Origin of the sequence: Variovorax boronicumulans (assembly GCF_029892485.1) — a bacterium.
Classification (GTDB): Bacteria; Pseudomonadota; Gammaproteobacteria; order Burkholderiales; family Burkholderiaceae_C; genus Variovorax; species Variovorax boronicumulans_B.
Genome location: NZ_JARXVG010000001.1, coordinates 224718 through 279844, shown reverse-complemented (window position 1 = coordinate 279844; position 55127 = coordinate 224718). Strand labels below are relative to the sequence as shown.

Below are 55127 nucleotides of genomic sequence, written 5' to 3'. Positions count from 1 at the left end.
GCCCTGCGGATCGGCACGATCCTGGGCAGCGAAGCGCCGGTGCTCGAGGCGCCGCAGATGCTGGTCTGCGCTGGCGATCACGGGCTGGCGGCCCGCGGCGTCTCGGCATTCCCGAGCGACGTGACCTGGCAGATGGTCGAGAACTTCCTCGCCGGCGGCGCAGCGGTCAGCGTGCTGGCAAGACAGCACGGCCTCGCGCTGACGGTGGTCGATTGCGGCGTGCGCCGCGACTTCCAGCCTCGTCCGGGGCTGGTGTCGCGGCGGATTGCGGCGGGGACGGCGGATGCGTCGGCCGGCCCTGCGATGACGGCCGATCAATGCGCGCATGCCATCGCCAACGGAAGAGATGTGGTGCACGTGCTGCCGGGCAACGCCTTGCTGCTCGGCGAGATGGGCATCGGCAACAGTTCGTCGGCGGCGTTGCTCTTGTCGCGGCTTGCAGGGCTGGACATTGGCGCGTGCACCGGTGCCGGCACCGGTCTCGATGCGGCGGGGCTCGCGCGCAAGCGGGATGTGCTGCGTGAAGTGCTCGCTTTGCATTCGACTGCAACGGCGCCGCTCGACGCGCTGGCCGCGTTCGGCGGCTTCGAAGTCGCCACGCTCGTCGGCGCGGTGCTGCAGGCGGCGGAAGAACGCCGCGTGATCGTGGTCGATGGCTTCATCGCCAGTGCCGCGGTGCTGGTCGCAGAGGCGCTGCAACCGCATGTGACGCAGCGCTGCGTCGCCGCGCACAGCTCGGCCGAGCCGGGTCATTCGCTGCTGCTGAAGCACCTCGGACTCGAGCCCCTGCTGAACCTGGACCTGCGCCTGGGCGAAGGCTCCGGCGGCGCGCTGGCCTGGCCGCTGCTCGAATCGGCTTGCCGCATCCTGCGCGAGATGGCGAGCTTCGAGGCGGCGGGCGTGTCGCGCAAGGACGCCTGAGACGGATGAACGGCGTTCGCCACTTCCTGCTGGCATTGCAGTTCTTCACCCGCGTGCCGGTGACGGGTTCGCTTGCGGCATGGGTCGGGTTCAGCCCGCAGATGCTGCGCGCGAGCGCGGCGCACCTGCCCGGCATCGGATGGCTGGTGGGCGGCGTGGCGGCGCTGGTCTTCGTGGCCGTGGGCGTCGGATTGCAGAGCGTGGCGGGCGCCTTCGCCGCAGCCGTGCTGAGCACGGTCGCTACCGTGATGCTGACCGGCGCCTTCCATGAAGACGGTCTCGCCGACGTGGCCGATGGCCTGGGCGGCTCGGCCAACCGCGACCGGGCGCTGGAGATCATGAAGGATTCGCGCATCGGCGCCTTCGGTGCGGTGGCGCTGGTGCTCGCGCTGGGCCTCAAGTTCGCGCTGCTCGCCACGTTGGCCGGGCGCGGGCTGGAGACGGTGGCTGTTGCCATCGTCGGCACGCATGTGCTGTCGCGGCTGGCGCCACTGTTCCTGATCCGCTGGCTGCCCTACGTGGGCGACAGCGGCGCGAGCAAGGCGAAGCCGCTGGCCGATGCGATCAGCGGCGGGGCGCTGGTCATTGCCGTGCTGTGGTCGATTCCCGCCGTGGCGCTTCTGCTGTGCGCGCATGACCTTGTGCATGTCGTCGCCGCGCTGCTGGCCGTCATCGTGGCTGCGGGCTGGATGGCGCGTCTTTTCCTGCGGCGCCTGCAGGGTTTCACCGGCGACGGCTTGGGCGCCACCCAGCAGGTCTGCGAACTGGCGATCTACCTCGCGCTCGCCTGGCAGGCATGAGAAAGCTCTGGCTCCTGCGCCATGCGCCGGTGGTTGCGGAGCCCGGCCTCTGCTACGGCGCGACCGACCTCGAAGCGGAACCCGAAGCCACGCTGGTCGCCGCGCAGCGCATCGCGCCCTTGCTGCCCGTCGGCATCGCGCTGCGCAGTTCGCCGCTGCGGCGCTGTGTCGCGCTGACCGATGCCATCGTGGCGCTGCGCCCGGATTTGGCCGTGCAGCACGATGCCCGCATCGCCGAGATGAACTTCGGCGCCTGGGAAGGGCGCAGGTGGTCCGCCATCGCACGCGAGGAGTTCGAGGCCTGGACCTGCAATTTCGCAGATGGCATCGCAGGTGCGAATGGCGAGAGCGTGCGTGCATTCATGCAGCGCGCCGCTGATGCCCATGACGAATGGCTGTCCGGCAAAGGCGACGCGCTGTGGGTCACCCACGCCGGCGTGCTGCGCGCGGTGACGCTGTTGCAGCGGGGCATCCGTTGCCCCGAAACCGCTGCCGACTGGCCCGCCGGCGAACTTGCATTCGGCGGCTGGCTGACCTTCGAGCATCCTCCGGCCGGCTGACGGGTCGCGGCAGAGTTCACACCTTCTCAGTTCTTCTGCCGCCACTGTTCGCGCCAGAGCTTGTCCAGCTGCGGTGCCAATGCCTGCGGCGGCGTGCCCACGAGGGTGTTCTTTCCGTTGCGCTGCACCAGTCCGTAGATGCGGCCCGAGCCCTGGTCGTAGAGCGCGATCGCGTTGTTGTCGTGACAATCGTGCGGCTTGCAGAAGGCGTGCTGCACATAGCGCGTGCCGTCCACGGTGACCCATTGCGGCTCGGGCGCCGGGCCTTCGCGGCGCACCAGCCAGCGGTCGTTTTCTCGGATGCCCAGCGCGGCGCGCCAGGCTTTCTGCATCGCGGGGCCTTGTGCGAGCGCCGCGGGGCTGCCCGTCGGTGGCGATGGCTGCTTCGTGGCGGCCGGCTCCGCGGGCGGCGTCGCAGCGCGGGCCGCGCCGTCGCATCGCCAGTAGCGCAGCTTCATCAGTTCGGGACCCAGTTGCCCCGCCACCGGCTTCGCGGCATCCAGCGTGATGGACTGCCCGCGCGCCTCTCGGAAGACCAGGAAGGTCAGGACGCCGGCCTTGTCCACGTTGCTCATGAGCGCCACGTCGAAGCGGGCCGGTGGCTGGCTGTTGCCGAAGAAGCTGTGGGCCGCATCGGGCTCCTGGCCGACCACGCGGCGCTTGCCGCTTTCGACGATCAGCTGGTCCTCGCGCACCTGCAGCGTGGGCGCGGACGCATCGGCGCAAGCGGTCGACCAGCGCCCGCCATAGCCCGCCATGACATCGGCCGACAGCCCCTTGCCGCCTTGCTGCGACCAGGCCGCGGCCGGAACGAAAGCGGCTGCCGAGAGCAGGGCGGTGGCGAGGAGGGCGCGGTGGTTGTTCTTCGGGGTCGTCATGCGGATGATGTCAGGTGGTTTTCGGGGCTGGTGTCTTGGGTTTGAAGTCGCAGTAAGGGGCCACCGCGCACTCCCAGCAGCGCGGCTTGCGCGCCACGCAGATGTAGCGTCCGTGCAGGATGAGCCAGTGGTGCGCGTGCAGACGGTACTCCGGTGGGACGCGGTTCTCGAGCTTGAGTTCCACCTCCAGCGGCGTCTTGCCCGGCGCGAGCCCGGTGCGGTTGCCCACGCGGAAGATGTGGGTGTCGACCGCCATGGTCGGCTCGCCGAAGGCCACGTTGAGCACCACGTTCGCCGTCTTGCGGCCGACGCCTGGCAGGGCTTCGAGTTCGGCACGGGTCTTGGGCACCTCGCCGCCGTGCAGTTCCACGAGCATGCGGCAGGCCTCGATCAGGTGCTTGGCCTTGCTGCGGTAGAGCCCGATGGTCTTGATGTAGCCCTCCAGGCCCTCCACGCCCAAGTCGTAGATCGCCTGCGGCGTGTTGGCCACCGGGAAGAGCTTTCGCGTGGCCTTGTTCACGCCCACGTCGGTGGCCTGCGCCGAGAGCAGCACGGCGGCCAGCAGCTCGAAGGGGGTGTCGTATTCGAGTTCGGTCTCGGGCGTGGGGTTGGCGGCCTGCAGGGTGGCGAAGAAGAGGGGGATGTTGTCTTTTTTCATGGGGGCACGATGCTGTTTTTTTCTTGATCGAGGTCGGCTTCGAAGCGTTCGCATTGCGCCAGCACACCGGCCTTGACGGCATGCCAGAGTGGCTCGGGAAAGTCCGGCGGCAGTTCCTGCTCCACGCGCTGCAGCGCGGCAGGCGCATTGCCGACCAGCGTCAGCATGCCATCGAACGCATCGGCAACGCCCGACTGCGCCGCCAGCGCGCGCCAATGGCGCGTCTGGATGCTCTGTAGCTTGTAGTGCACGTTCTTTCCGCGCAAGGCCAGTGCGAGGCGCGCCTTGTGCGGCGACACCAGATCGGGGCCGTTGCCGATGACGGGCCACATCGACAGCACGTCGTAGAGCGGCGTCATCGCGTAGTCGCCGCCCCGGCGCAGGAAGATCGAATAGTTCTTGGCGTGGCCATCCGTGGCGGCCAGCAGCCAGAAGGCAAGCTGCACGCGCACGAAGGCAGCCTTGTCCTTGCGGGCCTCGCTGCTGCCGGAAAGCAGCGAGAGGATGGGCCGGATGCCAGGGCCGCCATCGCTCTCGTACTTGAGTGCGGCGGGCGTGCCGGTCGCCTGGCAGAAGTCTTCCTGCGGCAGGCGTGCGATCCATCGGCCCTTGTCCATCCAGCGCCGATCGAAGCGCTCGACCACCAGCGCCTTCTGGTCGCCGAAGCGGCCGATGGCGGCGGGTGCCACGTCGAAACCGAAGGCGGCCATCAGGCGGGCGCACAGCCATTCGTTTTCGACCGACTCGTTCATGTTCGCGCGCATGTTGCCGACAAGACCGAGCGGCAACTTGAGGATGTGCGTGGTGGGCGTTGCGCCATGCGGGCGATGCCATTGATCGCCGATGCGAAGCAGCGCCGTCTTTTCCTGCGCGCCGGCTATCGAGATGCGGAAGTCATCGTCGGCTTCGTCGCCTTGGCCAGCCGCTGGATCGTTCGTGACATTGCGCAGCATCTGCGCGACCTGGTCTTCGGACAAGGGTTCGCTGTCGATGCGATCGAAGGCTTCGGGAGCGTGGCCAGCGGGAAGCAATTGCACCGCGCCGACGCAATCGCGTCCGATCGCTGCGAGCAATTCGGCCGCCTCGGTGCTGGCCGCGCGGAATCGTCGGCGCAGGCGCTCGCGGATGCGGTCGCTGTCGGGCAGGAGGTTGTCGAAGTAGTTCTGGACGGCGGGGCCCCGCAGCTCCTTGTCGCCATGGGGGATCGGAAGCGACAGCGAAAGCGCGCGCATGTTCGGCGAGCGCAGCCATGCCTCGTCATAGCGCAGGGCCGGCACGCCGGTTCGCGTCCAGAACCAGACGCCGACGTACTCGCCGTTCATCCAGATGTCGAGTGCGAGATGGGCCATGGTCTTCAATTACCAGTCGGCGGTGCCCTTGGGCGCTGCATCGATCGACGCCTGCTCCGCGGAAGCCAGCAGCAGCCGCGTGTCGAGCGCATGCAGCACCTGGAGCAACTGCGCGACGTTGACCGCGCCTGGGTTCTTCTCGATGTCGGCCATCCGCGTCTGCTTCACGCCGATGAGCGCTCCCAGCTGTGCCTGGGTCAGCCTCTGGGCCTTTCGCAGCGACTTGAGATGGGTCGAGAGTTGCGCGGGTGATTGGATGATGGAGTGCATGTTTACCGCCTTGGGGTGGTAAACGCAAAATATCGCCTTTGAGCGATATTGTCAATATACCGTTGAAAGGCGATCAACCTTCGCAGCATTCGTGCACGGCACTTTCGCGACAATGGCGCCCAGAAAGTGAGACCGACCATCATGCAATTCGCCTCCCGCCTCGACAACGTCGAAACCTCCGCCATCCGCGAACTCTTCAAGCTGCTGGGCAAGCCCGGCATCATCAGTTTTGCGGGCGGTTTTCCGGACAGCGCCATGTTCGACGTCGAGGGCCTGAAGGAGGCGAGCCAGAAGGCATTGACCGAGGAGCCCGGCGGCGCATTGCAATACGGCGCCACCGAAGGCTACGAGCCGCTGCGCAGCCAGCTCAGTTCCTTCATGAAGACCAAGGGCGTCGACGTGGACCCCAGCGGCCTCATCGTCACCACCGGCAGCCAGCAGGCGCTGGACCTGCTGGGCAAGACCATGATCTCGCCCGGCGACAAGGTGATCGTCGAAGGCCCGACCTTCCTGGCCACCATCCAGTGCTTCCGCCTCTACGGCGCGCAGCTCATCAGCGCGCCCATCGATGCCAACGGCGTGAAGACCGACGAGCTCGAGAAGCTCATCGCCGAGCACAAGCCCAAGTTCGTCTACCTGATCCCGACCTTCGGCAACCCCAGCGGCGCGATGCTGACGCTGGAGCGCCGCAAGAAGGTGCTCGAACTTGCCGTGAAGTACCAGACGCTGATCGTGGAGGACGACCCGTATGGCGACCTCTACTTCGGCGAAGCGCCGCCGCCTTCGATCCTGGCCTTGAGCAAGGACGTGCCCGGCAGTCGCGAACTGCTCGCGCACTGCGGCAGCCTCAGCAAGGTGCTGAGCCCGGGCCTGCGCATCGGCTGGATGATCGCGCCGGCCGAACTGCTCGCCAAGGCGACCATGTGCAAGCAGTTCAGCGACGCGCACACCAGCACGTTCTCGCAGGCCACGGCCGCGCAATACCTCAAGAGCGGCCGCATGCCCGCCACGCTGGCGCATGTGCGTGAGGTCTACGGCCAGCGCGCGCAGGCCATGGGCTCGGCGCTGAAGCGCGAACTCGGCGATGCGGTGAGCTTCACGCAGCCCAACGGCGGGTTGTTCTTCTGGGCGCGCCTCACGGGCGCAAACGGCAAGCTGGCCGATGCGAACGAGCTGGCCAAGCGCGCGATCGAGAAGCTCGTGGCCTTCGTGCCGGGTGCGCCGTTCTTTGCCGAGAAGCCCGATGTGGCGACGTTGCGCCTGAGTTTTGCGACTGCCGATGTGGCGAAGATCGAAGAGGGCGTCAAGCGCCTCGGCCAGGCCCTGTAGAGCTCAGGACGAGTTCAGGGCGAGCGATGCAGGCGGGGTGCCGCCAGCAAGTCGAGGTTCTCCGAGATGGCCGTATCCACGTTTGGATAGCGGCCTTTCATTTTCGAGAGCGTCATGATGGTCTGCAGCGCCTTCAGGTCCTTGACCGAGGGCGCGACCTTGATCTGTGCGATGGCCGCGGAGGCATTGCCGCCGTTCACCAACGCCATCACCTTGCTTGCCCAGTCGTTTGCGCGCGCCATGTCTTCACCTGCTTTCCATTGAACCGCCGACTGTACACAGCGCGGCGGTGCCTTCTACCAGCGAGTTACGATCACCCATGAGAAAAACCTTCCAGCTTCATGTCGAGGGCAAGCACCCCGACCGTCTCGTCGAAGCCATCAAGCACGAGATCAGCAAGTACATCAAGCGCGAGCGCCGCCGCGATCTGCCCGAAGGCAACGACTTCTGGGACTTCGATTGCAAGTTCGGCGCGGCGCAGGAATCCGCCGAAGTCGCCCAGCTGCCAGCCATCAACAAGCTGATCGACGGCATCGTGAAAGAGGGCGGCAAGCAGTTCTACGTCGAGATCCTGGCCAAGCCCGGCAAGCGCCCACCGCGCCCGGCCGGCGAGCGGGCAGAAGAACCGCCCGAAGAAGACTGATCCTCCTAAAGCAGCGCCTGCGCGAGCTGCAGCCCGTGGCGCTGCTCTGCATCCTGCAGCGAGCGCGCGATCGACGGGTGCAGCCGCACCCCGTTCTTCGATTGCGCATCCCGGCGCTTCAACCCGCCTTCGCCCGGCAGCCGCACCGGCTTCGCGGGGTCGATCGGTGTGTTGTCCCGGCACTGCGCCGCGACATGGTCCATTTGGCGCAGGAAAGCCTCCCTGCCGCCGAACGCATGCAGGTCATGCAGCGTGATGTGCACCGTCGCGCCCCAGCCTTCCGGTGGGTCGGCGCGGCCGAAGCCGGCCAATCCGGCCGTCAGCGTCTCCACCAGCAATGCCATGCCGTAGCCCTTGTGGCCATGGCTCAGGCCGCCCACGGGCAGCAGCGTGCCCGGTGGCTGGTCGAACAGCACCTGCGGGTTGTTGGTCGGCTTGCCGGCCGCATCGATCAGCCACTCTTCGGCGAAGGTCTCGCCGGCGGCGCGCTTGCGGTTGCTCATGCCGTTGGTGGTGATCGAGGCCGAGATGTCGACCATCACGCCGCCCTGCGACAGGGGAAAGCCCATCGCCAGCGGATTCGGCGTGAACACCGCCTGCGTGCCGCCGAAGGGCGCGACGCTGGCGGCGTTGGGGTCCGAGCAGGCCAGCAGCATCAGCATGTCTTCCTGCAGCGCGCGCAGCATGTAGACGGCGAGGCAGGCGATGTGGTGGCTGCGGCGGATCACGAGCGAGGCGGTGCCCAGGTCGCGGGCGCGCGGAATCAGGAGGTCCATGCCCTGGTCCATGAGCCAGGGGCCGGGCAGGCGCTTGCCGTCCCAGAGCACGGCGGCGGGGCGGTCCGAGAGCACCTCGGGCGTGCCGTCGCGCGTCATGCCGCCCGATTCGACTTCCTTCACATAGCCGGCCAGGAGCGCCAGGCCGTGCGTGTCGTGGCCCAGCAGGTCGCCTTCGACCAGGGTGCGGGCGACGCTGTCGGCCATCGACGGCGCGAGGCCGGCCTTTTGCAACAGGGCGCTGCCGTAGTCCCTGAGCGCGTCGGCGCGGTAGAGCGGGGCGTCAACTGCGGCAGAGGTCATTTCAGGACCTCCAGCAACCGGTCGAGCCCGCCTTCATTGATGGCGACCATGGCCTGTTCGCGGACCTTTGGCTTCGCGTGATAGGCCACCGAAAGGCCGGCCTCGCCCATCATCGGCAGGTCGTTGGCACCGTCGCCCACGGCGATGGTTTCCTGCGGCGAAATGCCCATGAGCGATGCCACTTCGAGCAGCGTGCGGCGCTTCTCGGCGCCGTCGCAGATGTCGCCCCAGCTCTGCGTCACGACTTGCCCGGTGAGCTTGCCGTCCGCCTCGTCGAGCAGGTTCGAGCGGGCGAAATCGATGCCCAGCCGGTCCTTCACGCGGTTCGCGAAGAAGGTGAAACCGCCCGACACCAGCAGCACCTTGAGGCCTGCCTTCCTGCACGCCGCGACCAGTTCGGCCGCACCGGGGTTGAGCTTCAACCGCTCGTCGTACACCTGCTGCAGCGCCTCGACCGGCACGCCTTGCAGCAGCGCCACGCGGCGGCGCAGGCTTTCCTTGAAGTCCTTGATCTCGCCGCGCATCGTGGCCTCGGTGATTGCGGCCACCTCGGCCTTCTTGCCGACGGCATCGGCAATCTCGTCGATGCATTCGATGTTGATCAGCGTCGAGTCCATGTCGAACGCAATCAGCTTGAAATCGGCCAGGGCCAGCGGCGGCTTCACGCGCTGGATCACGAGACCGGGAGAAATTTCTGTAGCGCTCATGCGGGGGCGGGTTCCTTGACGAGGGGTTGACCGAGGCTGCGCAGCACATCGCGCACCATCTGCGCGCGATCCTTCGGCTCCTTGAGTTCGCGTTCGATGCGAAGCTTCTCGTTGCCTGCGAGCTTGATGTGCTTGTTCTTCTGCACCAGCTGGATGATGGCCATGCCATCGACCGGTGCATCCTTCTTGAAGGTGATGTTGATGATGCCCGGCGCGGCATCGACCTTGACCACGCCGTAGGGCCGTGCGAGCACGCGCAGCCGGTGCGTGTCGATCAGCGTCTGCGCCTGAGGCGGCAGCTTGCCGAAGCGGTCGACGATTTCTTCCAGCAGGGTGTCGATCTGGTCGGGCGTCTTCGCGGTGGCCAGCTTCTTGTAGAACGACAGGCGCAGGTGCACGTCGCCGCAGTAGTCGTCGGGCAGGAGGGCGGGGGCATGCAGGTTGATCTCGGTCGTGACCGACAGCGGTGAGAGCAGGTCGGGCTCCTGTCCGGCCTTGAGGGCGCGCACGGCTTCGCTGAGCATCTCGTTGTAGAGCTGGAAGCCGATCTCCATCATGTTGCCGCTCTGGTTTTCGCCCAGCACTTCGCCGGTGCCGCGAATTTCGAGGTCATGCATCGCGAGATAGAAGCCGGAGCCCAGCTCTTCCATCTGCTGGATGGCGTCCAGCCGCTGCGCCGCCTGCTTGGTCAGGCCTTCGGTGTCCGGCACCATCAGGTAGGCATAGGCCTGGTGGTGCGAGCGTCCGACGCGGCCGCGCAGCTGGTGCAGTTGCGCCAGGCCGAATTTGTCGGCGCGGCTCATCACGATGGTGTTGGCGGTCGGCACGTCGATGCCGGTCTCGATGATGGTCGAGCACAGGAGGAGGTTGTAGCGCTGCGCCACGAAGTCGCGCATCACGCGTTCCAGCTCGCGCTCCGGCATCTGGCCGTGGGCCACGGCGATGCGGGCCTCGGGCAATATTTCTTCGAGTTTCTGGCGCCGGTTCTCGATGGTCTCGACCTCGTTGTGCAGGAAGTACACCTGCCCGCCGCGCTTCAGTTCGCGCAGCACGGCTTCGCGGATCACGCCCGTGCCTTCGTTGCGAACGAATGTCTTGATGGCCAGGCGCCGCTGCGGCGCGGTGGCGATCACGCTCAGGTCGCGCAGCCCTTCGAGCGCCATGCCCAGCGTGCGCGGAATCGGCGTGGCGGTGAGCGTGAGCACGTCGACCTCGGCGCGCATCGCCTTCATCGCCTCCTTGTGGCGCACGCCGAAGCGGTGCTCCTCGTCGATGATGAGCAGGCCCAGGTTCTTGAACTTGATCGACGGCGACAGCAGCTTGTGCGTGCCCACCACGATGTCGATCTGGCCCTCGGCCAGCCCCTTCGCGGCGGCCGTGATTTCCTTGGCCGAGCGGAAGCGGCTCATCTCCGCCACCTTCACCGGCCACTTGGCGAAACGGTCGACCAGCGTCTGGTAGTGCTGCTCGGCCAGCAGCGTGGTGGGCGCAAGGAACGCCACCTGCTTGCCGCCGGTGATCGCGATGAAGGCGGCGCGCAGCGCGACTTCGGTCTTGCCGAAGCCCACGTCGCCGCAGACCAGGCGGTCCATCGGCTGGGGCGAGATCATGTCCTGCACCACGGCGTGGATCGCGGCCTTCTGGTCGGCGGTTTCCTGGAAGCCGAAGTCGTTGGCGAACACCTCGTAGTCGGCGGCCGAGTAGCGGAAGGCATGGCCTTCGCGCGCGGCGCGGCGGGCGTAGATGTTGAGCAGCTCGGCGGCCGAGTCGCGCACCTGCTCGGCGGCCTTGCGCTTGGCCTTTTCCCACTGGCCGGAACCCAGCCGGTGCAGCGGCGCCTCGTCGGCGCTGACGCCGGTGTAGCGGCTGATCTGGTGCAACTGCGAGACGGGCACGTAGAGCGTGGCCTTGTCGGCGTATTCCAGGTGCAGCATTTCCTGCAGCAGGGGCTTGCCTTCGGCATCGACGCCCTGGCCCAGGTCCATGTGCATCAGGCCCCGGTAGCGGCCGATGCCGTGCGCGGTGTGGACCACCGGGTCGCCGACGTTCAGTTCCGACAAGTCCTTGATCAGCGCCTCGACATCGCTGACCTGTTCCTGCTTCTTGTTGCGGCGGCGCGTGGTGGGCGCGGTGGCGAAGAGCTCGGTCTCGGTGACGAGGTCGATGCCCTGTTCGCGCCATGCGAAGCCCGAGGCCAGCGCGGCGGTGACGATGCCGATCTTCTCGTCGGTGGACGCTTCGAACTCGGCCAGCGAATCGAAGGCCGGCGGGCTCACGCCGCTCGCGCGCAGGAAGTCGAGCAGGCTCTCGCGCCGGCCGTCGCTTTCCGCCACCATCAGCACGCGGTGCGGCGTGGCGGCGATGTGGGCCTTCAGGCCGACCAGCGGGTCTTCGGCGCCGCGCACCACGGCGAAGGGCGGGAGCTTGTCGAATTCGGCGTAGGGCGTTTCGGTGTCGATGTCGCCCCGGATCGCAAGCTGGGCGTGCGGCTTGGCGCGCTGGTAGAACTGCGCGGCGTTGAGGAACAGCGCCTCGGGTGGCAGCGCAGGCCGTTCAGGGTCGCCGCGCACCAGCCGGTAGCGCTCGTTCGTGTCCTGCCAGAAATGCTGGAATGCGGGTTCGAGGTCGCCGTGCAGCACGATGGTGGCGTCGGGGCCGAGGTAATCGAACACCGTGGCCGTCTCGTCGAAGAACAGCGGCAGGTAGTACTCGATGCCGGCGGTGGCCACGCCGTTGCCCATGTCCTTGTAGATGCGGCTCTTGGTCGGGTCGCCCTCGAGCAATTCGCGCCAGCGGCTGCGAAAGCGCGCGCGGGCGTCGTCGTCCATCGGGAATTCGCGACCCGGCAGCAGACGGACCTCGGGCACGGGGTAGAGGCTGCGCTGGGTGTCGGGGTCGAAGGTGCGGATCGAGTCGATCTCGTCGTCGAACAGGTCGACGCGGAACGGCACCAGCGAGCCCATGGGGAACAGGTCGATCAGGCCGCCGCGCACCGCGTACTCGCCCGGGCTCACCACCTGCGTCACGTGGCTGTAGCCGGCCAGCGTGAGCTGGGCCTTGAGCTTCGATTCCTCCAGCTTCTGCTTGGCCTTGAAGTGGAAGGTGTAGCCCGCCAGGAAGGCCGGCGGCGCGAGGCGGTAGAGCGCGGTGGTGGCGGGCACCAGCACCACGTCGGCCTCTTTCTGGCTGATGCGCCAGAGGGTGGCGAGGCGCTCGCTGATCAGGTCCTGGTGCGGGGAGAAGCTGTCGTAGGGGAGCGTTTCCCAATCGGGAAAGAGGGCGCAGCGCAGGTCGGGCGCGAAGAAGGCGATCTCGTCGATGAGCCGCTGCGCGTCGTTGGCGTCGGCCGTGAACATCGCGGTGGCGCGGCCGGCGGCCTTCTCGCGCATGCCCAACTGCGCGAGCAGCAGTGCATCGGCCGACAAGGGGGGACGCGGCAGCGTGAAACGCTTGCCCGCCGTGAGGTGGGGGAGGTCCATGGAACGCTTGGAAAAATGCACAACACCCCGCGCCGGTTGGCGAGGGGTGTGCGAGGGGCAATTCTAGAATGGCGGCCCTTTATCCGCTTGTCGGCCATTGGCCCGTGCCGCACCCACCCATGTCTTCTTCCCGATTCTTCGTGCTGATTCCCTGTGCCGGCTCCGGCCACCGTGCGGGCGGCGTGCAGCCCAAGCAGTACCAGCGGCTGGCGGGAGCGTCGATGGTGGCGCACACGGTGGAGGCTTTTCGCGCCCTGGCCGGTCGTTTTGCAGGGCTGGCGGTGGTGGTGTCGCCCGACGACCGCGACGTGCAGGCCGCGCTGCCTCGCTTTCCGGGCGACGGCGAGTACCTGCTGCAAGTCGGCGGCCTGACCCGGGCGGCCACGGTGCGCAACGGCCTGGCGGCGCTGCGGCAAAAGGGCGCCGGGGCACACGACTGGGTGCTGGTGCACGACGCGGCGCGCTGCCTCGTCACCTCCAGCCAGATCGAGGCGCTGATCGCTGCCTGCGAACACGACGCCGTCGGCGGCCTGCTGGCGCACCGGCTGGCCGATACGCTGAAGGTGTCCTCGACCGACAGCCGTGTCGCCCAGACCCTCTCGCGCGCCGACAAGTGGCTGGCCCAGACGCCGCAGATGTTCCGCATCGGCATGCTGCTCGACGCGCTGGAGCGCGCGGGCGACGCGGTGACCGACGAGGCCAGCGCGATCGAAGCCATCGGCCTGTCACCGCTGCTGGTGCCGGGCAGCGCGCAGAACTTCAAGGTCACCTTTCCCGAAGATTTCGCATTGGCCGAGGCCGTTCTGCTCAGCCGCAAGAAAGCCATGCCATGACCGCAGCCCCCTTCAACATCCGCGTCGGCGAAGGCTGGGACATTCATCAACTGGTCGCAGGGCGCAAGCTCATCCTGGGCGGCATCGAGGTACCCCACACCACCGGCCTGCTGGGGCATTCGGATGCCGACGTGCTGCTGCACGCGATCACCGATGCGCTGCTGGGCGGCGCAGGCCTCGGCGACATCGGCCGGCATTTCCCCGACACCGATCCGCAATTTCGCGGCGCCGATTCGGCCGTGCTGCTGGCAGAGGCGGCACGCCGCGTGCGGGCCGCCGGCTGGGAGATCGGCAACGTCGACAGCACCGTGATCGCCCAGGCGCCGAAGCTGGCGCCGCACATCCCGCTCATGTGCCAGCGCATTGCGGACACGCTGGGCATCTCGCTCGATCAGGTCAACGTGAAGGCCAAGACGGCCGAGAAGCTTGGCCCGGTGGGCGAGGGCCGCGCGATGGAAGCGCGCGCGGCGGTCCTGCTGCACCGCTGAGCGGCTTCCTTCCCGATCAGCCGGGCTTCTTGCCGCCCGGTACTTCGCCCGGCTTGGGCGTCGGCATGGCGCGCGGCATGCGGATGTGGGCCGCGAGCCCGCGCCCCGGCGTGCTGGTGAGCGCGAAGGTGCCGCCCATGCGCTCGATGTTCTTCGCCACGATCGACAGGCCCAGGCCAGCACCCGCCGCCGAGGTGCGCGCCGCGTCGCCGCGGAAGAAGGGCTTGGTCAGCTGCGAGAGCAGGGCGGGCTCGACGCCCGCGCCGTGGTCGCGCACCTTGATCAGCACCGCATCGTTGTTCGCCTGCGCCTGGATCGTGACGTCCGCGACGCCGGTGGCCGGCGTCTTGCCGTAGCGCCGCGCGTTCTCGACCAGGTTGGAGATCACGCGGGTGAGCTCGACCTCGTCGCCCAGCACCCGCAGGTCGGCGGGCACCTCGACCTTGATGTTCATCTCCTCATAGTCCTGCACGGCGTAGGTGCAGGCATCGACCACGTCGCGCAGCAGCACGGGCCGCGGATCGACATGGTCGGGCCGCGCGTAGTCGAGGAACTTGTCGATGATCGCGTCGAGCTGGGCGATGTCGGCGGCCATGTGGTCGCGCGCATCTTCGTCGGCCACGCTCATCTCGGTTTCGAGCCGCAGCCGTGCGAGCGGCGTGCGCAGGTCGTGCGAGATGCCGGCCAGCATGATGGCGCGGTCCTGTTCGATCTTGGCGAGCTGGTCCGCCATGCGGTTGAAGCCGATGTTGACCGCGCGAATCTCGTTGGTGCGGGCGCGCTCGTCGAGCCGGTGCGCCTCGTATTCGCCTTCGCGCACCTGCATGGTCGCGCGCGACAGCTGCTTGAGCGGCAGGTTGATGAGCCGGGTGATCAGCGCCGCCCCGGCCAGCGAGAGCGCCATCGCGGTGCTGAGCCAGACCAGCCAGGTGCGCCCGCCCACGCGGCTGAAGCGCGTGGGGTCGAGCAGCAGCCAGTAGGTGTCGCTCTCGATGGTGAAGCCGATCCACAGGCCAGCCTCGTCGTTGACGCGGCTGGCCACGGTGGTGCCTTCGCCGAGTTGGTCGATCAGCTCCTCGGTGACGCGCTGGTCGAGCGCGCCGCTGGTGTAGGGCTGGAAGCGGTCGTTGGGCTCGCGCGGCAGGATGCGCACGCCTTCCTGGTCGGCCAGCGTCTTGATCAGCGACACCCGCGTGATGGCGTCCGAATACACCAGCGCCGCGCGCGTGAGGTTCACGAGCGAGGCGATCTGGTGGGCAGTTTGAATGGCGCGCGGCTCGTATTCGAGCGAGCGGAAAGTCTGCAGCCAGGCGACCGTACAGCCGATCAGCAGCAGTGCGAGCAGGAAGAAAGTGCGCCAGAAAAGGCTGAAGCCCAGCTTGAGGCCGGGGCGGCGGTCACGCGCCGCGCTGGCCTCCAGCGGGCTCGGCATCGTGACCTGCGCGCCGTCCTCCTGCGCCTGGCCGGGTCTGGCAGATGGGCCGATGGCCACCTCTCAGCGGCGGCTCAGGCCGTGCCGTCCGGCACGAACACGTAGCCCACGCCCCAGACGGTCTGGATGTAGCGCGGCGCCGCGGCATCGGACTCGACGAGCTTGCGCAGGCGCGAGATCTGCACGTCCAGGCTGCGGTCGAAGGGTTCGAACTCGCGGCCGCGCGCCAGTTGGGCGAGCTTTTCGCGCGACAGCGGCTGGCGCGGATGGCGCACCAGCGCCTTGAGCATCGCGAACTCGCCGGTGGTCAGCGAGAGCTCTTCGCCGTCCTTCTTGAGCGTGCGCGAGCCGAGGTCGAAGGCGAACGGACCGAAGGTGACGGTCTCGTTCTCGGTGGAGGGCGCGCCGGGCGCTTCGAGCGGCGGACGGCGGCGCAGCACGGCGTGCACCCGGGCCAGCAGTTCGCGGGGGTTGAAAGGCTTGCCGAGGTAGTCGTCGGCGCCGACTTCGAGGCCGACGATGCGGTCGACGTCTTCACCCTTGGCGGTGAGCATGATGATCGGCGTGCGGTCGTTGGCGGCACGCAGGCGGCGGCAGACGGAGAGGCCGTCTTCCCCCGGCATCATCAGGTCGAGCACGATCAGGTCGACCGTGTCGCGCAACAGGATGCGGTTGAGCGCCTTGCCGTCCTCGGCCACGATCACTTCGAAGCCTTCCTGGGTCAGGTAGCGGCGAAGAAGGTCACGGATGCGGGCGTCGTCGTCGACGATCACGATCTTGTCTGTGCGAGCGGGAACTTGAGTCATTTCTACAACGTTGAATTTGTAACAGCGCCGATTCTGAAGGCGTTAGCACCCCATCGAGCCGGAATTGCCGATGGTTTGACACTAAGTTACAAAACTTGCGGAAGCTCGCCCTATGGTCATCCGGCGTTAGCGCAGCAGTGGCAAAGTTCCCCTGCCTTATCCAAATACCCAATGAGACTGCCTTCTTCCGCACTGCCATTGCTTCTTGTCTGCGCCTGTGGTTCCGCATGGGCTGTTTCCGGTGACTTTTTCAGGGTCGGCGAGGTGCGCCGCAGCGAGGTGCGGGACGCAGTGGCCGCCCATCGGGCGGCGCAGCGCGAGGAAATCCGCCGTGAAGAGGCTGCCGCCGGCAGGCGTCTGACCGCCGCCGAACTGTTCGAGTTGCGGCAGCAGGTGCGGGGGCTGTGGACACCGCCGAGCTCGGGCATCCTGGCCAATTCGGCAGAATCGCAGCCAGCCGAGCGGATCGTGCCGGCACCGATGCCCACCGCCCGTTCGCTGATCGCGCCGCGCAGCCAGCGTCCCTGAGGGCCCTGGCGCGGGTTCCTCGCCATCCATCTCCAGGGAGTCCCTTGTCTTGAAGAAAATCAAATTGCTTGCTGTTTGCGCCGTCCTGGCCGCTGCCGGTTCCGCACTGGCCCAGAACGTGGTCGCTCCGGCGCCGCAGAACGTGCTCCAGCTCACCGCCTCCGGAACGGTCGAGGTCCAGCAGGACCTGCTGAGCATGACGCTGGTGACCACCCGCGACGCGGCCGACGCAGCCACCGTGCAGACCCAGCTCAAGGCCGCGCTCGACGCCGCCTTGACCGAAGCCAAAAAGAACGCGCAGGCCGGCCAACTCGACGTGCGCACCGGCAACTTCAGCCTCTCGCCGCGCTACACGAAGGACGGCAGGATCAACGGCTGGCAGGGCTCGACTGAAATGGTGCTCGAAGGCCGCGACTTCCCGCGCATCACCCAGACGGCCGGCCGCATCAGCACGCTCAGCGTGGGCAACGTCGGTTTCGGGCTCAGCCGCGAACAGCGCGCCAAGACCGAGGCCGAAGCGCAGAACATCGCGATCGAGAACTTCAAGCAGAAGGCCAACGAGCTGGCCAAGGGCTTCGGCTTCGGCGGCTACACGCTGCGCGAGGTGTCGGTGAACGCGAACGACGGCGGCCCGATCCGCCCGCGCGTGATGGCGATGCAGGCCAAGTCGTTCTCGGCCGATTCGGCCGTGCCGGTCGAAGCCGGCAAGACCAGTGTGGTCGTGAGCGTGTCGGGGTCGGTGCAGCTCAAGTAAAGAGCGCAAGCCCCCCCTGGATGGCGCTTTATTGCGCGGTCCAGCCGCCGTCCATCTGCCAGGCCACGCCGCGCACTTGGTCGGCGGCGGGCGAGCAGAGGAAGACCGCAAGGCCGCCGAGCTGCTCGACCGTCGTGAACTGCAGCGAAGGCTGTTTCTCCCCCAGCAGATCGTTTTGCGCCTGCGTGGCCGAGATGCCTTCGCGGGCCGCGCGGTCGTCGATCTGCTTCTGCACGAGCTGCGTCAGCACCCAGCCGGGGCAGATCGCATTGCTGGTGATGCCGGTGGTTGCGGTTTCGAGCGCGACCGACTTGGTGAAGCCGACGATGCCGTGCTTTGCCGCCACATAGGCCGATTTCTGCGCCGAGGCGACCAGGCCGTGTGCCGATGCCACGTTGATGATGCGGCCCCAGTTGGCCTCGCGCATCGCGGGAATCGCCAGGCGCGTCGTATGGAATGCGCTTGTGAGGTTGATTGCGATGATCGCGTCCCAACGTTCGACCGGGAAGTCCTCGACCTTGGCGACGTGCTGGATGCCGGCGTTGTTCACGAGGATGTCGACGCGGCCGAATTTCGACGCGGCGAACTTCATCATGTCCTCGATCTCGCCGGGCTTGCTCATGTCAGCGCCGTGGTACTCGGCGCGAACGCCGAGCGCTTCGATCTGGGCCTTGGGCATTTCGGCATCGCCGAAGCCGTTGAGCACGATGTGTGCGCCTTGCTGGGCGAGCGACTTGGCAATGGCGAAGCCAATGCCGCTGGTGGACCCCGTGACAAGCGCGGTTTTGCCTTTGAGCATGAAGATCAATCTCCGGATGAATTAGGATGCAACGAGACCATTATCCGCACCACGACTCTCCCGTTTTCATGACCGAACCGACGCTTCATTACGTGGCATGCGACGACGCCCAGGGCGGCCATCGCATGGCCTATTGGCAATGGGGCGACGAACGCAGCGCGCATGTCGTGCTTTGCGTTCACGGGCTCACCCGGCAAGGGCGCGACTTCGACGTGCTGGCACAGGCCATCGTGGCGTGCGCGGGCGGCGATGTGCGGGTGATCTGCCCGGATGTCGTGGGGCGCGGGCGCAGCGACTGGCTGCGCGATCCGGCGTTCTATCAGGTGCCTGTCTACGCAGCCGACATGGTCGCGCTGATCGCGCAACTGCAGCGCGAACAGGCCATCGAAACACTGGATTATTTCGGCACCAGCATGGGCGGGCTGATCGGCTTCGTGCTGGCGGGCCACAAGGAGCTGCCGCTCGCACGGCCGGTGCGCCGCTTCATCGCGAACGATGTCGGCCCGACCATCGAGCCCGTCGCGTTGCAGCGCATCGCCGCGTATGTGGGGCAGGGCGGACGTTATGGCAGCGTGAAGGAAGCGGCCGATGCGATGTGGGCGATCTCGACCAGCTTCGGGCCGCACACGCCCGAGCAGTGGCTTGCGCTTTCGCAGCACATGGTGGTGCCTGCGTCGCAGCGCACGGCCGATGGTGCTGCCAAGGTCGACGCGGCCGACGACAGCGCTTCTGATTCCTGGATGCTTCACTACGACCCGGCCATCGCCGTGGCATTGCGCGCCATCACGCCCGAAGCGGCGGCACAGGGCGGCGCGATCATGTGGAGCCTGTACGACGTTATCACTGCGCGCACGCTGGTGACACGCGGCGCCGAGTCGGACCTGCTGTCGCGCGAGACCGCGAAGGCCATGACGCAGCGCGGCCCGAAGGCGGCGCTGGTCGAGTTCGAAGGTGTGGGCCATGCGCCGACATTCATCGATCCCGCGCAGGTTGCGGTCGTCACATCCTTCCTGTTCGATTGATGGGGTGAAAGCGTGAAGCGCGAGTCCTCGAGCCTGCAGACGGCACCCCTGTCCGATACCGCCGTGGTCGACTATCCGCTGTCGGCCGCAACGGCCGACCGCACGCCGGTGATCGAGAACATGCTCGCTCGTGCGCGCGCATTCGCCGAGCCATTGATCGCCGATGAGAAGCTCGACACCGGCGAGAACACGCTGGCACATGCCGATGCAGTGGCCGCCATCGTCGCGAAGATGGGTGGCTCCGAAGCGATGCAGGCAGCGAGCTATCTCGTCTATTCGTGCCAGCACCTGAACCGGCCGCAGGAGGTGATCGCCAAGGTGTTCGGCGACAACTTCGCGGCGCTCGCGGTCGAGACCACCAAGCTGGTGCGCGTGCAGGAGCAGGCCCGCTCGGCATCGCAGGGCCATCACGGCGAGGGAGCGGGTGCGCAGACCGAGAACGTGCGCAAGATGCTGCTGGCGTTTTCGCGCGACCTGCGCGTCGTGATGCTGCGGCTGGCCTCTCGCCTGCAGACCTTGCGCCATGCGGCCGCCAGCAAGCAGCCGGCGCCCGAGAGCGTGGCGCGCGAGTCGCTGCAGGTGTTCGCGCCGCTGGCCAATCGCCTGGGCATCTGGCAGGTGAAGTGGGAGATCGAGGATCTTTCGTTCCGCTTCATCGAACCGGAAACCTACAAGCTGATTGCGCGGCTGCTCGACGAGAAGCGCATCGAGCGCGAAGGCCACATCGAGCAATTGCGTTCGGAGCTCGAGCGCGAGCTGCAGGCCGAAGGCGTGCACGCCACGGTGCAGGGACGGCCCAAGAACATCTACAGCATCGTCAAGAAGATGCGCGGCAAGTCGCTCGACTTCGCGCAGGTGTTCGACATCCTCGCGCTGCGCGTGGTGGTCGCGGACGTGAAGGACTGCTATGCGGCACTGGCCTGGGTGCACACGCATTTCCAGCCCATCGACGAGGAGTTCGACGACTACATCGCGCGGCCCAAGCCGAACGGCTACCAGTCGCTGCACACCGTGGTGCGCGAGTTGGTCGATGGCAAGCCGGGCAAGCCGATCGAGATCCAGATTCGCACTGAAGAAATGCACGATCACGCCGAGCATGGCGTGGCTGCGCACTGGGCCTACAAGGAAGCGGGACACAAGGGCTATGCGGGCGTCTGGGCAAGCGGCGAGTACGACGCGAAGATCGCGGTGCTGCGTCAGTTGCTGGCGTGGGAGCGCGATCTCTCAGGCGGCTTGCAAGGGCAGGGCCTGTTCGACGATCGCATCTACGTGCTGACGCCCGACGCGGCCATCGTCGAATTGCCGCAGGGCGCAACGCCGGTGGACTTTGCCTACACGGTGCACACCACGCTGGGCCATCGCTGCCGCGGCGCGCGCGTCGATGGGGCGATGGTGCCGCTCAACACGCCGCTGTCGAACGGGCAGACGGTCGAGATCATTGCGGCCAAGGAAGGCGGCCCGTCGCGCGATTGGCTCAATGCCGAACTGGGTTATCTGGCGAGTCACCGTGCACGCGCCAAGGTGCGCGCGTGGTTCAACGCGCAGATCACGCACGAGACCGTCGCACGCGGACGCGAAGCCGTCGAGAAGCTGCTTCAGCGCGAAGGCAAGACGGCCATGCGGCTCGAGGACCTGGCGTCACAGCTCGGCTTCAAGTCGGCGGACCATCTGTTCGAGGTGGTCGGCAAGGACGAGTTTTCGCTGCGCAACATCGAGACGCTGCTGCGTCCGCCGGAGCCGGCGCCGAATCCCGACGATGGGGTACAGATCAAGAAAGCGCGCGGCAGCGAGAAGTCCGGCAAGGGCGGCGTGCTGGTGGTGGGCGTGTCGTCGCTGATGACGCAACTCGCCAAGTGCTGCAAGCCCGCACCGCCCGATGCCATCAGCGGCTTCGTGACGCGCGGCCACGGCGTCAGCGTGCACCGCAGCGATTGCAGCAACTTCCGCACGATGGCTGCGCGCGATGGCGAGCGTGTGATCGATGTCGAATGGGGCGCCACGAAGAAGGGCGGCGATGCGCCGGTGTACGCGGTGGACGTGTCCGTCGAAGCAGCCGACCGCCAAGGGCTGCTGCGCGATATCTCGGATGTGTTCGCTCGAGAAAAGATGAACGTGATCGGTGTGCAGACGCAATCGGTGAAGGGCACGGCGTGGATGACCTTTACCGTGGAAATCGCCGATGCAGCGCGGCTGACGCAGGTGCTCGGCATCGTCACTGCAGTTGTTGGTGTGCGATCTGCACGTCGCCGCTGAAAAGCGTGTTTTCTCCTGCTACAATAGCTGCTTCTCGGACACATCCTTAGGCGCGTAGCTCAGCTGGTTAGAGCACCACCTTGACATGGTGGGGGTCGTTGGTTCGAGTCCAATCGCGCCTACCAATTTCTGTTCCAACTCCCGGCCAACCACCGGGTCTGTTGAACAGAGCTTTCACCGGGTTCCCCGGTGTTTCAATCGTCCCTTGTGGTGATGCAGATAAAGACCATGGCCATGTTGTTGTGCTACTTTGGCCGTCTTGCAAATCCATTCCCAATTCCTTGACCAGCGATCCGATGAATACGCGATCAACGTTTGTTGATCGGGCGCATGCCGACATGCGCATTGCCGCGTTGTTGCGGCAGGCCCCCATCGAGTTTGCGCGCGCGGTCTACGGCATCAACGATTGCGCAAGTGGTCGTACCGACACCATGGCGGCACGCGAAGTGGCCCGCGCCCAACGACAGGGCGTATCGGTGACCGAAGAGCGCGCCGAGCAGCGCGCCCGAGCCTACCTGCCGACCCTGGGCCAAGAGCACTGCCCGCGGTGCTGGGTGGTCTACGGGCACAAGTGTCCGCTCCGCTTTCGCGATGCCACCGACGAGCGCCCGGAAACGGCGGCCTGCCACGCGTGCGGTGCCGAGTACGCGACATCGCGGGACTGAAGGTGCGGCGCGCGGTCAGGGTAAACCTTGTCGCGGTGCAGCAAAACCGCTCCCTAGAATCATCCGATGACATGGGCGTCCATGTGAAGGAGTTCGCAGTGCAGAGCAAGAAGTCCGGGGTCAAACCGGTACAGCGTGTGATCAAGAAGTACCCCAACCGAAGGCTCTACGACACCGAGACATCCACGTACATCACCCTGACCGAGGTGAAGCAGCTGGTCATCCAGAATGCCCAGTTCGTGGTGCGCGATGCCAAGACCGGCGACGACCTCACGCGCAGCATCTTGCTGCAGATCATCCTGGAAGAAGAGGCGGGCGGCGCGCCGATGTTCACCGAGCAGGTGCTGGCCAACATCATCCGTTTCTACGGTCAGGCGATGCAGGGCTACATGGGGCCCTATCTCGAGAAGAACATCCAGGCCATGACCGAAGTGCAGGCCCAACTCGCCGACAAGGCCGAAGGCCTGACGCCCGAGATGTGGTCGAAATTCATGACGATGCAGTCGCCGATGCTCCAGGGGCTCATGGGCAACTACGTCGAACAATCGAAGAATGTCTTCCTGCAGATGCAGGAGCAGATGCAGAAAAACACCGAGCAGGTGCTGGGGGCCTTTGGCATCAAGCGTCCCTGAGCGCTTCCGGGCCGCGCAAAGGCGGGGCTTGCCCAATGATTGCCCGGCTGTCGCCGATAGCTGGGACAATAGAGGGATATGAGCGAAGTTGCCTCCCCCGAACGAATGACCGTGTCGACCGCCCCCAAGGTCGGCTTTGTGAGCCTGGGCTGCCCCAAGGCCCTGACCGATTCCGAACTGATCCTGACCCGGCTGAGCGCCGAGGGCTACCAGACCTCCAAGACCTTCGAAGGTGCCGATCTGGTGATCGTCAACACCTGCGGCTTCATCGACGATGCCGTGAAGGAAAGCCTCGACACCATCGGTGAAGCGCTGGCTGAGAACGGCCGCGTCATCGTCACCGGCTGCCTGGGCGCCAAGACCGGCGACCAGGGCGGCAACCTGGTGCGCCAGATGCACCCGAGTGTGCTGGCCGTCACCGGTCCGCACGCCACGCAAGAGGTGATGGATGCGGTGCATGCCAGCCTGCCCAAGCCGCACGATCCCTTCATCGACCTGGTGCCGAGCACGTTCGGCATCGCCGGCCTCAAGCTGACGCCGCGCCACTATGCGTACCTGAAGATCAGCGAAGGCTGCAATCACCGCTGCACCTTCTGCATCATCCCTTCGATGCGCGGCGACCTCGTGTCGCGGCCGGTGGGCGATGTGCTCGGCGAGGCCAAGGCCCTGTTCGAAGGTGGTGTGAAGGAACTGCTGGTGATCAGCCAGGACACCTCCGCCTACGGCGTCGACGTGAAGTACCGCACCGGTTTCTGGGATGGCAAGCCGGTCAAGACCCGCATGCTCGAACTGGTGCGCACGCTCGGCGAGATCGCCGAGCCTTACGGTGCCTGGGTTCGCCTGCACTATGTGTACCCGTACCCTAGCGTCGACGAAATCATTCCGCTGATGGCGAGCGGCCAGGTGCTGCCGTACCTCGACGTGCCGCTGCAGCACAGCCATCCCGATGTGCTCAAGCGCATGAAGCGCCCGGCCAGCGGCGAGAAGAACCTGGAACGGCTCGCGCGTTGGCGCGAGGTGTGCCCGGAGCTCGTGATCCGCAGCACCTTCATCGCCGGCTTTCCTGGCGAGACGGAGCAGGAGTTCGAGCATCTGCTCGACTTCATCCGTGAAGCGGAGATCGACCGCGCCGGTTGCTTTGCCTACAGCCCGGTCGAAGGCGCGACCGCCAACGACATTCCTGGCATGTTGCCTGCGGCCGAGCGTGAAGCGCGTCGCGCGCGCTTCATGGAAGTGGCTGAAGCTGTGTCGATCGCCAAGCTGCAACGCCGCATCGGCGCGACGATGCAGGTGCTGGTGGATTCGGCTCCCGGCATGGGCCGCAAGGGCGGGGTGGGGCGCACCTACGCCGACGCACCGGAGATCGACGGCACCGTGCGGCTGCTGCCGCCCGAGAAGATCAGCAAGACGCTGAAGGTTGGCGAGTTCACCCGCGCGCGCATCGTTGGCGCCGAGGGCCATGACCTGATTGCGCTGCCCGTTTGATGATTCGAACAGGCAAGAAAAAAGCCACCGGATGCCGGTGGCTTCAATCGAAAGACCTGGTAAGGGTCTGTTTAACCTTGGTGCCCAGAAGAGGACTCGAACCTCCACGATGTTACTCGCTAGTACCTGAAACTAGTGCGTCTACCAATTCCGCCATCTGGGCTTTTCAGGAAAGCCTACGAGTATACCAAATCGGATGCCGCTTTTTCGCGGCTTCGAAGCGGTTCGTGGGCTATTCGATGCAGGTTCGAATTCGAGCAGGCAAGAAAAAAGCCACCGGAGGCCGGTGGCTTGAATCGAAAGACCCGATGAGGGTCTGTTTAAACTTGGTGCCCAGAAGAGGACTCGAACCTCCACGATGTTACTCGCTAGTACCTGAAACTAGTGCGTCTACCAATTCCGCCATCTGGGCCCACGTAACTGCAAAAGCAGGTACGTTTTGAATTTCAGGAAAGAAGGAGATCATATCAAAAATAATGTCAATTCCAGCGGCTTGCTGGACGAATTCGAAGGCACTGTTCAAGGACATCGCGACGGTCACGGCTTCGTGCAACGCGATGACGGCGAGGCAGACATCTACCTGCCCCCGAACGAGATGCGCGCGGTGCTGCACAAGGACCGCGTCAAGGCGCGCGTCGTGCGCCAGGACCGCCGCGGTCGTCCCGAAGGACGCGTGGTCGAGATCGTCGAGCGCCCCGAGCAGCCCATCATCGGCCGCCTGTTGCACGAGGGCGGCATCTGGCTCGTAGCCCCTGAAGACAAGCGCTATGGTCAGGACGTCCTGATCCCCAAGGGCGCGACCGGTCCCGCGAAGGTAGGGCAGGTGGTCGTGGTGCAACTCACAGAGCCGCCGGCACTGTTCGGTCAACCCGTGGGCCGCGTGCGTGAAGTGCTGGGCGAGATCGACGACCCCGGCATGGAGATCGAGATCGCCGTGCGCAAGTACGGCGTGCCGCACGAGTTCTCCGCGGAATGCCTGGCCGAAGCCAAGGCACTCCCCGAGAAAGTCCGTCCCGCCGACAAGAAGGGCCGCGTCGACCTGACCGACATCCCGCTCGTCACCATCGACGGTGAAGACGCCCGCGACTTCGACGACGCCGTGTATTGCGAGCCCGCCAAGGTGGGCCGCAGCAAGGGTTGGCGCCTGCTGGTCGCAATCGCCGACGTCAGTGCCTATGTGCAGACCGGTTCGGCGATCGACATCGACGCGTACGACCGCGCCACCAGCGTCTACTTTCCGCGCCGCGTCATCCCGATGCTGCCCGAGAAGCTCTCGAACGGCCTGTGCTCGCTGAACCCCGAGGTCGAGCGCCTGTGCATGGTGTGCGACATGCTCGTGGCTGCCGACGGCGAGATCTACGCGTACCAGTTCTATCCGGCCGTGATGTTCAGCCATGCGCGCTTCACGTACACCGAAGTCGCTGCGATCCTCGGCAACACGCGCGGCCCGGAAGCTGCCAAGCGCAAGGACCGCGTCAAGGACCTGCTGAACCTTGCCGATGTCTACAAGGCACTGCTCAAGCAGCGCGGCAAGCGCGGTGCGGTCGACTTCGAAACCACCGAGACGCAGATCATCTGCGACGACGCCGGCCGCATCGAGAAGATCGTGCCGCGCACGCGCAACGAGGCGCACCGCCTGATCGAGGAAGCGATGCTCGCGGCCAACGTCTGCAGCGCCGACTTCATTGCCGAAGGCAAGCACCCGGGCCTGTTCCGCGTGCACGAAGGCCCGACGCCGGAGAAAAAGGAAATCCTGCGCGGCTACCTCAAGGCCATGGGCGTGGGCCTCACGATCACCGACGATCCGAAGCCGGGTGAGTTCCAGGCGATTGCCGAAGCCACCAAGGAGCGCCCCGACGCGCAGCAGATCCACACCATGCTGCTGCGCTCGATGCAGCAGGCGATCTACACGCCGTTCAACAGCGGCCACTTCGGCTTGGCCTACGAGGCGTACACGCATTTCACCAGTCCGATCCGTCGTTATCCCGACCTCTTGGTGCACCGCGTGATCAAGGCGATCCTCACCAAGACGCGCTACCAGTTGCCGATGCTGCCGACCCCGGGCGAGGCGCATGCCAAGCTGGCCAAGCGCCTCGCCTCGCGCGTGAAGGCGCCGACGACCAAGCCGCAGAAGGCGACCATCGCGCCCACCAAGGAAGTGCTGGCCTGGGAAGCCGCGGGCCTGCATTGCAGCGCCAACGAGCGCCGTGCCGACGAGGCCAGCCGCGACGTCGAGGCCTGGCTCAAGTGCAAGTACATGCGCGAGCACCTGGGCGAGGAATATGGCGGCGTGGTCACCGCGGCAACGACCTTCGGCATCTTCGTCACGCTCGACGCGATGTACGTCGAGGGCCTGGTGCACATCACCGAGCTCGGCGGCGAATACTTCAAGTTCGACGAGATGCGCCAGGAGCTGCGCGGCGAGCGCACCGGCATCCGCTATGCCATCGGCACGCGGGTGCGGGTGCAGGTGAGCCGCGTCGACCTGGACGGCCGCAAGATCGACTTCCGCCTCGTGCGTGAAGGCGAAGACCTCACGGCGCGCGCCATGAAGGACAAGGGTGCCGCATCCGGCGGCGTGCCGGTCAAGGCGTCGGCCAAGCGCGGTTCGCGCCACAAGGCAGAGGCGACCACCAGCGACCAGCGGGCAGACCGCAGCACGGCTGCGGTTGCCGCCGGGCCGCAGTCGGCGATGCAGGCCTTCAAGTCGGCGGTCAAGAAGGCCGCCAACAAGATGAAGGGGCGCAAGCCCCGCCGTGGATAAAAGCCACCTCCACCCGATACGACAGACAAAGAAGGAGACATTGAGCATGAGCGTTGAAAGCAATAACAAGGGCCGCATCGCGATCGTCACCGGCGCGGGTTCCGGCATCGGCCGGGCCGCCGCGCTGGCGCTGCTGGGCGATGGCTGGAGCGTGGTCCTCGCGGGCCGTCGCCTGGAGCCGCTGGAGCAGGTGGCCGAAGAGTCGGGCGCCGGTGCGCGCGCCTTCGCGGTGCCGACCGATGTGTCGAATGCGGAATCGGTGCAGTCGCTCTTCGCCGCCACGGTGGAGCGCTACGGCCGCGTCGACCTGCTGTTCAATAACGCCGGCGTCGGCAACCCGCCGGGGCCGTTCGAGGACTGGACGCCCGCGCAATGGCAAGGCGTGGTCGACATCAACCTCACCGGCATGTTCTTCTGCATCCAGCAGGCGTTCCGCACGATGAAGGCGCAGGTGCCGATGGGCGGCCGCATCATCAACAACGGCTCCATCTCGGCCACCGCGCCGCGTCCGAACTCGATGGCGTACACAGCAACCAAGCATGCGGTCGAAGGTCTGACCAAGACAGCATCGCTTGATGGCCGCAAGTACGACATTGCCGTGGGCCAGGTCGACGTAGGCAATGCGATGACCGAACTGGCTGCGCGCATGGCCAAGGGCGTGCCGCAGGCGAATGGGGAGCTCGCGATCGAGCCGCTGATCGACGTCAAGATCGTCGGCCAGTCGGTGCTCTACATGGCGAACCTGCCGCTGGAAGCCAACGTCCTGTTCCACACGATCATGGCGACGAAGATGCCCTTCGTCGGACGCGGCTAGGAGCTGTCAGAAGGGCGCCTGGTGCGCCAGCGTGCCGGCCGTGAGCGGCGCCGCATCGGCTGGCCAGGTGTCGGCGATGCGGCCATGCCGCCAGACCGCTTCGCACGCCGCTTCGAAGGCCGGCTGCTTCGCTGCCAGCGCGGCACCGATCATGCCGGCCAGCACGTCGCCGGTGCCGGCTGTTGCGAGCCGCGCGTTGCCTGTGAGATTGAGCACCGCCGGCACACTGCTGTCGCCGGCGATCACCGTGCCTGAGCCTTTGAGCACGGCGACGACACCGAAGCGCGACGCAAGCTTGCGGGCTGCAGCCAGTCGGTCTGCCTGAACGTCGCTGGCCGTGCAGCCCAGCAGGCGCGCTGCTTCCAGCGGATGGGGTGTGATCACGGTGGGCCGTCCACGTCGAGCGCGCGACGCGAGTTGCGTCTGCAAGGTGCTGTCCATGGCAATGGCATTGAGCGCATCGGCATCGAGCACCAGCGCGGCCGCGCTCGCCAGCACGCGCGGCAGCACTGTGCGGACGTCGGTGCCGCCCCCGCAGCCGCAGACTGTGGTCATGTCCGAGAGGTCGAGTGCGTTGGCATCCCGCAGCATCAACTCGGGCTGTGCCATATCGACCGGCGCGGCGCTTGCATCGAGCAGCCCGACGAACACTCGGCCGGCGCCCGCATGCAGCGCGGCCGACCCGGCCAGCAACGCGGCGCCCGCCATGCCGGACGCGCCTCCGATCACCGCGACATCGCCGTAGCTGCCCTTGTGCGATGCGTGGGTGCGCCGCTGTGTCCTGGGAGCGCCCGCCAGGCGCGCGGTCGGTTGCTCGGCGCCCTTGCCGCAGCCCAGGTCGTCGAACCACACCGTGCCCGCCGCGTCGCGGCCATGCGCGGTGAAGAGCCCGGGCTTCAGAGTCAGGAAGGTCAAGCAGAAACGGGCCGTGTCCGCATGGGCGCCGATGCTGTGCGAAAGAAGCCCCGTGTCCGCGTTCAATCCGGATGGGACGTCGACGCTGAGCACCGGCTGGCCTCCCGTATCCATTTCCTGAAGCCACTCGGCCATGACGCCTTCGGGCGGCCGGGTCGATCCGATGCCGAGCAGCGCGTCGATCGCCAGTTCGTATTCGGCGGGCGGTTGCCGCTTGAAGATGACGCTGGCGTCGCGGGCGCGCTGCAGCGATGCCTTGGCATCGGGCGGCAGCCGGTTTTCGTCGCCCAGGAATGTGACGATCGGCATGAAGCCCCGATGCTGCAACTGCGCCGCTGCTTCGAAGCCGTCGCCGCCGTTGTTGCCCGGCCCGCAGGCGATCCAGATCGTGCGGGCATGTGGCGCGATCGCCATGGCGAGCCGCGCGACTGCGAGGCCGGCGCGCCGCATCAGCGTGTGAGCGGGCAGGGCGGCTGCCGCGGCCTGCTCGATGTGGCGCGTTGCCGCGATGTCGAACAGGTCGGCGACGGTGGCGGAGGTGATGCGGTGCATCGGCCCATTTTGCCCGCCCTATGATCGACGAATGAAGCTCAAGAGCCTTGGCTGGCTGCTGGTCCTGCTGCTCGCGGGGATCGTCTTTTTCCTGATGGCGGCGCTGGCGTGGATCGCTGGCGTTGGGTGGTCGCTCGGCTTGCTGGGCCTGGTCTGGGGCATCTTCCTTCTGGCCGAAGTGAAGCGGTGGGTGCCGTTGCGCGACGTGGCGTGGGTTGCGGGCGTTGCCTATGGAGTCGGCATGATCCGCTGGTTCGACCTGCCGGTCGAGGGACTTTCGGCCGCGCAGCGTTGGCTGATGATGGGCGCGGACCTGTTGTGCCTTGTCTTCTTTGCGCTCATTGCGCCCGCGCTGCTGGCGTGGGTCGCCGAGAGGCTCAGGCCGGCGGCGGAGCCCGATCTGCCGGTCGAGGCGCCGCCCAGCCCCGAAATGCTTCGGCGCTGGGACCCTAGAGACTGAGCCGCTCGACGCCCAGGCCCTCGAGATCGACGCCCGGATCGCGTCCGCCGATCAGATCACCCAGCACGCGCGCACTGCCGCACGACAGCGCCCAGCCGCTCGAACCATGGCCCAGGTTGAGCCATACCCCGGGAATACCGCTCGCGCCCAGCACCGGCGGACCATCGGGGAGCATCGGCCGCGCGCCTTTCCATTGCTGCACGCCCGATTGCAGCGTCGCCGCGCCCGGAAACCAGTCGTGCAGCACCTTGTAGAGCGTTTGGATCGCGGCCGGATTCATCGTGTCGAGCGAGCCGCCGATTTCCGCGCTGCCGGCCACGCGCACGCGCTGGCCCAGGCGCGAGATGGCGACTTTGTAGCGCTCGTCCATCACCGCGCTGCGCGGTGCGTTGAGCGGCTCGCGCACCGGCGCGCTGACCGAGTGGCCGTAGACCGGCGCGAGCGGAATGCGAAGGCCCAGCGGCCGCAGCAGCGTCGCCGAGGCCAGGCCGGCGCAGACGATCACGGCGTCGAAGCGCAGCGCTTCGGAGCCGCTGGCGAGCGACAGCGAGGTGGGCGCCGCGCGGCTCAGTGGCGCGATGTCGCAGTTGAAGTGAAACTGCGCGCCGTGCGCCTCGGCCTCCCACTTGAGCAGCAGCGCGAACTGGCGGCAGTTGGCGACTTCGTCTTCCGGCAGGTGAATGGCGCCTGCCAGAGGGGTGTCGGTGTTGAGCGCGGGCTCGATCCGCCGGGCTTCGTCCGCATCGACTTCGCGGAACACGCTGCCGGCCGTTCGCAGCACTTCGAGGCCGGGCTGGATCAGCTTTTTCTCGCGCTTGGAGCGCAGCAGCACGAGATAGCCGTCGCTGCGTTCGTAGCTGAGCTCTCGCGCTTCGGTCACCTCGTGCAGCCGGGTACGGCTGTAGAAAGCGAGGCGCTGCATGCGGGCGCGGTTGGCGAGGTAGGTCTCGAGCTTGCAGGCCTTCTGCCAGCGCGACATCCAGCCGAGGTCGCGCGTGCCCAGCGGCCAGCGCAGCTTGATGGCGCCGTGCGAGGAGAGCAGCGAGCGCAGTACCTTCATGCGCATGCCCGGCGCAGCCCATGGCGTGACGTAGCCCGGCGCAACCACGCCGGCATTGGCGAAACTGGCTTCTTCGGCCGCGGCGCCGCGACGCTCGAACACGGTCACTTCATGGCCGTCGGAGACCAGTTCCCAGGCGGTGGTGACGCCGATGATGCCGGCGCCCACGATCGCGATTTTCATTGATTGTTCAGAGGTAAAAGAGATGGCTGACGCTCGTGAAGAGGCGTGGACAGCTATTGGTTCTGCAGCGCCCGCTCCGCCTGCAGGGCGAGGGCGAGCACGGCGTCATCATGCAGCGCGGCGTGCCACAGCATCAGGCCGACCGGCAATTCGCCGGCGGTGTGGCAGGGCAACGAGATGGCGCAGCCGTCGAGCATGTTGACGATCGACGGGTTGCGCAGCAGCAATGCATTGACGCGGAAGAATTCATCGTCGCGCTCGGCGCCCGGTGCCACGCTGGCAATGGACGGCGCGGTGATGGGCACGGTCGGCGAGAGCACGGCGTCGAAGGGCGCAAGCGCCGTCTCGACGCGGGCGATCCAGGCGCGCCGGGCGTTGATCAGGTCGATGTACTCGTGCGCCTTCATCGCGGCGCCGCGCAGAATGCGCTGGGCCACGCGCGGGTCGTAGCCCGCGCCGCTTCGCTCCAGCAGCAGGCGGTGCCAGGCGTGCGATTCGGCTGCCGAGAAGCCGCCGGTGGCATTGATGGATGGCAGGTCGGCCAGTTCGGGGAGCTCGATCTCCTCGATGCGGGTGCCCGTGGCGCGAAGCGTTTTCAGCGCGCGTTCGAAGGCGGTAGCCACGGCGGGCTCGATGCCGTCGAAGAAAACGTTCTTCACGATGGCCATCCTGTAGGCGGCGAGTGGGGCCGTACCGGCCCTCACGCGGCGTGCCGAGAGGATTTCGTGCGCGGTGATCGCATCGCGCACCGAGCGCGTCATGGCGCAGACGGTGTCGAGCGTGGTTGAGAGCGGCAGCGCGCCGTCCGCCGGCACGAGGCGGGCGGTGTTCTTGAAGCCGACGACGCCATTCAGCGCGGCCGGGATACGGATCGAGCCGCCGGTGTCGGAGCCCAGGCCGATGAAGGCGGCGCCGCTGGCCACCGAGATCGCCGCACCGGAAGAGGAGCCGCCAGGGATGCGTGGGGTGGCCGAGTCGCTCACGTTGGCCGGCGTCCCGTGGTGCGGATTGACGCCCACGCCCGAGAAGGCGAACTCGCTCATGTTGGTGCGGCCTGTGAGCACGCCGCCTGCTGCGCGGAGCCGGGCCACCGCGACGGCATCGGCCTTGGCAGCCGGTGCGTGGGACAAGACGACGGAGCCCGCGGAAGTCGGTTGGCCGGCGATGTCGAACAGATCCTTGGACGTGAAGGCGAGTCCGGCGAGCCTGCTTTCGGGGTTGGCCTTGGCGGCGTCCCGGCGGGCTTCGTCGAACATCGTCCGGGTGAAAACGTGGGCGCAGGCCGGCGACTGGGAAATTTCTATGGCGCGCTCCATTTCGGTGCGTGCATCGGAGCCACCTGCCTGAAGGGTGAGACGGGCGGCGTGAAGGTCGTTCATGGAGGTGGCTGCGGGTGCCGCGGGCGGCTCGGTTCAAGGGGGAAAGAGCGGCTGCGGCCGTGCTATACTCTTTGGGTTTCGCTGGTCGAGCGACGGCTCCCGTTGCATCCAGTCAAACACATCCGCAAACCAGCCCAATCAAGGTGTTGTGACTCCATTCGAAAGGAGCACAAAACGGGCTGGATTTTAGACCCAACCTTTGGAGTAATTTCTAATGTCTACCACCATGCGCGAAATGCTGGAAGCCGGTGTCCATTTCGGTCACCAAACCCGCTTCTGGAACCCCAAGATGGCTCCGTTCATCTTCGGCCATCGCAACAAGATTCACATCATCAACCTGGAAAAGTCGCTCCCGATGTTCCAGGACGCGATGAAGTACGCCAAGCAACTCACGGCCAACCGCGGCACGATCCTGATGGTCGGCACGAAGCGCCAGGCCCGTGAAATCGTCGCAGCGGAAGCCCGCCGCGCCGGCGTGCCTTTCGTCGATACCCGCTGGCTCGGCGGCATGCTGACCAACTTCAAGACCGTCAAGACCTCGATCAAGCGTCTGAAGGACATGAAGGCCCAGCAAGAAGCCGGCCTCGACAGCCTGAGCAAGAAGGAGCAACTGACCTTCTCGCGCGAGATCGCGAAGCTCGAAAAGGACATCGGCGGCATCCAGGACATGGCTGCATTGCCCGACGCCATCTTCGTGATCGACGTGGGCTTCCACAAGATCGCCGTGGCCGAAGCCAAGAAGCTCGGCATTCCGCTGATCGGTGTGGTCGACTCCAACCATTCGCCCGAAGGCATCGACTACGTGATCCCCGGTAACGACGACTCGTCCAAGGCCGTCACGCTGTACGCCCGCGGCATCGCCGACGCCATCATCGAAGGCCGCAACAGCGCCGGCGGTGACGTGGTCAAGGCCATTGCCGAAGGCAGCACCGATGAATTCGTCGAAGTCGAAGAAAGCGCTTCGGCCTGATTGGCGCTCTCGCGAGCCTGAAGAAGGGGCTTTGGTGCCCCTTTTTTTTAACCTGATTTTTGGATTTACGGAGATACAACAATGGCTGCAATCACCGCAAGCATGGTCGGCGAACTGCGCGCAAAGACCGACGCGCCGATGATGGAATGCAAGAAGGCCCTGACCGAGGCCGAAGGCAACATGGAAAAGGCCGAAGAGTTGCTGCGCATCAAGCTAGGCAACAAGGCTGGCAAGGCGTCGGGCCGCATCACCGCCGAAGGCGTGGTCACGGCTTTCGTCGACGGCGCTGCCGGCGGCATGATCGAAATCAACTGCGAAACCGACTTCGTCACCAAGAACGACAGCTTCCTGGCCCTGGCCAACGCTGCCGCGATGCTGGTCGCCAAGAACAACCCCGCAGACATCGCCGCACTGGGCGCGCTGCCCTATGAGCAAGACGGCTTCGGCCCCACGCTCGAAGACGTGCGCAAGGGCCTGATCGGCAAGATCGGCGAGAACATGAGCTTCCGCCGCTTCAAGCACTTCGCGGGCAATGGCAAGCTGGCTTCGTACCTGCACGGCACGCGCATCGGCGTGATGGTGGAGTTCGAGGGCGACGACACGTCGGCCAAGGACGTCGCGATGCACATCGCCGCCATGAAGCCGGTCGCCATCCAGGCATCGGATGTGCCTGCCGACCTGATCGAAAAAGAGCGCGCCGTTGCTGCCGGCAAGGCCGAAGAAGACCGCAAGACGGCCGAAGCCGAAGGCAAGAAGCCACAGCCTGCCGACATCGTTGCCAAGCGCATCGAAGGCGGCGTGCAGAAGTACCTCAAGGAAGTCTCGCTGCACAACCAGCCGTTCGTGAAGAACGACAAGCAGACCGTCGAGCAGATGCTCAAGGCCGCCAACACCTCGATCAAGGGCTTCACCCTGTACGTGGTCGGCGAAGGCATCGAGAAGAAGGTCGACGACTTCGCCGCCGAAGTGGCCGCGCAGGTTGCAGCCGCCAAGGCCGCTGCTTAAGCCATAAGGCTTCCAACGACGGCGCGTGCTCGCGTGCCGTCGTTTTTTCATCGCTACGTTTTACACTCGTCACCGCCAACTCAAAGGAAATTGCCCATGTCTGATGCCCGCCCAGCCCACAAGCGAATCTTGTTGAAGCTGTCGGGAGAGGCGTTGATGGGCGATGACGCCTTCGGCATCAACCGCGCGACCATCGTTCGCATGGTCCAGGAAGTGGCCGAGGTGGTGAACATGGGCGTCCAGGTGGCGGTCGTGATCGGCGGCGGCAACATCTTCCGCGGCGTGGCTGGCGGTTCGGTCGGCATGGACCGCGCCACGGCCGACTACATGGGCATGCTGGCCACCGTGATGAACTCGCTGGCACTCGCCGACGCGATGGACAAGCAGGGCCTCGTGGCCCGCGTGATGTCCGCCATCGCGATCGAGCAGGTGGTCGAGCCTTACGTGCGCCCCAAGGCCTTGCAATACCTCGAAGAGGGCAAGGTCGTGGTGTTCGCAGCCGGTACCGGCAATCCGTTCTTCACCACCGACACGGCCGCTGCGCTGCGCGGTGCCGAGATCGGTGCCGAGCTGGTGCTCAAGGCCACCAAGGTGGATGGCGTCTATTCCGCCGACCCCAAGACCCACCCCGACGCAACGCGCTACGTCTCGCTCAGTTTCGACGAGGCGATCGCAAAGAATCTCGGCATCATGGACGCCACGGCCTTCGCGCTGTGCCGCGACCAGAAGCTGCCGATCAAGGTGTTCTCGATCCTCAAGAACGGCGCGTTCAAGCGCGTCGTCATGGGCGAGGACGAGGGCACGCTGGTGCATGCCTAGGAGTATTTGAGATGACCATTGCAGACATCCGCAGTGCGACCGACGCGAAGATGAATCAGTCGCTCGCCGCATTCCAGAACAACCTCACCAAGATCCGCACGGGTCGCGCCAACTCGGCGCTGCTCGACTCGATCCATGTCGAGTACTACGGCTCGCAAGTGCCGTTGAGCCAGGTGGCCAACGTGTCGGTGCTCGACTCGCGCACCATCAGCGTCCAGCCCTGGGAAAAGGGCATGGGCGCCAAGATCGAGAAGGCCATCCGCGAAAGCGACCTGGGCCTGAACCCCGCGTCGATGGGCGACCTGATCCGCGTTCCGTTGCCTGCCATGAGCGAAGAGCGCCGCAAGGAAATGACCAAGCTGGTCCGCAATGAAGGCGAAACCGCCAAGGTCGCCACGCGCAACCTGCGCCGCGACGCGAACGAGGCGGTCAAGAAGCTGGTGAAGGACAAGCTGGCTTCCGAGGACGACCAGAAGCGCGCCGAAGCCGACATCCAGAAGGTCACCGACCGCCATATCGCGGAAATCGACCGCCTGGTCGCGGCCAAGGAAGCGGAGATCATGGCCGTTTGAGGCCTGCCATGGCCTCGTCGTCGCCGCACATTCCCCGCCACGTTGCCATCGTCATGGACGGCAACGGCCGGTGGGCGACGCGGCGATTCATGCCTCGCGTGGCGGGGCACAAGCAGGGCGTCGAATCGCTGCGCCGCTGCGTCAAGGCCTGCGCCGACCGCGGCGTGGGCGTGCTCACCGTGTTCGCGTTTTCCTCGGAGAACTGGAACCGTCCGGCCGAAGAAGTCTCAGGCCTGATGTCGCTGATGGTGGGGGCGCTGGCGCGCGAGGTGCCGCGCTTGAGCCGCGATGGCGTCCGGCTGCATTTCATCGGCGAACGCGGCGGCCTGTCTGCCAAGCTGGTGGCGGGGCTGGTGAGCGCCGAAGAGGCGACCGCGCACAACACGCGGCTCGTGCTCAACGTCTGCTTCAACTACGGCGGGCGCTGGGACATTGCCCAGGCCGCAGCGAAGCTGGCCGAGCAGGGCCTGCCGATGACCGAGATGAACATGGACCGCGCGATGGCGCTGGCCCATGTGCCCGACCCCGACCTGTTCATCCGCACCGGCGGCGAGCAACGGCTGTCGAATTTCCTGCTCTGGCAGAGTGCTTACGCCGAACTGTTCTTCAGCGACAAGCTCTGGCCCGAGTTCGACGAGGCCGCGCTGGACGAGGCGATCGCCGTGTTCCAGAGCCGCGAGCGCCGCTTCGGCCAAACTTCGGCACAGGTCTCGACGGCCGCGGCCTGAAGACCTCACAACTTACCGCATGCTCAAACAACGCATCCTCACGGCGATCGTGCTGCTCGCGATCCTGCTGCCAGCGCTGTTCTATCGACACTACGTTCCATTTGCCTGCGTGATGCTGGTGCTGATCGGCGCTGGCGCGTGGGAGTGGGGGCGCCTCAACGGCTACGGCCAGGGCATGTCGCTGTTCCTCGGTGCCGAGACGGTGCTGCTCTGCGGGCTTTCGTGGTGGCTGGGCCTGCTCGAACAACCCCTGATCCTGATGTGGACCCTGGCCAGTGCGGCCTGGGTGCTCGGCGGCGCGGCATTGCTGCGCGTGGCGGTGCCGGGCTGGCCCCGCATTCCGCGCGGGCTGCGCCTGGTCGGCGGCCTGCTGGCGCTCTGGGTCGCCTGGCTCGCGGCGGTGCAGGCCCGCATGGTCGGCATCAATTTCCTGTTGTCGATCCTGGTGCTGGTCTGGGTGGCGGATGTGTTCGCCTATTTCGCGGGCCGGGCATTCGGCCTGAAGTTCACGCGCGGCAAGCTGGCCCCGGCGATCAGCCCTGGCAAGAGCTGGGAAGGCGTGTGGGGCGGGATGATCGGCGTCATCGTGCTGGCCTTTGCCTGGGTCTGGGCCGACCGGTACTTCGGCGCGACGGTGCCGAGCCTCTACACCCGCCTGTACGAGCGCGGCTGGTGGCTGCTGCTGATTGGGGCGGTGTTTCTCGCCGCGATGAGCGTCGTCGGCGACCTGGTCGAATCGCTCATCAAGCGCAGCGCCGGTGCAAAGGACAGCAGCCGGCTGCTTCCGGGCCATGGCGGTGTGCTCGATCGCGTGGATGCCCTCTTGCCGGCACTTCCCATTGCCATGATGCTGGCCTTCCTGTGAACACTCCCAAACAACGCGTCACCGTGCTGGGCTCGACCGGGTCGGTCGGTGTGAGCACGCTGGACGTCATTGCGCGGCACCCCGAGCGCTTCGAGGTGTTTGCGCTGTCCGCCGCAACCAGGGTGGACGAGATGCTCGCGCAGTGCGCACAGTTCTCGCCGCAGTTCGTCGTCATGGCGAGCGCGCCGCATGCCGAGCAACTGGCTGAGAAGCTCAAGCGAAACGGCCTGAAGACGCGTGTGTTGATGGGCGCGGACGCTGTTGAAAACATCGCCTCGCACGAAGACGTCGACGCCGTCATGGCGGCCATCGTCGGCGCTGCCGGGCTTGGGCCGTGCCTGGCCGCTGCGCGTGCAGGCAAGCGTTTGCTGCTGGCCAACAAGGAAGCCCTGGTCGTCGGCGGCGAACTGTTCATGCGCACGGTGCGAGAGGGCGGCGCCACGCTGCTGCCCATCGACAGCGAGCACTCGGCCATCTTCCAGTCGCTGCCGGAAGACCCCTCCACCTGGGCGCGCCGCATCGACAAGATCATCCTGACCGCCTCGGGCGGTCCATTCCGCACCCGCGCGCCCGATACCTTGGGGGCCGTGACGCCCGAACAGGCTTGCGCCCATCCGAACTGGGTCATGGGCCGCAAGATATCGGTCGACTCGGCCACGATGATGAACAAGGCGCTCGAAGTGATCGAGGCCCGCCACCTGTTCGGCGTCTCGCCCGAGCAGATCGAGGTCGTCATCCATCCGCAGAGCGTGGTGCACTCGATGGTGCAGTTCACCGATGCATCGGTCATCGCCCAGCTCGGCACGCCCGACATGCGGGTGCCGATCGCGGTCGGCCTGGCCTGGCCCGAGCGCATCGAGAGCGGGGCGGCGCGGCTCGACTTCCGACAGATGGCGTCGCTGACCTTCGATGCGCCCGATGCAGCGCTGTTCCCGGGCCTGGGTCTGGCGTGGCATGCATTGCGCGCCGCACCTGGCACGACGGCGGTGCTCAACGCGGCCAACGAGGTTGCTGTCGAGGCGTTTCTGGATCGGCGCCTGCGTTTCGACCGAATTCATGCGGTCAACATGGAAACTTTGGAAACGGTCACCCCCTCCAAGCCGGCATCGCTGGCCGACCTGCTGGCGCTCGATGCCAGCGCCCGGGCGGCAGCCAATGCCGCGGCGCTGCGTTTCGCAGCCTGATTTTTCCCATTCGTCGAGGATCCGATGCTCACTGTCATAGCCTTTGTGGTTGCACTTGGCGTCCTCATCGCTGTGCACGAGTACGGTCACTACCGTGTCGCGGTCGCCTGTGGCGTCAAGGTGGAGCGCTTTTCGGTCGGGTTCGGCAAGGTGCTGCTGCGTTGGCAGCCCAAGCGCCAGCATCCGGGGCAGCAGACCGAATTCGTCATCGGAGCCTTTCCGCTGGGCGGCTACGTCAAGATGCTCGATGAGCGCGAAGGGCCGGTGGCGCCCGAGGAGCGGCATCGGGCCTTCAACACCCAGCCCCTGAGGTCGCGCGCGGCCATCGTCGCGGCCGGGCCCATCGCCAACCTGCTGCTGGCAGTCGCGCTCTACACGGCCGTCAACTGGATCGGGGTGGAAGAGCCGGTTGCCAGGCTGGCGCGGCCTGTGGCGGCTTCGCTGGCCGAGGCGGCCGGCCTGCGCGGGGGGGAACATATCACGCGCGCCGGTTTCGACGGCGACCTCACGCCGGTCCAGTCCTTCGAGGATCTGCGCTGGCGCATGACGCAGGGTGCGCTCGACAGCCGAGATCTCACGCTCGAAGTGGAGGGCGCAGACGGCAAGCCCGCCCGGCAGCTGGTGCTGCCATTGAGCCGGATGGAGGCCAAGGACGCCGATCCGCAGATGTTCCGCAAGATCGGCCTCCTCGCGCCCCTGACCCGCCCGGAGATCGGTGAGGTCATGGCCGGCGGTGCCGGCGAGCTGTCGGGACTGCGCAAGGGCGACCTGGTGCGTGCCATCGGCGATACGGCCATCTACGACGGCCAACAGCTGCGCGAGGTGATCCGGGCGTCGGTCGACGGCGGTCAGCCGCGCACCCAGGCCTGGCAGATCCAGCGCGCTGGCCAGTCACTCACGCTCGAGGTGAAACCCGAGGTGCGTGAGGAGGGGGCCGTCAAGGTCGGCCGCATCGGCGCTTATGTCGGCGCGCCGCCCGACATGGTGACGGTGCGCCAGGGCCCGGTCGACGGCGTCTGGCGCGGTGTGGTGCGCACGTGGGAGATGTCCGCATTGACCGTTCGCATGATGGTCAAGATGGTGACGGGGCAGGCGTCGCTGAAGAATCTGAGCGGTCCGCTGACCATTGCCGACTACGCGGGCAAGTCCGCGAGCCTGGGCCTGACCCAGTACCTGATCTTCCTTGCGGTCATCAGCGTGAGCCTGGGCGTGCTCAATCTCATGCCGCTGCCAGTCCTCGATGGGGGACACCTGATGTATTATCTTTGGGAGGGCCTGACCGGCAAAAGCGTCTCTGACGCCTGGATGGAACGGCTTCAGCGCGGCGGTGTCGCCTTGCTGCTGGTCATGATGTCGGTCGCACTCTTCAACGACGTCACGCGGCTCTTTGGTTAACTTTCTGCCGGCCCTTTCCGTGCCGGCTCAATTCACAGATGAACAAAAACTCCAATCGCTTTCGCCTGCGTAGCGTTGTCGCGGTGGTCGCCAGTGCGCTTGCGGCCACGGCAGCCTGGGCCGTCGAGCCTTTCACGGTGCGCGACATTCGCGTCGAAGGCTTGCAACGCGTCGAGGCCGGCACGATCTTCGCGTCGCTGCCGCTGCGCGTGGGCGATACCTACAGCGACGAACGCGGCTCGGCCGCCATTCGCGCGCTGTTCGACCTGGGGTTGTTCAAGGACGTGCGCATCGACGTCAACGGCAATGTGCTGGTGGTGATCGTCGAGGAGCGCCCGACCATCGCGGACGTCGATTTCGTCGGCGCCAAGGAATTCGAGAAAGCGGCGCTGCAAAAGGCGCTGCGTGAAATCGGCCTGACCGACGGCCGTCCGTACGACAAGGCGCTGGCCGACCGCGCGGAGCAGGAGCTCAAGCGCCAGTACGTGAGCCGCAGCCTCTACAACGCGCAGGTCGTGACCACCGTCACGCCGATCGAGCGCAATCGCGTCAACCTGACATTCACCGTCACCGAAGGCGAATCGGCCCGCATCCGCGAAGTGCACGTGGTCGGCAACAAGGCCTTCAGCGAATCGACGCTGCTGAGCCTGTTCGACCAGGACAGCGGCGGCTTCATGAGCTGGTACACCAAGTCCAACCAGTACTCGCGTGCCAAGCTCAACGCCGACCTCGAAACGCTTCGCTCGTACTACATCACGCGCGGCTACCTCGAGTTCCGCATCGAATCGACCCAGGTCGCCATTTCGCCCGATCGCAAGGACCTGACGGTCACGGTCAACATCAGCGAAGGCGAGAAGTTCGTGGTGGCCGGCGTCAAGCTCGACGGCAACTACCTGGGCCGCGACGATGACTTCAAGTCGCTGATCACCATCAAGCCCGGCGAGCCCTACAACGGCGAGCAGGTCACGGAAACCACCAAGGCCTTCAGCGACTATTTCGGCACCTTCGGCTACGCGTTTGCCCGCGTGCAGGCACGTCCGGAGATCGACCGCGTGAACAACCGCGTGACGCTCACGCTGCAGGCCGAACCGTCGCGCCGCGTGTACGTGCGCCGCGTGTCCGTCGGCGGCAACAACAAGACCCGCGACGAAGTGATCCGCCGCGAGTTCCGCCAGTACGAAGCCTCCTGGTACGACGGCGACAAGATCAAGCTCTCGCGCGACCGCGTCGACCGCCTTGGCTTCTTCACCGAAGTGAACGTCGAGACCCAGGAAGTGCCCGGATCGCCCGACCAGGTGGACCTGACCGTCAACGTGGCCGAGAAGCCCACCGGCAGCCTGCAGCTCGGCGCCGGCTACTCGAGCGCCGAGAAGGTTGCGCTGACCTTCGGCATCTCGCAGGAAAACGTGTTCGGCTCGGGCAATTTCCTGGGCGTGCAGGTCAATACCAGCAAGTACAACCGCACGTTGTCGCTGACCACCACCGATCCGTATTTCACGAAGGACGGTATCTCGCGCACGATCAGCGTCTATCACACGACGACGCGTCCGTATTCGTCGACCACCGACGGCGACTACAAGTTGGTCAACCAGGGTGCGTCGATCCGTTTCGGCGTGCCTTTCAGCGAAATCGACACCGTGTTCTTCGGCGTCGGACTCGAACGGTACGCCTTCGATCCGAACACTACGACTTCCTTTTCGGGCTTGTTCACGCCGCCGTCCTACCTGCGCTACTTCCAGTGCGCCAAGGATGCGTCAGGCCTGTTCGTGACCGAGTGCGCCCAGAAGAGCGTCTGGGGCGTGCCGCTCACCATCGGCTGGGGTCGAGACAGCCGCGACAGCGCGTTGATTCCGACCACCGGGCGTCTGCAGCGTGCCAACCTCGAGCTTGGCGTTGGCGGCGACATGCAGTACATCAAGACGAACTACCAGTACCAACAGTTCTTCGCGATCAACAAGCAATACACCTTTGCCGTCAACGGCGATGTGGGCTATGCGAAGGCCCTGGGCAGCAAGGTCTATCCGATCTTCAAGAACTTCTATGCGGGCGGCCTGGGCTCGGTCCGCGGCTTCGAGCAGAACTCGCTCGGTCCGCGCGACGTGCCGCTGTTCGGCCAGACCGATGGCGCAGCGCTGGGCGGTACCAAGAAGGCGGTTTTCAACGCTGAGCTCAGCACACCGTTCCCAGGTGCCGGCAACGACCGCACGCTGCGCCTTTATGGTTTCTTCGACATCGGCAATGTGTTCGGTTCGCGCGCTGCCGGCCTGACCGACGAGCAATGGAAGGCGCAGAAGAAGTTGCGCGCTTCCGTCGGCCTCGGGATCAGTTGGATCTCGCCGCTTGGCCCGCTGCGCCTGGCTTATGCCTTCCCCGTCATGTCCCAAAAGGAAGTGCTGGATCCGAATACCGGCTTTGTCGTGATCCCGAAGGATAGAATTCAGCGCCTCCAATTCCAGATCGGAACGTCTTTCTAAATGAAGCATTTGATTCGCGCCGCAGCTGGTGCGTTGTTGATTCCCGCTTTCGTGCTCGCTGCTGCGCCCGCCCAGGCGCAGGAGACGTTTCGCATCGGCTTTGTCAATCCGGACCGTGTGCTGCGTGAGGCGCAACCGGCGAAGGCAGCCCAGGCCAAGCTCGAAGCCGAGTTTCTCAAGCGCGAGAAGGACCTGACCGCGCAGGGCGACGCATTGAAGACCGCCTCGGAACGGTTCGAGCGCGAAGCGCCGACCATCTCCGAAAGCCAGCGGGCGACTCGCCAGAAGGCGCTGATCGACCAGGACCGCGAATTCCAGCGCCGCCGCCGCGAGTTTCAGGAAGACCTGAATGCGCGCAAGAACGAAGAGCTTCAACAGGTCTACGAGCGCGCCAACCGCGTCGTGAAGCAGGTCGCCGAGGCGGAAAAGTACGACGCCATCCTGCAGGAAGCGATCTACATCAATCCGAAGCACGACATCACCGACAAGGTGATCAAGGCGCTGAATGCGTCGGTCGGCTCTTCAGCGCCTGCGGCCGGCAAATAACGCCGCGAACCGGCGTGTCACTGCAGCTCGGAGCCATCGTTGACGCCCTGGGGGGCGAGCTTCATGGAGATGCCATGCTGTCCATCGAGCGGCTCTCGCCGCTCCAGAATGCACAGCCCGATGCGCTCAGTTTCCTGAGCCATCCCAAATACCAGCAGGAACTCGCGGCCTCGAAGGCCGGCTGCGTGATCGTGTCGCCTGCCATGCAGGAGGCGGCTGCGGCGCGCGGTGCGTTCATCGTCACGCCCGATCCCTACTTCTACTTTGCGCGCCTGACGCAGCTCTGGAAGTCGCACCACGCGCGCCCGGAGGCCGATCTCATTCATCCGTCCGCCGTGATCCACCCGGGAGCCCAAGTCGACGCCACGGCGCGCATCGGTGCGCTCTGCGTGGTGGAACGGGGCGCCCGCATCGGCGCGGGTACCGTGCTGAAGTCCCGCGTGACGGTCAGCGAAGACTGCATGATCGGCGAGCGCTGCCTGCTCCATCCCGGGGTAGTGATCGGGGCTGATGGCTTCGGGCTCGCGCTTCATCAGGGCGCGTGGGTCAAGATCGAACAGCTGGGCGCGGTGCGCATCGGCAACGACGTGGAGATCGGTGCCAACACCTGCATCGACCGCGGCGCGCTCGACGACACTGTGATCGAAGACGGCGTGAAGCTCGACAACCTGATCCAGATCGGCCACAACGTGCGCGTCGGCAAGAACACCGCAATGGCGGGCTGCGTCGGCGTGGCCGGCAGCGCCACCATCGGCGCCAACTGCACCTTCGGCGGCGGTGCCATCGTGCTGGGTCATCTCACGGTGGCAGACGGCGTGCATGTGTCCGCCGCGACCGTGGTGACGCGCTCCATCCACAAGGCCGGCCAGTACACCGGCATGTTTCCCATCGATGACAATGCGAGCTGGGAAAAGAATGCGGCAACGCTCAAGCAGTTGCACAGCCTGCGCGAACGACTGAAGGCGCTGGAGAAGGCTCCCCCGAAAAAATGACGACGATGCAGGAACAGAAAATCATGACGACGACGCTCGATATCCATCAAATCCTCAAGCTGCTTCCCCATCGCTATCCGTTCCTGCTGGTGGACCGCGTGCTGGACATGGAGAAGGGCAAGCGCATCACGGCGCTCAAGAACGTGACGATGAACGAGCCGTTCTTCAACGGCCACTTCCCGCACCGTCCGGTGATGCCGGGCGTGCTGATGCTCGAAGCCATGGCGCAGGCTGCGGCGCTTCTGTCGTTCCATTCACTGGATATCGTGCCGGACGACAACACCGTCTACTACTTCGCCGCCATCGACGGCGCCCGCTTCAAGCGCCCCGTGGAGCCCGGTGACCAGCTCACGCTCGAAGTCGAGATCGAACGCATGAAGGCCGGTATTTCCAAGTTCAAGGGCCGCGCGCTGGTGGGCAGCGAACTGGCCTGCGAAGCCACGCTGATGTGCGCCATGCGCCAGATCAGCTGATCCGGCCGCCGTCGCTTGCAAGGCATGACCCAGGTTCACCCGACAGCGCTCGTCGACCCCCAGGCCCAACTCGACGCCTCGGTTTCGGTCGGGCCCTACACCGTCATCGGCCCGCATGTGCACGTCGGGGCGGGGACCACCATCGGCGCGCATTGCGTGATCGAAGGGCGCACGACCATCGGGCGCGACAACAGGATTTTTCAGTTCTCGTCACTCGGCGCGATACCGCAAGACAAGAAATATGCGGGCGAACCGACCGAGCTCGTCATCGGCGACCGCAACGTCATTCGTGAGTTCTGCACCTTCAACCTCGGCGTGCCGGGAGCAGGGGGCGTGACCAGTGTCGGCAACGACAACTGGATCATGGCGTACACGCACATCGCGCACGACTGCCATGTCGACAACCACACCACGTTGTCCAACAACACGACGCTGGCGGGCCATGTGCACCTGGCCGACTGGGTCACGATCGGTGGGCTCACCGGCATCCACCAGTTCGTCTCGATCGGCGCGCATGCCATGGTCGGCTTCGCGAGTGCAATCACGCAGGACGTGCCCCCGTTCATGTTGGTCGACGGCAATCCGCTGGCGGTTCGCGGCTTCAACGTCGTGGGCTTGCGCCGGCGCGATTTTTCGGCGCAGCGGCTGGCAGCGGTCAAGCAGATGCACAAGCTGCTGTATCGCCAGGGCAAGACGCTCGAAGAGGCGCGTGCGGGCATTTCCGCACTGACTGCCGAAATGCCCGAGGCGGCCGGCGACGTCGCCTTGATGGAATCCTTCCTCGCAAACTCGACGCGCGGCATCGCGCGTTGACGTGACGATGATGCAGACAGCCGAACAGCGACGTTTCGCGCTGGTCGCGGGTGAAGCCTCCGGCGACCTGCTCGCGGGCTTGCTGCTCGACGGCCTCCAGGCGCGCTGGCCCCACCTCCAGACCGCCGGCATCGGCGGACCCCGCATGCTCGCGCATGGCTTCCAGAGCTGGTGGCCGCAGGAAAAGCTCGCGGTGCGTGGCTACATCGAGGTGCTGCGGCACTACCCCGAGATCGCCGGCATTCGCCGCCAATTGAAGGCCCGGCTGCTCCAGGAGAGGCCCGAGCTGTTCATCGGCGTCGACGCGCCCGATTTCAACCTCGATCTCGAAGCCGGGCTACGCAGCCAGGGCATCAAGACCGTGCATTTCATCTGTCCGTCGATCTGGGCTTGGCGGCCCAAGCGCATCGAGAAGGTCAGGGCCGCGGCCGACCACGTGCTGTGCATCTTCCCGTTCGAGCCTGAGCTGCTCGAAAAACAGGGCGTTGCCGCGAGCTACGTGGGGCACCCGATTGCCAACGTGATCCCGATGACGCCCGACCGTGCCGCCGCCCGTGCCGCCGTCGGCTTGGCGCCCGACGCGCAGGTCGTCGCCTTGCTGCCTGGGAGCCGCCGGTCCGAGATCCGCTACCTGGCCGACCGGTTTTTCGCTGCCGCAGCGCTGATGCAAAAGGCGCGGCCAGAACTCCAGTTCGTCGCACCCATCCTTCCGGGGCTGCGCGCCGAAGTGGACGCATTCCTTCAGGCCAGCGGCATGGCGGGCCGGGTAAAGCTGCTCGATGGCCAGTCGCACGCCGCGCTTGCCGCTTGCGACGTCACGCTGATCGCCAGCGGTACCGCGACGCTCGAGGCAGCGCTCTTCAAGCGGCCGATGGTCATTGCGTACAACATGAACGGGCTCTCGTGGCGCCTGATGCAGCGCAAGCAATTGCAGCCTTGGGTCGGATTGCCCAATATCCTGTGCCGCGAGTTCGTGGTGCCCGAGCTGCTGCAGGAAGCCGCCACGCCCGCGGCGCTGGCCCAGGCCACGCTGGCCTGGCTCGACGCGCCAGGGAAGACGCAAGCCCTGCAACAAAGATTTTCCGAGCTGCACGTGCAATTGCAGCGCGATACGCCCACACTTTGCGCCGATGCGATCCAGAAAGTTCTTGAAGGCTGAGCAGGCCCGTCTGGTCTGGGATGCGCCAGGCCTGCTTGCAGGCGTGGACGAAGCCGGCCGTGGCCCGCTGGCTGGCCCTGTGGTGGCCGCGGCAGTGATCCTCGACGACACCCGGCCGATCCGCGGACTGGCCGACTCCAAGACCCTCACGCCTTTGCAGCGCGAGCGCCTGCACGACCAGATCCTGGCCAAGGCCCTTTGCTGCTCCATTGCCCAGGCGAGCGTCGAGGAAATCGACACGCACAACATCCTGCAGGCCACGATGCTTGCCATGCGCCGCGCAGTCGAAGGCTTGCGCCTGAAGCCGGCGAAGGTGCTGGTCGACGGCAACCGCCTGCCGACGCTGGATGTGCTGGCCGAAGCCGTGGTCAAGGGCGATGCGCTGGTCAAGGCGATATCCGCTGCATCGATCCTGGCCAAGGTCCATCGCGATCGCCTCTGCGAGCAATTGCACATCGAGTTTCCGAACTACGGCTTCGCGGGCCACAAGGGGTACGGGACGCCGGAGCACCTGGAGGCGCTGCAGCGACACGGCGCCTGCGTGCACCATCGCAGGTCGTTCAGCCCGGTGGCTGCTGCGCTGGCCCGGACGGCGGCGGGCGAAACGCTGGTCATCGAGACCGTGTCGGCCACCCCCGTGGTATTTGCAACAACGGTCGAGACCGTGCACCTCGACCTGCGCGCCGCACCCTGATTTCCCGATGACCACCGACACCGGCGCGAGCCACGTCAGTTCGCGCGACAACCCGCTGCTCAAGGACCTGCGCAAGCTCGCCCAGGACCCCGGCGCCTACCGCAAGCTGGGACGCATCTGGCTTGAAGGCGATCACCTGTGCCGGGCGGCTCTGGCGCGCGGCGTCAAGCCGGCGATTGCGGTGTTTTCGGAATCTTTTTGGCCGACTGCTCCGGCCGAATGGGGCATGAGTGCCGTCAAAACCGTAGTTGTCGCCGACGATCTGCTGCGCGGCGTCAGCGGGCTGGAATCGCCGGCGCCGATGGGCTTCGTGCTCGATCTGCCGGCGCGGCCGGCGGTGATCCCCGATGCCCCGAGCGTGGTGCTCGATCGCCTGCAGGACGCCGGCAATGCCGGGTCCATCCTGCGCAGCGCGGCCGCTTTCGGCTTCACCCAGGTGATCGCGCTCAAGGGCACGGCTGCGCTCTGGGCGCCGAAGGTGCTGCGCGCCGGCATGGGCGCCCATTTCGGCCTGCGGCTGATCGAGGGTGTGGAGGCTGACCTTCTCGACGGCCTGAAGGTGCCACTGCTGGCGACCAGTTCGCACCATGGCGACTGGCTCCACAAGGCCCGCTTGCCGTACCCCTGCGCCTGGCTGATGGGGCACGAAGGGCAGGGCGTCTCGCCAGCGCTGGAAGCCCGCGCGACCCATCACATCCGCATTGCCCAGCCCGGCGGCGAGGAATCGCTCAACGTGGCCGCCGCCGCCGCGATCTGCCTGCATGCAAGCGGAGCGGCCCTTCAGGCCGGATAAGCCCGCAGTCCGGGCTACAATCGGGGGCTTACTCGCAATAGCGTCGCCCGGCCGCCTTTAACGCCAAAATCCCCTTGAAGCAAGTCCGCAGGCAACGCGCCTGGGGCTCCGGGCGACCGTAACCATCCGGAGAACCCAGTGCTTTTGTCTCTCAAGGGAAATTTCCCGCCCGCCATCCTGGCGCTCGCAGACGGCACGGTCTTTCAAGGCAATTCGATCGGAGCCGCTGGCTCCACGACCGGTGAAGTGGTGTTCAACACCGCCATGACCGGTTACCAGGAAATCCTCACCGACCCGAGCTACTGCCAGCAGATCGTCACCTTGACGTATCCGCACATCGGCAACTACGGCGTCAACGGGGAAGACATCGAAGCCGACAAGATCCATGCCGCGGGCCTGATCATCAAGGACCTGCCCCTTGTCGCCTCCAACTTCCGCCAGACCGCCACGCTGAGCGAATACCTCGTGGCCGGCAAGACGGTGGCCATTGCGAATATCGACACCCGCAAGCTCACGCGCCACCTGCGCACCCACGGCGCGCAGAACGGCTGCATCCTGGGCCTGGCCGAAGGCGAAGCCGTGACGCAGGCGCTGATCGACAAGGCCATCGCCGCCGCCAAGGCCGCCCCGAGCATGGCGGGTCTGGACCTCGCCAAGGTGGTGTCGGTCACCGAGACCTACGAATGGACCGAGACCGAGTGGAAGCTCGGCGCGGGCTACGGCGTGCAGATCACGCCCAAGTTCCACGTCGTCGCGTTCGACTACGGCGTCAAGAAGAACATCCTGCGCATGATCGCCCAGCGCGGCGCGCGCATCACCGTGGTGCCGGCGCAGACGCCCGCGGCCGACGTGCTCAAGCTCAAGCCCGACGGCATCTTCCTGGCCAACGGCCCCGGCGACCCGGAGCCCTGCGACTACGCCATCAGCGCTGTTAAAGAACTGATCGAGACCGGCATTCCCACGTTCGGCATCTGCCTGGGCCACCAGATCATGGCGCTCGCCTCGGGCGCCAAGACCTTCAAGATGAAGTTCGGCCACCACGGCGCGAACCATCCGGTGAAAGACCTCGACAACGGCCGCGTGAGCATCACCAGCCAGAACCACGGCTTCGCGGTCGACGAGAAGTCGCTGCCGGCCAACCTGCGTCCCACCCACATCAGCCTGTTCGACAACACGCTGCAGGGCCTGGCCCGCACCGACAAGCCCGCGTTCTGCTTCCAGGGTCACCCCGAAGCGTCGCCGGGCCCGCACGACATCGGCTACCTGTTCGATCGCTTCACGGCACTCATGGAAAAGAACAAGACGGAAAAGACGGAGAGCAAGAATGCCTAAGCGCACAGACCTCAAATCGATCCTCATCATCGGCGCCGGTCCGATCATCATCGGCCAGGCCTGCGAGTTCGACTACTCCGGCGTGCAAGCCTGCAAGGCGCTGCGCGAAGAGGGCTACAAGGTCATCCTGATCAACAGCAACCCCGCGACGATCATGACCGACCCGGCCACGGCCGACGTCACCTACATCGAGCCGATCACCTGGCAGACGGTCGAGAAGATCATCGCCAAGGAGCGCCCCGACGCGATCCTGCCGACCATGGGCGGCCAGACCGCGCTGAACTGCGCGCTGGACCTCTGGCGCAATGGCGTGCTCGACAAGTACACGGGCGCAGCCACCAACAAGCCGGTCGAGCTCATCGGCGCCACGCCCGAAGCCATCGACAAGGCCGAAGACCGCCTGAAGTTCAAGGACGCGATGACCAAGATCGGTCTCGGTTCGGCCCGCTCGGGCATCGCCCACACGATGGACGAAGCCTGGGCCGTGCAGAAGACGCTCGGCTTCCCGACCGTGATCCGCCCGAGCTTCACGCTCGGCGGCACCGGCGGCGGCATCGCCTACAACCCCGACGAATTCGAGACCATCTGCAAGCGCGGCATCGAAGCCTCGCCGACCAACGAGCTGCTGATCGAAGAATCGCTGCTCGGCTGGAAAGAGTACGAGATGGAAGTCGTGCGCGACAAGGCCGACAACTGCATCATCGTCTGCTCGATCGAAAACCTGGACCCGATGGGCGTGCACACCGGCGACTCGATCACCGTGGCCCCCGCGCAAACGCTCTCCGACAAGGAATACCAGATCCTGCGCAACGCCTCGCTGGCCGTGCTGCGCGAGATCGGTGTCGATACCGGTGGCTCGAACGTCCAGTTCTCCATCAATCCGAAGGACGGCCGCATGGTCGTCATCGAGATGAACCCGCGCGTCTCGCGCTCCTCGGCACTGGCTTCCAAGGCCACGGGTTTCCCGATCGCCAAGGTCGCGGCCAAGCTGGCTGTGGGCTACACGCTCGATGAGCTGCGCAACGAAATCACCGGCGGTGCCACGCCCGCGTCGTTCGAACCGTCGATCGACTACGTGGTCACCAAGATCCCGCGTTTCGCATTCGAGAAATTCCCGCAGGCCGACTCGCGCCTCACCACGCAGATGAAGTCGGTGGGCGAAGTGATGGCCATGGGCCGCACTTTCCAGGAATCGTTCCAGAAGGCCCTGCGCGGCCTCGAAGTGGGCGTCGATGGCCTCAACGAGAAGACGCAGGACCGCGAAGTGCTCGAGAAGGAACTGGGCGAGCCCGGTCCCGAGCGCATCTGGTACGTGGGCGATGCCTTCGCCATGGGCCTGAGCGTGGACGAAGTGTTCGCGCTGACCAAGATCGACCCGTGGTTCCTGGTGCAGATCGAAGAGATCGTGAAGATCGAACTCGAACTGGAAACCAAGTCGCTGGACGACATCGACAAGGACACGCTGCTCGCGCTCAAGAAGAAGGGCTTCTCCGACCGCCGCCTCGCGCGCCAGCTGAAGACCACCGACACCGCGATCCGCGAGAAGCGCCGTGCACTGGGCGTGCGCCCGGTCTACAAGCGCGTGGACACCTGCGCTGCCGAGTTCGCGACCAACACGGCCTACATGTACTCGACCTACGAGGACGAGTGCGAAGCCGAGCCGACGGACAAGAAGAAGATCATGGTGCTCGGCGGCGGTCCCAACCGCATCGGCCAGGGCATCGAGTTCGACTACTGCTGCGTGCACGCCGCGCTCGCCATGCGCGAGGACGGCTACGAGACCATCATGGTCAACTGCAACCCCGAGACCGTGTCCACCGACTACGACACCTCCGACCGCCTGTACTTCGAGCCGCTGACGCTCGAAGACGTGCTGGAGATCGTCGACAAGGAAAAGCCGCTCGGCGTGATCGTGCAGTACGGCGGCCAGACGCCGCTGAAGCTCGCGCTCGACCTCGAAGCGAACGGCGTGCCGATCATCGGCACCTCGCCCGACATGATCGACGCGGCCGAAGACCGCGAGCGCTTCCAGAAGCTGCTGCACGAGCTGGGCCTGCGCCAGCCGCCGAACGCCACCGCGCGCACCGAACCTGAAGCGCTCGAAAAGGCCGCGGCCCTCGGCTATCCGCTGGTGGTGCGCCCGAGCTACGTGCTCGGCGGCCGCGCGATGGAAATCGTGCATGAGCAGCGCGACCTCGAGCGCTACATGCGCGAGGCCGTCAAGGTGAGCAACGACTCGCCGGTGCTGCTCGACCGCTTCCTGAACGACGCCGTCGAGTGCGACGTCGATTGCATCCGCGATGCCGAAGGCGGCACGCTGATCGGGGGCGTGATGGAACACATCGAACAGGCCGGCGTGCACTCGGGCGACTCCGCCTGCTCGCTGCCGCCCTACAGCCTGAGCGCGGACACGATCGCCGAACTCAAGCGTCAGAGCGCCGCCATGGCGGCCGCGCTGAACGTGGTCGGCCTGATGAACGTGCAGTTCGCCATCCAGCAGAAGGATGGCAAGGACGTCATCTACGTGCTCGAAGTGAATCCGCGCGCGTCGCGCACCGTGCCTTATGTGAGCAAGGCCACCGGCATCCAGCTTGCCAAGGTGGCGGCACGCTGCATGGCCGGCCAGTCGCTCGCGTCGCAGGGCGTGACCAAGGAAGTGACGCCGCCGTACTTCAGCGTGAAGGAAGCCGTGTTCCCGTTCGTCAAGTTCCCGGGCGTGGACACCATCCTCGGTCCCGAGATGAAATCGACCGGCGAAGTGATGGGCGTGGGCAAGACCTTCGGCGAAGCCTTCGTGAAGTCGCAGCTGGGCGTGGGTACGCACCTGCCGAAGTCGGGCAAGGTCTTCATCTCGGTGAAGAACAACGACAAGGCGCGCGCCGTGGAAGTGGCGCGCGGCCTGGCGAAGCTGGGCTTCGAGCTGGTCGCGACCAAAGGCACCGCCGCGGCCATCAGCGCCGCCGGCATCGAGTGCGCGACGGTGAACAAGGTGACCGAAGGCCGCCCGCACATCGTGGACATGATCAAGAACAACGAAATTGCGCTGGTCATCAACACGGTGGAAGAGCGCCGCAACGCGATCACCGATTCGCGGCAGATCCGCACCTCGGCGCTGCTGGCCCGCGTGACGACCTTCACCACGATCTTCGGCGCCGAAGCGGCTGTCGAGGGCATGGGCTTCATGGACGAGCTGGGCGTGATCTCGGTGCAGGAGATGCACGCGCAGCTGGCGGCGGTGGCCTGAGCCTGAGCGTCGCCATGCAAACGCAGCTCGTCGAACTCGGCCTGAACGACTGGAACGCGGCCACGCCCAACGAGGCGTGGATCGCGGAGCTCGAAGCGGGCAAGGTGCTGTACTTCCCGCGCCTGGGTTTCGAGCTGCTGCCTGAAGAGCGCAGCCTGCTCACGCCCAGCCTGCTGTCGCCCGACGTGCGCAACATCAGCCTCGACGCCAACGGCAAGCTCAAGGGCGCTGTCGGCGACGAGGCAGTGCAGCGCACGGCAGCGGCGATGGTGGGGCGGTTTCGTGCGCAGGCGCAGCAGCTGATCCACGGGCTGCTGCCGCACTACACGCCGGCTTTGCGCCTGGCGCCCACGAGCTACCGGCCGGCACAGGTCGAGACGCGCGTGCAGTCATGGCGTGCGGACGACCGCCGGCTGCACGTCGATGCGTTTCCGTCGCGCCCCAATTACGGCGAGCGCATCCTCCGTGTGTTCACCAACGTGAACCCCGAAGGCGCGCCGCGCGTCTGGCGCGTGGGCGAGCCTTTCGAGGACATCGCCAGGCGCTTCCTGCCGCGTGCCAAGCCCTATGTGCGCTGGCAGGCCAAGTTGCTGCATGCGCTGCACGTGACCAAGTCGTTTCGCAGCGAGTACGACCACCTGATGCTTCAGCTGCACGACGGCATGAAGTCGGACATGGCGTACCAGGAAAGCTCGCCGCAGGAGAAGGCCGAATTTCCGCCGGGCTCGGTGTGGGTGTGCTTTTCCGACCAGACCTCGCACGCCGTCATGGCGGGCCAGTACATGCTCGAGCAGACCCTTCATCTGGCCGCTTCGAAGCAATACAATCCAGCCTCGAGCCCGCTCGCCATCCTGAGCCGGCTGACCGGACGCAATCTCGTCTGATCCTGTCCCCCCAATCGACCGCCGAACGGCATCGTTCGGCGGTTTCGCTTTATGGAGAACCAAACATGGCCACCATTCCAATCACCAAGCGCGGTGCCGAAAAGCTGCGCGCCGAACTGCATCAACTCAAGACCGTGGACCGCCCCTGGGTCATCAACGCGATCTCCGAAGCCCGCGCCCAGGGTGACCTGAGCGAGAACGCCGAATACGAGGTCGCCAAGGACCGCCAGGGCTTCATAGAAGGCCGCATCCAGGAGGTCGAAGGCAAGCTCTCGGCCGCGCAGATCATCGATCCCAGCGAGCTCGACGCTGGCGGCAAGGTGGTGTTCGGCTCGACCGTGGAGCTCGAGGAAGAAGAGTCGGGCGAAGCCGTCAAGTACCAGATCGTGGGCGAGGACGAGGCCGACCTGAAGCTGGGCCTCATCAACATCTCCAGCCCGATCGCGCGCGCGCTGATCGGCAAGGAAGAGGGCGATACCGCCGAAGTTCAGGCGCCCGGCGGCCTGAAGCGCTACGAGATCGTGGCCGTCCGCTACCTCTGACCATCCGAGAACCGATTCTTCGATGAAAGACCGCTTGGCGCTGTTGCTCGCCGCCTTCTGGTGGGGCAGCCTCACGACGATCGGCTTCCTGGTCGTGCCGATGCTGTTCGCCAAGCTGGGCAATCCGGCTGTCGCGGGCAATTTCGCCGGTCAGCTGTTCGAAGCGCAGAGCTGGGTCGCCATTGGCTGCGGCCTGATCCTGCTGATCCATTTCCGCGGCAAGGCCGACGACCGCATGGACGGCGCCACGATGACGGCCATCGGACTGGTTCTCGGAGCCTTGCTGCTGGCGCTGCTCCAGCAGTATGCCGTGGCGCCGCGCATCCTGGCGCGGGACAACCTCAAGCTGTGGCACGCCGTCGGCAGCGGCATGTATGTCGTGCAATGGGCGTGCACCTTGGTGCTGCTCTGGCGCATGGGCGCCCGGCCCGGCCGCTGAAACGGCGATGGCGGCCTGTGCCGCCATCGTTCACTCACTCTTTCCAGAACTTCGCGACCCAGTTCGCGGGCCGGATGTAGCGGAAGGCGCGGTTGCGTCGTCCCGCCAGCGCATCGGGCGGATTGCACTCGCCATGAAAGATCATGATGCGTGCGCCTTCGGGGACGAAGGGCTCTTCCCAGTAGTTGACCGGCCAGGTCGGGATGCCGTGGTACTTGAAGCTCGGGCACCAGGCTTCGGGCCAGTAGGAGAGCTTGCCCTGCTTGTGCAGCATGGCGGACAGGTAGGTCTGCTCGTTGCGGTAGTCGGCCTGGACCTTGTCCATGTTGTTCCGGAAATACGCCAGCACGTCGGCATGGGCGCCCAGTTCGAACCGGTAGACCGATGAATTTCCAGTGATCCGCCGGCCGCGCCAGGGGCGAGCGTAGTCATGAATGATCAGGAACTCGCCCGGCTGCTCGAAGAACGGGTCGAGGCTGCCCACGACGACCACGTCGACATCCAGGAACAGGGCGGTGCCGCGCAGGCCGTGCAGGTCGCCTTCGAGGGTCGTGAGCTTCTTCCACGCGCCGTCGCGTTGGCCCGGGGCCAATTGCAGGTTCAGCGGCGGGATCGGCAGGCACGTCACCTCGGGGCGGATGCCGGTGCCGTCATCGGTCAGGCAGACGAACCTGAAGTCGCCGCTGAGGTTGCGGCGCACCATCGCG

At 66.0% G+C, this 55127-nt stretch carries 53 protein-coding genes and 3 tRNA genes (2 of these 56 cut by a window edge); 39 read left to right on the top strand and 17 right to left on the bottom strand.

The window, feature by feature from the left end; all coding sequences use genetic code 11:
- The 3 genes in view from cobT to M2282_RS01335 are tightly spaced (at most 5 nt apart) and all read left to right on the top strand, a layout consistent with a single transcriptional unit that may run on beyond the window.
- On the top strand, positions 1 to 921 hold the 3' portion of the coding sequence (gene cobT, locus M2282_RS01345) for a nicotinate-nucleotide--dimethylbenzimidazole phosphoribosyltransferase (RefSeq protein ID WP_280807001.1). It extends 120 nt beyond the left edge of the window; 921 of the gene's 1041 nt are visible here — the last part of the coding sequence; its start codon lies off the left edge, out of view; it ends in the stop codon at positions 919 to 921.
- 5 nt (positions 922 to 926) lie between these two features.
- Positions 927 to 1721, top strand: a complete 795-nt coding sequence (locus M2282_RS01340) for an adenosylcobinamide-GDP ribazoletransferase (protein ID WP_280807000.1) — start codon at positions 927 to 929, stop codon at positions 1719 to 1721.
- Positions 1718 to 2281, top strand: a complete 564-nt coding sequence (locus M2282_RS01335; RefSeq protein WP_280806999.1) for a histidine phosphatase family protein — start codon at positions 1718 to 1720, stop codon at positions 2279 to 2281. Before M2282_RS01340 ends, M2282_RS01335 begins: the two co-directional genes overlap by 4 nt.
- Positions 2282 to 2307: 26 nt before the next feature.
- On the opposite strand, the gene M2282_RS01330 is transcribed toward M2282_RS01335, so the two are convergent.
- The 4 genes from M2282_RS01330 to M2282_RS01315 are packed head-to-tail and all read right to left on the bottom strand — an operon-like array spanning position 2308 to position 5436.
- Positions 2308 to 3159 (bottom strand): Ivy family c-type lysozyme inhibitor, encoded by an 852-nt coding sequence (locus tag M2282_RS01330; RefSeq protein ID WP_280806998.1) that lies wholly within the window; start codon positions 3157 to 3159, stop codon positions 2308 to 2310.
- A 10-nt stretch (positions 3160 to 3169) separates the two neighbouring features.
- A complete protein-coding gene (gene nth / locus M2282_RS01325) occupies positions 3170 to 3817 on the bottom strand; it encodes an endonuclease III (protein ID WP_280806997.1) in 648 nt (215 codons plus the stop codon).
- Positions 3814 to 5166, bottom strand: coding sequence for a type II toxin-antitoxin system HipA family toxin (locus M2282_RS01320; protein WP_280806996.1), 1353 nt, complete (start codon positions 5164 to 5166; stop codon positions 3814 to 3816). The genes nth and M2282_RS01320 overlap by 4 nt, the downstream gene beginning before the upstream one ends.
- Before the next feature lie 9 nt (positions 5167 to 5175).
- The gene (locus tag M2282_RS01315; protein ID WP_280806995.1) at positions 5176 to 5436 is read right to left on the bottom strand and encodes a helix-turn-helix domain-containing protein; all 261 of its coding nucleotides are present in this window, start codon (positions 5434 to 5436) and stop codon (positions 5176 to 5178) included.
- 141 nt (positions 5437 to 5577) lie between these two features.
- Here M2282_RS01315 and M2282_RS01310 point away from each other — a divergent pair, with 141 nt between their 5' ends.
- The gene (locus tag M2282_RS01310; RefSeq protein WP_280806994.1) at positions 5578 to 6765 is read left to right on the top strand and encodes a PLP-dependent aminotransferase family protein; all 1188 of its coding nucleotides are present in this window, start codon (positions 5578 to 5580) and stop codon (positions 6763 to 6765) included.
- A gap of 14 nt (positions 6766 to 6779) precedes the next feature.
- Here M2282_RS01310 and M2282_RS01305 read toward each other — a convergent pair whose 3' ends face one another.
- Positions 6780 to 7007, bottom strand: coding sequence for a hypothetical protein (locus M2282_RS01305; protein ID WP_280806993.1), 228 nt, complete (start codon positions 7005 to 7007; stop codon positions 6780 to 6782).
- A 77-nt stretch (positions 7008 to 7084) separates the two neighbouring features.
- Between M2282_RS01305 and M2282_RS01300 the strand changes: the two genes are divergently transcribed.
- Positions 7085 to 7408, top strand: a complete 324-nt coding sequence (locus M2282_RS01300; RefSeq protein ID WP_280806992.1) for a DUF6172 family protein — start codon at positions 7085 to 7087, stop codon at positions 7406 to 7408.
- A 5-nt stretch (positions 7409 to 7413) separates the two neighbouring features.
- Here the strand turns inward: M2282_RS01300 and M2282_RS01295 are convergent, their stop codons facing one another.
- From M2282_RS01295 to mfd, 3 genes are read right to left on the bottom strand one after another with little or no spacing between them, the layout of a single operon-like run.
- Complete coding sequence (locus M2282_RS01295; RefSeq protein ID WP_280806991.1) at positions 7414 to 8487, bottom strand: Ldh family oxidoreductase; 1074 nt, start codon at positions 8485 to 8487, stop codon at positions 7414 to 7416.
- Positions 8484 to 9194: a phosphoserine phosphatase SerB gene (serB, locus tag M2282_RS01290; protein ID WP_280806990.1), complete on the bottom strand. Its 711-nt coding sequence runs from the start codon at positions 9192 to 9194 to the stop codon at positions 8484 to 8486. The genes M2282_RS01295 and serB overlap by 4 nt, the downstream gene beginning before the upstream one ends.
- A complete protein-coding gene (mfd, locus tag M2282_RS01285; RefSeq protein WP_280806989.1) occupies positions 9191 to 12673 on the bottom strand; it encodes a transcription-repair coupling factor in 3483 nt (1160 codons plus the stop codon). The genes serB and mfd overlap by 4 nt, the downstream gene beginning before the upstream one ends.
- A gap of 119 nt (positions 12674 to 12792) precedes the next feature.
- Here mfd and ispD point away from each other — a divergent pair, with 119 nt between their 5' ends.
- A complete protein-coding gene (gene ispD / locus M2282_RS01280) occupies positions 12793 to 13506 on the top strand; it encodes a 2-C-methyl-D-erythritol 4-phosphate cytidylyltransferase (protein ID WP_280806988.1) in 714 nt (237 codons plus the stop codon).
- The gene (ispF, locus tag M2282_RS01275; protein ID WP_280806987.1) at positions 13503 to 13994 is read left to right on the top strand and encodes a 2-C-methyl-D-erythritol 2,4-cyclodiphosphate synthase; all 492 of its coding nucleotides are present in this window, start codon (positions 13503 to 13505) and stop codon (positions 13992 to 13994) included. Before ispD ends, ispF begins: the two co-directional genes overlap by 4 nt.
- 16 nt (positions 13995 to 14010) lie before the next feature.
- On the opposite strand, the gene M2282_RS01270 is transcribed toward ispF, so the two are convergent.
- Together M2282_RS01270 and ompR are read right to left on the bottom strand one after the other, a co-directional pair.
- Positions 14011 to 15426, bottom strand: coding sequence for a sensor histidine kinase (locus M2282_RS01270; protein ID WP_280807702.1), 1416 nt, complete (start codon positions 15424 to 15426; stop codon positions 14011 to 14013).
- Positions 15427 to 15500: 74 nt separating this feature from the next.
- On the bottom strand, positions 15501 to 16232 hold the full coding sequence (ompR, locus tag M2282_RS01265) for an osmolarity response regulator transcription factor OmpR (RefSeq protein WP_007837017.1): 732 nt from the start codon (positions 16230 to 16232) through the stop codon (positions 15501 to 15503).
- A gap of 171 nt (positions 16233 to 16403) precedes the next feature.
- On the opposite strand from ompR, the gene M2282_RS01260 reads away from it, so the two are divergent.
- Both M2282_RS01260 and M2282_RS01255 read left to right on the top strand, forming a co-directional pair.
- Positions 16404 to 16760, top strand: coding sequence for a hypothetical protein (locus M2282_RS01260; protein ID WP_280806986.1), 357 nt, complete (start codon positions 16404 to 16406; stop codon positions 16758 to 16760).
- A 49-nt stretch (positions 16761 to 16809) separates the two neighbouring features.
- On the top strand, positions 16810 to 17514 hold the full coding sequence (locus M2282_RS01255; protein WP_280806985.1) for an SIMPL domain-containing protein: 705 nt from the start codon (positions 16810 to 16812) through the stop codon (positions 17512 to 17514).
- 28 nt (positions 17515 to 17542) lie between these two features.
- Here M2282_RS01255 and M2282_RS01250 read toward each other — a convergent pair whose 3' ends face one another.
- Entirely contained in the window at positions 17543 to 18313 is a 771-nt protein-coding gene (locus tag M2282_RS01250; RefSeq protein ID WP_280806984.1) for a 3-hydroxybutyrate dehydrogenase, read from the bottom strand.
- A 26-nt stretch (positions 18314 to 18339) separates the two neighbouring features.
- On the opposite strand from M2282_RS01250, the gene M2282_RS01245 reads away from it, so the two are divergent.
- From M2282_RS01245 to rimO, 6 genes are all read left to right on the top strand, one after another.
- Positions 18340 to 19335, top strand: coding sequence for an alpha/beta fold hydrolase (locus M2282_RS01245; RefSeq protein WP_280806983.1), 996 nt, complete (start codon positions 18340 to 18342; stop codon positions 19333 to 19335).
- A 63-nt stretch (positions 19336 to 19398) separates the two neighbouring features.
- On the top strand, positions 19399 to 21588 hold the full coding sequence (locus M2282_RS01240; RefSeq protein WP_280807701.1) for a RelA/SpoT family protein: 2190 nt from the start codon (positions 19399 to 19401) through the stop codon (positions 21586 to 21588).
- Between the two features lie 48 nt (positions 21589 to 21636).
- Positions 21637 to 21713 (top strand) — tRNA-Val (locus M2282_RS01235).
- A 156-nt stretch (positions 21714 to 21869) separates the two neighbouring features.
- Entirely contained in the window at positions 21870 to 22253 is a 384-nt protein-coding gene (locus M2282_RS01230) for a hypothetical protein (RefSeq protein ID WP_280806982.1), read from the top strand.
- 71 nt (positions 22254 to 22324) lie between these two features.
- On the top strand, positions 22325 to 22885 hold the full coding sequence (gene phaR, locus M2282_RS01225; protein WP_280806981.1) for a polyhydroxyalkanoate synthesis repressor PhaR: 561 nt from the start codon (positions 22325 to 22327) through the stop codon (positions 22883 to 22885).
- Positions 22886 to 22963: 78 nt separating this feature from the next.
- A complete protein-coding gene (gene rimO / locus M2282_RS01220; RefSeq protein WP_280806980.1) occupies positions 22964 to 24370 on the top strand; it encodes a 30S ribosomal protein S12 methylthiotransferase RimO in 1407 nt (468 codons plus the stop codon).
- A gap of 78 nt (positions 24371 to 24448) precedes the next feature.
- On the opposite strand, the gene M2282_RS01215 is transcribed toward rimO, so the two are convergent.
- Positions 24449 to 24533 (bottom strand) — tRNA-Leu (locus tag M2282_RS01215).
- A 164-nt stretch (positions 24534 to 24697) separates the two neighbouring features.
- Positions 24698 to 24782: transfer RNA gene (locus tag M2282_RS01210), tRNA-Leu, on the bottom strand.
- A gap of 81 nt (positions 24783 to 24863) precedes the next feature.
- On the opposite strand from M2282_RS01210, the gene rnr reads away from it, so the two are divergent.
- Both rnr and M2282_RS01200 read left to right on the top strand, forming a co-directional pair.
- Positions 24864 to 27134: a ribonuclease R gene (gene rnr, locus M2282_RS01205; RefSeq protein ID WP_432422856.1), complete on the top strand. Its 2271-nt coding sequence runs from the start codon at positions 24864 to 24866 to the stop codon at positions 27132 to 27134.
- Positions 27135 to 27180: 46 nt separating this feature from the next.
- Entirely contained in the window at positions 27181 to 27948 is a 768-nt protein-coding gene (locus tag M2282_RS01200) for an SDR family oxidoreductase (protein WP_093433108.1), read from the top strand.
- A gap of 6 nt (positions 27949 to 27954) precedes the next feature.
- On the opposite strand, the gene M2282_RS01195 is transcribed toward M2282_RS01200, so the two are convergent.
- Complete coding sequence (locus M2282_RS01195) at positions 27955 to 29415, bottom strand: NAD(P)H-hydrate dehydratase (protein WP_280806979.1); 1461 nt, start codon at positions 29413 to 29415, stop codon at positions 27955 to 27957.
- A gap of 31 nt (positions 29416 to 29446) precedes the next feature.
- Between M2282_RS01195 and M2282_RS01190 the strand changes: the two genes are divergently transcribed.
- The gene (locus M2282_RS01190; RefSeq protein WP_280806978.1) at positions 29447 to 29875 is read left to right on the top strand and encodes a hypothetical protein; all 429 of its coding nucleotides are present in this window, start codon (positions 29447 to 29449) and stop codon (positions 29873 to 29875) included.
- On the opposite strand, the gene M2282_RS01185 is transcribed toward M2282_RS01190, so the two are convergent.
- Together M2282_RS01185 and M2282_RS01180 are read right to left on the bottom strand one after the other, a co-directional pair.
- On the bottom strand, positions 29865 to 31118 hold the full coding sequence (locus M2282_RS01185) for a D-amino acid dehydrogenase (protein WP_280806977.1): 1254 nt from the start codon (positions 31116 to 31118) through the stop codon (positions 29865 to 29867). The two genes, M2282_RS01190 and M2282_RS01185, sit on opposite strands and share 11 nt — an antisense overlap.
- Before the next feature lie 53 nt (positions 31119 to 31171).
- Positions 31172 to 32497 carry an amidase gene (locus M2282_RS01180; RefSeq protein WP_280806976.1) on the bottom strand — a complete coding sequence of 442 codons (1326 nt, stop codon included), beginning with the start codon at positions 32495 to 32497 and terminating at the stop codon, positions 31172 to 31174.
- Positions 32498 to 32711: 214 nt separating this feature from the next.
- Between M2282_RS01180 and rpsB the strand changes: the two genes are divergently transcribed.
- The 21 genes from rpsB (at position 32712) to M2282_RS01075 (ending at position 54420) form a co-directional block, all read left to right on the top strand.
- Complete coding sequence (gene rpsB / locus M2282_RS01175; RefSeq protein ID WP_280806975.1) at positions 32712 to 33467, top strand: 30S ribosomal protein S2; 756 nt, start codon at positions 32712 to 32714, stop codon at positions 33465 to 33467.
- Positions 33468 to 33548: 81 nt separating this feature from the next.
- Positions 33549 to 34472 carry a translation elongation factor Ts gene (gene tsf, locus M2282_RS01170; protein WP_280806974.1) on the top strand — a complete coding sequence of 308 codons (924 nt, stop codon included), beginning with the start codon at positions 33549 to 33551 and terminating at the stop codon, positions 34470 to 34472.
- 96 nt (positions 34473 to 34568) lie between these two features.
- On the top strand, positions 34569 to 35291 hold the full coding sequence (gene pyrH, locus M2282_RS01165) for a UMP kinase (protein WP_280806973.1): 723 nt from the start codon (positions 34569 to 34571) through the stop codon (positions 35289 to 35291).
- An 11-nt stretch (positions 35292 to 35302) separates the two neighbouring features.
- Positions 35303 to 35863, top strand: coding sequence for a ribosome recycling factor (gene frr, locus M2282_RS01160; protein WP_198787573.1), 561 nt, complete (start codon positions 35303 to 35305; stop codon positions 35861 to 35863).
- 8 nt (positions 35864 to 35871) lie between these two features.
- A complete protein-coding gene (gene uppS, locus M2282_RS01155; RefSeq protein WP_280806972.1) occupies positions 35872 to 36591 on the top strand; it encodes a polyprenyl diphosphate synthase in 720 nt (239 codons plus the stop codon).
- Positions 36592 to 36610: 19 nt separating this feature from the next.
- Positions 36611 to 37456, top strand: a complete 846-nt coding sequence (locus tag M2282_RS01150) for a phosphatidate cytidylyltransferase (RefSeq protein ID WP_280806971.1) — start codon at positions 36611 to 36613, stop codon at positions 37454 to 37456.
- Positions 37453 to 38640, top strand: a complete 1188-nt coding sequence (gene ispC / locus M2282_RS01145; RefSeq protein WP_280806970.1) for a 1-deoxy-D-xylulose-5-phosphate reductoisomerase — start codon at positions 37453 to 37455, stop codon at positions 38638 to 38640. The genes M2282_RS01150 and ispC overlap by 4 nt, the downstream gene beginning before the upstream one ends.
- A gap of 24 nt (positions 38641 to 38664) precedes the next feature.
- On the top strand, positions 38665 to 40035 hold the full coding sequence (rseP, locus tag M2282_RS01140; protein ID WP_280806969.1) for an RIP metalloprotease RseP: 1371 nt from the start codon (positions 38665 to 38667) through the stop codon (positions 40033 to 40035).
- A gap of 38 nt (positions 40036 to 40073) precedes the next feature.
- Positions 40074 to 42509 (top strand): outer membrane protein assembly factor BamA, encoded by a 2436-nt coding sequence (gene bamA, locus M2282_RS01135; RefSeq protein ID WP_280806968.1) that lies wholly within the window; start codon positions 40074 to 40076, stop codon positions 42507 to 42509.
- Positions 42510 to 43055 (top strand): OmpH family outer membrane protein, encoded by a 546-nt coding sequence (locus M2282_RS01130; protein ID WP_280806967.1) that lies wholly within the window; start codon positions 42510 to 42512, stop codon positions 43053 to 43055.
- 14 nt (positions 43056 to 43069) lie between these two features.
- A complete protein-coding gene (lpxD, locus tag M2282_RS01125) occupies positions 43070 to 44047 on the top strand; it encodes a UDP-3-O-(3-hydroxymyristoyl)glucosamine N-acyltransferase (RefSeq protein WP_280806966.1) in 978 nt (325 codons plus the stop codon).
- A 23-nt stretch (positions 44048 to 44070) separates the two neighbouring features.
- Positions 44071 to 44520, top strand: a complete 450-nt coding sequence (gene fabZ / locus M2282_RS01120; RefSeq protein ID WP_013541729.1) for a 3-hydroxyacyl-ACP dehydratase FabZ — start codon at positions 44071 to 44073, stop codon at positions 44518 to 44520.
- 24 nt (positions 44521 to 44544) lie between these two features.
- Positions 44545 to 45333: an acyl-ACP--UDP-N-acetylglucosamine O-acyltransferase gene (gene lpxA / locus M2282_RS01115; RefSeq protein WP_280806965.1), complete on the top strand. Its 789-nt coding sequence runs from the start codon at positions 44545 to 44547 to the stop codon at positions 45331 to 45333.
- A gap of 10 nt (positions 45334 to 45343) precedes the next feature.
- Positions 45344 to 46492 (top strand): lipid-A-disaccharide synthase, encoded by a 1149-nt coding sequence (gene lpxB / locus M2282_RS01110; RefSeq protein ID WP_280806964.1) that lies wholly within the window; start codon positions 45344 to 45346, stop codon positions 46490 to 46492.
- On the top strand, positions 46464 to 47186 hold the full coding sequence (gene rnhB, locus M2282_RS01105) for a ribonuclease HII (RefSeq protein WP_280806963.1): 723 nt from the start codon (positions 46464 to 46466) through the stop codon (positions 47184 to 47186). Before lpxB ends, rnhB begins: the two co-directional genes overlap by 29 nt.
- A 7-nt stretch (positions 47187 to 47193) precedes the next feature.
- Complete coding sequence (locus M2282_RS01100; protein WP_280806962.1) at positions 47194 to 47979, top strand: TrmH family RNA methyltransferase; 786 nt, start codon at positions 47194 to 47196, stop codon at positions 47977 to 47979.
- Between the two features lie 138 nt (positions 47980 to 48117).
- A complete protein-coding gene (gene carA, locus M2282_RS01095; RefSeq protein WP_280806961.1) occupies positions 48118 to 49311 on the top strand; it encodes a glutamine-hydrolyzing carbamoyl-phosphate synthase small subunit in 1194 nt (397 codons plus the stop codon).
- Complete coding sequence (gene carB / locus M2282_RS01090; protein ID WP_280806960.1) at positions 49304 to 52555, top strand: carbamoyl-phosphate synthase large subunit; 3252 nt, start codon at positions 49304 to 49306, stop codon at positions 52553 to 52555. The genes carA and carB overlap by 8 nt, the downstream gene beginning before the upstream one ends.
- Before the next feature lie 14 nt (positions 52556 to 52569).
- Positions 52570 to 53439, top strand: coding sequence for a Kdo hydroxylase family protein (locus M2282_RS01085; protein WP_280806959.1), 870 nt, complete (start codon positions 52570 to 52572; stop codon positions 53437 to 53439).
- A 65-nt stretch (positions 53440 to 53504) separates the two neighbouring features.
- The gene (gene greA / locus M2282_RS01080) at positions 53505 to 53981 is read left to right on the top strand and encodes a transcription elongation factor GreA (RefSeq protein WP_056581276.1); all 477 of its coding nucleotides are present in this window, start codon (positions 53505 to 53507) and stop codon (positions 53979 to 53981) included.
- A gap of 22 nt (positions 53982 to 54003) precedes the next feature.
- The gene (locus tag M2282_RS01075; protein ID WP_280806958.1) at positions 54004 to 54420 is read left to right on the top strand and encodes a DUF4149 domain-containing protein; all 417 of its coding nucleotides are present in this window, start codon (positions 54004 to 54006) and stop codon (positions 54418 to 54420) included.
- 34 nt (positions 54421 to 54454) lie between these two features.
- Here M2282_RS01075 and M2282_RS01070 read toward each other — a convergent pair whose 3' ends face one another.
- Positions 54455 to 55127: the 3' portion of a glycosyltransferase gene (locus tag M2282_RS01070; protein ID WP_280806957.1), read on the bottom strand. Its footprint extends 47 nt past the window's final position; only the last 673 of its 720 coding nucleotides appear in the window; its start codon lies off the right edge, out of view; it ends in the stop codon at positions 54455 to 54457.

What these genes read in the sequence shown, in the direction of transcription:
- M2282_RS01340 (WP_280807000.1), top strand. Translation starts at nt 927, where the DNA reads ATGAACGGCGTTCGCCACTTCCTGCTGGCATTGCAGTTCTTCACCCGC.
- M2282_RS01335 (WP_280806999.1), top strand. Translation starts at nt 1,718, where the DNA reads ATGAGAAAGCTCTGGCTCCTGCGCCATGCGCCGGTGGTTGCGGAGCCC.
- M2282_RS01330 (WP_280806998.1), bottom strand. Translation starts at nt 3,159, where the DNA reads ATGACGACCCCGAAGAACAACCACCGCGCCCTCCTCGCCACCGCCCTG.
- nth (WP_280806997.1), bottom strand. Translation starts at nt 3,817, where the DNA reads ATGAAAAAAGACAACATCCCCCTCTTCTTCGCCACCCTGCAGGCCGCC.
- M2282_RS01320 (WP_280806996.1), bottom strand. Translation starts at nt 5,166, where the DNA reads ATGGCCCATCTCGCACTCGACATCTGGATGAACGGCGAGTACGTCGGC.
- M2282_RS01315 (WP_280806995.1), bottom strand. Translation starts at nt 5,436, where the DNA reads ATGCACTCCATCATCCAATCACCCGCGCAACTCTCGACCCATCTCAAG.
- M2282_RS01310 (WP_280806994.1), top strand. Translation starts at nt 5,578, where the DNA reads ATGCAATTCGCCTCCCGCCTCGACAACGTCGAAACCTCCGCCATCCGC.
- M2282_RS01305 (WP_280806993.1), bottom strand. Translation starts at nt 7,007, where the DNA reads ATGGCGCGCGCAAACGACTGGGCAAGCAAGGTGATGGCGTTGGTGAAC.
- M2282_RS01300 (WP_280806992.1), top strand. Translation starts at nt 7,085, where the DNA reads ATGAGAAAAACCTTCCAGCTTCATGTCGAGGGCAAGCACCCCGACCGT.
- M2282_RS01295 (WP_280806991.1), bottom strand. Translation starts at nt 8,487, where the DNA reads ATGACCTCTGCCGCAGTTGACGCCCCGCTCTACCGCGCCGACGCGCTC.
- serB (WP_280806990.1), bottom strand. Translation starts at nt 9,194, where the DNA reads ATGAGCGCTACAGAAATTTCTCCCGGTCTCGTGATCCAGCGCGTGAAG.
- mfd (WP_280806989.1), bottom strand. Translation starts at nt 12,673, where the DNA reads ATGGACCTCCCCCACCTCACGGCGGGCAAGCGTTTCACGCTGCCGCGT.
- ispD (WP_280806988.1), top strand. Translation starts at nt 12,793, where the DNA reads ATGTCTTCTTCCCGATTCTTCGTGCTGATTCCCTGTGCCGGCTCCGGC.
- ispF (WP_280806987.1), top strand. Translation starts at nt 13,503, where the DNA reads ATGACCGCAGCCCCCTTCAACATCCGCGTCGGCGAAGGCTGGGACATT.
- M2282_RS01270 (WP_280807702.1), bottom strand. Translation starts at nt 15,426, where the DNA reads ATGCCGAGCCCGCTGGAGGCCAGCGCGGCGCGTGACCGCCGCCCCGGC.
- ompR (WP_007837017.1), bottom strand. Translation starts at nt 16,232, where the DNA reads ATGACTCAAGTTCCCGCTCGCACAGACAAGATCGTGATCGTCGACGAC.
- M2282_RS01260 (WP_280806986.1), top strand. Translation starts at nt 16,404, where the DNA reads ATGAGACTGCCTTCTTCCGCACTGCCATTGCTTCTTGTCTGCGCCTGT.
- M2282_RS01250 (WP_280806984.1), bottom strand. Translation starts at nt 18,313, where the DNA reads ATGCTCAAAGGCAAAACCGCGCTTGTCACGGGGTCCACCAGCGGCATT.
- M2282_RS01245 (WP_280806983.1), top strand. Translation starts at nt 18,340, where the DNA reads ATGCAACGAGACCATTATCCGCACCACGACTCTCCCGTTTTCATGACC.
- phaR (WP_280806981.1), top strand. Translation starts at nt 22,325, where the DNA reads ATGGGCGTCCATGTGAAGGAGTTCGCAGTGCAGAGCAAGAAGTCCGGG.
- rimO (WP_280806980.1), top strand. Translation starts at nt 22,964, where the DNA reads ATGAGCGAAGTTGCCTCCCCCGAACGAATGACCGTGTCGACCGCCCCC.
- M2282_RS01200 (WP_093433108.1), top strand. Translation starts at nt 27,181, where the DNA reads ATGAGCGTTGAAAGCAATAACAAGGGCCGCATCGCGATCGTCACCGGC.
- M2282_RS01195 (WP_280806979.1), bottom strand. Translation starts at nt 29,415, where the DNA reads ATGCACCGCATCACCTCCGCCACCGTCGCCGACCTGTTCGACATCGCG.
- M2282_RS01190 (WP_280806978.1), top strand. Translation starts at nt 29,447, where the DNA reads ATGAAGCTCAAGAGCCTTGGCTGGCTGCTGGTCCTGCTGCTCGCGGGG.
- M2282_RS01185 (WP_280806977.1), bottom strand. Translation starts at nt 31,118, where the DNA reads ATGAAAATCGCGATCGTGGGCGCCGGCATCATCGGCGTCACCACCGCC.
- M2282_RS01180 (WP_280806976.1), bottom strand. Translation starts at nt 32,497, where the DNA reads ATGAACGACCTTCACGCCGCCCGTCTCACCCTTCAGGCAGGTGGCTCC.
- rpsB (WP_280806975.1), top strand. Translation starts at nt 32,712, where the DNA reads ATGTCTACCACCATGCGCGAAATGCTGGAAGCCGGTGTCCATTTCGGT.
- tsf (WP_280806974.1), top strand. Translation starts at nt 33,549, where the DNA reads ATGGCTGCAATCACCGCAAGCATGGTCGGCGAACTGCGCGCAAAGACC.
- pyrH (WP_280806973.1), top strand. Translation starts at nt 34,569, where the DNA reads ATGTCTGATGCCCGCCCAGCCCACAAGCGAATCTTGTTGAAGCTGTCG.
- frr (WP_198787573.1), top strand. Translation starts at nt 35,303, where the DNA reads ATGACCATTGCAGACATCCGCAGTGCGACCGACGCGAAGATGAATCAG.
- uppS (WP_280806972.1), top strand. Translation starts at nt 35,872, where the DNA reads ATGGCCTCGTCGTCGCCGCACATTCCCCGCCACGTTGCCATCGTCATG.
- M2282_RS01150 (WP_280806971.1), top strand. Translation starts at nt 36,611, where the DNA reads ATGCTCAAACAACGCATCCTCACGGCGATCGTGCTGCTCGCGATCCTG.
- rseP (WP_280806969.1), top strand. Translation starts at nt 38,665, where the DNA reads ATGCTCACTGTCATAGCCTTTGTGGTTGCACTTGGCGTCCTCATCGCT.
- bamA (WP_280806968.1), top strand. Translation starts at nt 40,074, where the DNA reads ATGAACAAAAACTCCAATCGCTTTCGCCTGCGTAGCGTTGTCGCGGTG.
- M2282_RS01130 (WP_280806967.1), top strand. Translation starts at nt 42,510, where the DNA reads ATGAAGCATTTGATTCGCGCCGCAGCTGGTGCGTTGTTGATTCCCGCT.
- fabZ (WP_013541729.1), top strand. Translation starts at nt 44,071, where the DNA reads ATGACGACGACGCTCGATATCCATCAAATCCTCAAGCTGCTTCCCCAT.
- lpxA (WP_280806965.1), top strand. Translation starts at nt 44,545, where the DNA reads ATGACCCAGGTTCACCCGACAGCGCTCGTCGACCCCCAGGCCCAACTC.
- lpxB (WP_280806964.1), top strand. Translation starts at nt 45,344, where the DNA reads ATGCAGACAGCCGAACAGCGACGTTTCGCGCTGGTCGCGGGTGAAGCC.
- rnhB (WP_280806963.1), top strand. Translation starts at nt 46,464, where the DNA reads ATGCGATCCAGAAAGTTCTTGAAGGCTGAGCAGGCCCGTCTGGTCTGG.
- M2282_RS01100 (WP_280806962.1), top strand. Translation starts at nt 47,194, where the DNA reads ATGACCACCGACACCGGCGCGAGCCACGTCAGTTCGCGCGACAACCCG.
- carB (WP_280806960.1), top strand. Translation starts at nt 49,304, where the DNA reads ATGCCTAAGCGCACAGACCTCAAATCGATCCTCATCATCGGCGCCGGT.
- M2282_RS01085 (WP_280806959.1), top strand. Translation starts at nt 52,570, where the DNA reads ATGCAAACGCAGCTCGTCGAACTCGGCCTGAACGACTGGAACGCGGCC.
- greA (WP_056581276.1), top strand. Translation starts at nt 53,505, where the DNA reads ATGGCCACCATTCCAATCACCAAGCGCGGTGCCGAAAAGCTGCGCGCC.
- M2282_RS01075 (WP_280806958.1), top strand. Translation starts at nt 54,004, where the DNA reads ATGAAAGACCGCTTGGCGCTGTTGCTCGCCGCCTTCTGGTGGGGCAGC.